This is a genomic window from Idiomarina aquatica (genome assembly GCF_004362895.1).
GTDB lineage: Bacteria > Pseudomonadota > Gammaproteobacteria > Enterobacterales > Alteromonadaceae > Idiomarina.
In genome coordinates this window covers 1-57,671 of sequence record NZ_SNXI01000014.1, presented here as the reverse complement: position 1 = coordinate 57,671, position 57,671 = coordinate 1, and the positions used below count along the sequence as shown (strand labels likewise).

Here is a 57,671-nt window from a genome sequence, read left to right as displayed (position 1 = left end):
AAACCGAGCTTGAACGCTGGCAAACCGAACAGACGGGCGATGAACGTGGCGTCATTGAACGCCGCGAGCGGGCTGAGGAGTTAAAACAGACGGTCGATGACCAGCAGCAACAACTTTTTACTGTGTCTAATCAAATTACGCGGTTAGAACAGCAACTCCAACACCAGCAACAACTTTATCAACAACAACAGCAACGCCGCGGGCAACTGCAGGGTGAACTGCAGCAGTTGCAACAACAAGCCGGCGAAGATCAGTCAGAATTACAACACATCGAAGTGCAAATTGAGCAGTTGCTGCCGGCAACTGAGCAGGTAGAAGAGCAGTTGCTGGTAGTGGACGAACAATTAGATGAAACCCAGCAGCAATACGACCGATTACAGCATCAACAAAATGACGCGCTGCACCAGCAACGACAGTTGCAACAACAAGTTCAGCAACATCAGTTACAGCAACAGCGATTGCAACAGCAGCTGGAACATACGCAAGAGCAGTTACAAAGCCTGTCTATCGATGCGTTAAGTGAATCGTTGCAACTAGCTGAACAGGAATGCGAGCAGGCGCAACAACAACTCGAGCAGGTACAGCAGGACTATTTGGCTGCCGAGCAAGCGTTGCAGCAAACCAATGCGACACACGACAAGCAGCAGCGTCAGTTAGCCGAACAGCAGCAACAATATACTGCGACAGAGCGTCAGCAAAACCAGCTAGATGCGCGCCGTGCTGCGTTGCTGCAAATTCTGCAACGGCAACAGCCTCAATTAACTAGCAATGCGCAACAATGGCTCGAGCGTCACGGCGCCAAGCCGCTGCGTGAAATGTTACAGGTCGAGGCGCCGTGGCAGGCAGCCATCGAGCGTGTCGCCGGGCCCTGGCTGAGTGGATACTGGTTGAACACCGCACCGAAGGAAGCCGTGCCTGAAGGTGTCAGCGTCGCATGGCCAGACGATAGCGATACGGCAAGCGGTCAATGCCCGCGCGCATCGTCGGTGGTAACCGGCGCTCTCAAGCAATGGCCGTGGCTGAATTATTGCGCGTTAGTGGCTGACAAAGCTGAGGCTGACAGCGCCTTTGCACAACAACCCGATATACTCATCGCCTTAACAGAGCAAGGCCATTGGTTTAGTCGTTGGTCGGCAGATTGCGAAACGGTTAGTGATGAAGACAGCGTGTTGGTAATGCAAGCTGAAGTCGACAATCTGCAGCAGCAAATCGAGCAAAGCCAGCAGGCGTTGAGTGAAATTAGCAGCGAGGTTGAGCAAAGCAAAAGTGAGTTACAGCAGCTGCAAAGGCAACAACAAACAGAACAACAGGCATTGCATGCGTTAGCGACCCAAAAAGCAACTAACGAGCAACAGCTGCGGTACGCGCGACAGCAATATCAGCTTGATCAGCAGCGCCAACAGCAAGCTTTGCAGCAACGCGAGCAATTACAACAACAGCAGCAACAATTAATTGCACAGCTAGACGATGTGCAACAAACGCTGGCACAAACGCAGCAGCAACTTGACGAGTTACCCGAGACGGACCAGCAACAATTGCAGGATTTGCAGCAGCGGCTTCGCGATCAGCAACAACAGCAACAGCAGTTACAGAGTAAAAAACAGCAACTCATGCTGCAACAACAACACCTAACTCAGCAGCAACAGCAACAACAAAAGTTGCATCAACGGCATAATGAGCGCTACGAGGCGCTGCTGCAGGAGCTAGAACAATTAGCCGAAGACCTGGAATCGAGCGAGCAGCAAGCCGAGCAACGAGAACAATTACAGCTGTTGCTGGAACAGCGGCAGCAACAGGAAGAAGTGCTGACTGAGTCGCGCGACCATTTAGCGCAGTTAGAAAACGAGTTGCACGAGCTAAGTCAGGGGAGTGCGAGCCTGCGTGAAAAAGTAGCGCAATTGCAGCAACAGATGCAAAGCACTGAAATAGAACTGGCAAAACTGCAGGAACGCACGCAATCGGTGGTGCAGGCGTTAGCAGACAATAACAGTAACTTAAAAGAGTTATTGCAGACCTTACCTGAAGATGCCCGGGAAAGCCGTTGGCAGCAACAACTGGACGACGTGCAAAACAAAGTCAAACGGCTGGGCGCTATTAACCTGGCGGCTATTGAAGAAGCTGAAACGCAAAAAGAACGAAAAGACTACCTAGACCAGCAGTTTGATGATTTATCCTCGGCGCTGGAGACCTTAGAAGCCGCGATTCGAAAAATCGATAAAGAGACCCGACAACGATTCCGGCAGACGTTTGATGCGGTAAATGCGGATCTGCAAACGTTGTTCCCCAAGGTGTTTGGCGGGGGCAGTGCGCGACTTGAATTGACGGATGACGATTTATTGGAGACCGGAGTTGCCATAATGGCGCAGCCTCCGGGCAAGAAAAATAGTACCATTCACCTGCTAAGTGGTGGTGAAAAGGCGTTAACCGCTTTATCATTAGTTTTTGCTATTTTTAGACTTAATCCGGCACCTTTCTGCCTGCTGGATGAGGTGGACGCGCCGCTGGATGATGCCAACGTTGCTCGTTTTTGCCGTTTGGTCAGTGAAATGTCAGAATCAGTACAGTTTATTTATATAAGTCACAACAAAGTGGCTATGGAAATGGCGTCGCACCTGGCAGGTGTGACAATGCAGGAAGCCGGCGTATCACGACTCGTCGCTGTTGATGTAGAGCAAGCGGTCGCAATGACCGAAAGCTAAGCAAGAATTAAAATAACTAAGGGTTGGCAACTGAATGAGCAATCTACAGATCACGTTAAGCATTGTTGGTGTGCTGCTGATTATTGCAATCATCGGCCACGGCTTGTGGACGATGCGCCGTAACAGCCAAAAAATGACGCAACAAAAAGAACAGGTAGCTGCTAAGCGGCAGCGAGCCTCGGCAACGAATGCCGGGTTTGATGATGACGGCGTCGGCGAAGTTCGGGTCGTTAAAAAACGTGAGCATGCGCAGCCAGATACTGATGACAAGACGGCTAGTACTCATAAGCCTAATCTGAATGAATCCAAAAGCTCAAAAGTAAATACGGCGCCGAGCGCAGACGATGAGATTGAGCAAATGTCGATGAACCTGGATCTTGAGGACGACAATACACCGTTGCCTTCCATGCGGGTTAACAAAGATGAAGCAGATGCACTGCAACAGGCAGAGTTCGAATTAACGGCAAACGATAATGACGAGCAAGCAGAAGCAGCGCCCGAGCCGGATATAAAAGCAAAAGCTGAACCCGAGCATGACCCTGAGCCTGAACCCGCTCCAGAGTTAGAACCAGAGTCGACTGCTGCTGAACCCACCATGCAAAAATCAACACCGCCGCCGGCGCAGGAAGTTATTTCGTTATTTGTTAAAGGTTCAGTACAGGGCGCTGTGTTATTGCAAATGATGACCGAACTGGGGTGCAAGTTTGGTGAGATGGGCATTTTTCATCGTTACGAGCAAACCTCAGGTAACGGACCATTAATTTTTAGCGTTGCCAATATGTTTAATCCAGGCACCTTTGACTTAGATAACATCGAAAACTTTGAAACCGAAGGGGTAGCGTTGTTTATGACGTTACCACTGGATTATGATGGCCAGCAGGCGTTTAACATGATGCTTAATGCCGCTAAAAAACTGGCGATGGAAATTCCGCAAGGCCAGGTGCTCGATGGCCAGCGACAGGTGTTATCGCGTCAATCCATACAAAAAGCACACCAAACTATTCGTGAATTTGAAAAGGCTCAGGCCGGTAGTGTCTGAGCGTTCAACCGTGAGCCGTTTTTAAGATGTCAGAACACGAACAACAAGCAAAACAGCGTATTCAGCAGCTGCAAAAACTATTAACCCGCTATAACCGTGAATATTATGAGTTGGATGAGCCATCGGTACCCGATAGCGAATACGATGCTCTATTCCGTGAGTTACAGCAGTTAGAACGCGACCATCCAGATTTAGCATCGGCCAATTCGCCGACCCAAAAGGTTGGCAGTAAACCGCTAGATAAATTCGATACCGTGGCACACGAAGTGCCCATGCTGTCGCTGGATAACGCTTTTGATGAGGATGAGTTCGAGGCGTTTACTCTACGGGTAAATGAACGTCTGGATAGTTCAAACAATATCACCTATTGCTGTGAGCCAAAACTCGATGGTTTAGCGGTGAGTATTTTATATGAGAATGGTAAGTTGGTGCGCGCTGCGACACGCGGCGATGGTTACCGTGGCGAAAACATCACTGAAAACGTTAAAACAATACGTAACGTGCCGTTAGAGCTATCGTCTGAAGCACCTCAGCGGCTAGAAGTGCGTGGCGAAGTGTTTATGCCCACAGCTGCGTTTGAGGCCTTTAACGAGCAAGCACGAAAGCGCGAGCAAAAGGTTTTTGCTAACCCCCGTAATGCAGCTGCCGGTAGCCTGCGGCAACTCGACTCGCGCGTTACCGCGAAGAGACCATTACACTTTTATGCCTACAGCCTGGGCGTTATTGACGAGCAGGCGGAGCAGGCATTACCGAATAGTCATTATCAACGTTTACAGCAATTGGCGCGCTGGGGCTTACCCATAAACGATGAAGTGAAAACAGCAGCAAGTGTTGCTGAGTGTGAAGCATTTTATAATGATATTTTCGCGCGTCGTGATGAATTACGCTACGAAATTGATGGCATCGTCTACAAAGTTGACGCGATTGCGTTGCAACAGGATCTCGGCTTCGTGGCACGGGCCCCGCGTTGGGCAATCGCAAGAAAGTTTCCCGCACAAGAACAGTTAACTACCATTACCGGCGTCGATTTTCAGGTCGGCCGAACCGGAGCCATAACCCCGGTAGCTCGGTTAGAGCCTGTTAACGTTGGCGGCGTCACGGTTTCTAACGCGACCTTACATAATGCCGATGAAATTGCGCGGCTGGGCGTGCGTATTGGTGATGTAGTCAGTATCCGCCGGGCGGGTGACGTGATCCCGCAAGTGGTCAGTGTGGTCGAGGAAAAACGCCCTGGGCATACCCAGGCAATTGAGTTTCCGACGCGCTGTCCGGTTTGCGACTCGGAGATCGAACGGGTGGCCGAAGAAGCTGTTGCGCGCTGTACCGGCGGTTTGATCTGTGCTGCGCAGCGTAAAGAAGCGATAAAACATTTTGCTAGTCGCAAAGCCATGGATATCGATGGTTTGGGCGATAAAATTGTTGAGCAATTGATTGAGCGCGATTGGATAAAGTCACCGGCAGACCTGTACAAATTAACTGAACCGATGCTGGCATCGTTGCCGAGGATGGGTCAAAAGTCAGCCAAAAACCTGGTTAATGCGATTGCGGCAACGCGCGAAACAACTCTGGCACGGTTCATTTATGCGCTGGGAATCCGCGAGGTTGGCGAAGCGACTGCGGCCGCTTTAGCGTCATATTTTCAGCAATTGGATGCAATCACTGAAGCGTCAGTTGAGCAACTGCAAGAGGTCGACGATATTGGTACTGTGGTTGCGCAGCATATTCATGCGTTCTTTGCCGAACCGCATAACCAAACCGTAGTGCAGCAGCTACGAGAGATTATTGAATGGCCTGAAGGCGAAGCCGTAGGACCCGTCGATGATCGTTTGGCAGGCAACACCTACGTGTTGACGGGAACCTTGAGTTCAATGACCCGGGATGAGGCAAAACAGGCGCTAGAAGCGTTGGGCGCTAAAGTTACCGGTTCAGTGTCTAAAAAGACCACCGCTGTTATTGCCGGCGAAGCCGCCGGGTCGAAGCTTACGAAAGCAGAAAAACTTGGCGTAGTGGTGTTGTCCGAGGATGAATTAAAGGCGTTGCTTTGACGCCTCGAAGTTAACGCCTTGAACTCAAGTCACGGATTAGGCCGTTACCGTCAATCTCGCTGATACCATCTTCGTCAAACGAAAACTTTAACGACGGGTGTGTGGTATCTAGCAAAAAGCTACGGTCGTCGATGTAAACCACCAGGTGCTTGACCGGCTCATCTTCATCAAATTCGCGGCGCGGCTTTATAGCCACCTTGTGGCCGCCTAACGCTAACTCAAATGATTCAAAAAAGCCGTCGGCAAATTCAGCGATGTATAATAATCCATCGTCGTTAACGATAACGTTAAGAATGTAATTCGGTGGCGGCTCATCGGTCCGCATTTTGGCGTTACCTGCCTTAAAAACAAAGGTGCCATAGGTTTTTTGATAGGAAAAGCCAAACGTCAGCGGTTCAGTGCGGCCACTGGGGTAGGTAACTTTACCTTCACCTGAGGCATCCCATTCCTGCGCTACGGATTTATTGGGTAATAAAAACAGCGCTGCTAAAACGATTAAAACAACTGACGTGAGATTTTTCATTGGTTAACCACTTACGTTTGTAACATCAACTTTTAGGGTCAGACGTTGCCCGGGTTGCAGGTAGCGGCTGCGATTTATATTATTCCATTTTTCAATATCACCAATAGTGACATTAAATTTATTCGCAATGCGAGCCAGCGAGTCACCGTTTCTGACTTGGTAAGTCACTGTTCTAATTAAGCTTGCACTGCGCTGGCTCGGTGCTTTGCTGTCACTCCAGATTACCAGTTTTTGACCAGGGCGCAAGAAATCCCCCGGGGCCATACCATTCCACTTGGCTAGCTCACGGGTACCGACATCGTAGATGCGACTGATATCCCAGAGCGTGTCTCCGGACTGCACCACATACTCGGATTTTTCTCCTTGCCGCTGTCGCGTCTGGGTAGCCAACAGTCGCTGCCCCTGTGACAGTGTATAGTCATCTAAATCGTTGCTGGCGACGGGGATCAGCAAAAACTCACCAGCTCGGATAATATGACTACTAATATCATTAACCTGCTGAATGACATCAACGGAGGTGTGATACTTTTTGGCGATAGTTAACAAGCTCTCGCCCGATTGAACCTGGTGACGTTGCCAGTTTAACCATTGCTTGGGATCAGTTGCTGCAATGGCTTGTTCAAAGGTATTGGCATTTTGTTGCGGCAGTAATAGTCGGTGCGGGCCGCCCGGAGCGGTAGACCAACGGTTATACGCGGCGTTGTAGCGGTGCAGTTCTGCCAATGGCATAGCCGCCATATCGGCGGCTTTAGCCAGGTCAATTTGTGCCGGCAGTTCAACAACTTTCAGAGAGGGCTGATTCTCAATGGGATACCAAACGATGCCATACTCATCGGTGTTTCGTAAAATATCAGATAATGCCAGCAATTTAGGTACGTAAGCGCGCGTTTCGCGGGGTAGATCAAGTGACCAGAAGTCAGTCGGTTTGCCGGCCCGCTGGTTTTTTCGGATAGCATTGCCGACGCGCCCCTGACCTGAGTTATAGGCCGCTAATGCGTGTAACCAGTCGCCGTCAAAATAGGCATACAAATCTTCCAGGTAGTCTAGCGCTGCGTGAGTAGCCGCATAAACGTCACGACGGCCGTCGTACCACCAGTTGATATCTAAACCGTAATGACGAGCGGTCCCCGGAATAAACTGCCAGACTCCGGCAGCACTGCCATGGCTGTATGCGAAGGGATCAAAAGCACTTTCTACAATGGGCAGAAGCACCAAGTCCATCGGCAGTTTACGCTTTTCGATCTCTTCTACAATTAAGTGTAAAAAAGGCTCTGCTCGTTTACCGACACGCTGCAGATATTCAGGATGGCTAACATACCAATTGCGTTGTGAACGTAAACGTTGATTGTCCGGAGCCTCAAATTGCAGATTTTGCCGAATACGCTGCCATAGATCCTGTTCGGGCAAAGGTTCTTCAGCAACAGGTTGTTGATGAAACTCCGCTGTACCTAATGCAATTTCTGGCACGGTTTGTAAGGATTTCGGCTCTACTTCAGCTGAGTTGTCAGGTGCCCGTTTGGCGACAGTTTTATTGGTTTCTTCGGGTTCTGACTCAGACACAAACCATGTCTGTGGCGATGTACTTTGGCAGCCGCTTAATACAAGGGCAGAGACCAGAGCAATGGCAAAAGGGGCTTTCGTCAACTTCATGCAAATAACGTCTCGTTAAAGTTTTTGTTTAAAAACGCGTCAAGTTTAATGAATTACAGGTTGTCTTTCCACTGTCTTATGCACCCGAACACATCGGCAGCGCTATCTAAGGCTCGCTCGGCATGCTGCTCGGCAGCGCTTATTACGGTGGGCTGGTCAAAACGTAAAAATGGATTCATTGCCAACTCCAGCTGCAGACTGCTGGGCAAAGTGATTTCGTTTTGCTGACGCATTAGCTTTACTTTTTCCAGATAACTGTTTAGCAGTGCATTGTCGGGTTCTACCAACACTGCAAAGGTTAAGTTTGCCTGGGTGTACTCATGCGCGCAGAAAACTCGCGTGTCGCCCGGTAATAGACGAAGCTTTTTTAACGACTCGACATACATCTCCGGGTTACCTTCGAACATGCGTCCACAGCCACCTGAAAATAACGTGTCACCGCAAAATAAATAGCCGTTACAGTAAAAACTAATGTGGTCTAAAGTGTGTCCGGGCGTTTCAAATACCTCAAATGATAAACCGAGTCGGGAAAATTTATCCCCTTCTGACAGAGACGCGGAAATTGCGGCTATGTTGCTATTTTTAGGACCAAAAACAGGTGCCGGATAATCATTAAGTAATGGCGCTAAACCATCGGTATGATCCCAGTGGTGGTGAGTGATTAAATAACTGTCGATAGTGGCATTGTTATCACTAAGCCACTGCCGCACAGGTTTATCATCGCCGGGGTCTACCACGATGACTGCGGGCTCTGTGGTCGGTTGAATAAGCCAAATATAATTATCGTTGTATGCTTTGATTGGATGCACTCGCATATCGACCTCATTAGCGCTAGCATAGAATTATAGCCAAGAGCCTACCATAAAGGATACCCGAGTGCTTATTAAGCCAGCGTATAGCCCCGCTAAATTGCCGCAACCTGACAGCTGGCAATCGTTTGTCTGCGGCGACTACATGCGTGAGCATACGCAGTGGTTAATGAATGACTATGGACGCCGGCTGCGTTGCGGAACGACCCTGGGATTAGGCGGATTAGCGGCAGAGTTGAGTTATCAGGCTTTTAGTTTGACTGCGCCGGTGTTAGTAAGTCCCGCTGCTAAAGCGAATACTATTCAGGCTAAACTTGAGCACTTGCCGATTAAGAATGCTGTGGTTGATCAGGTGGTGATGCCGTTTGTACTTGAGTACAGCCGCGATCCGCACCAAGTACTGCGCGAGGTAAACCGCGTGCTGATGGACGATGGTTACTTATTTATTTGTGGTTTTAATCCGTTGAGTCCTGCCATGTTAAGTGGCTGGTTACCGGCTAATCGTAAACGACTGCCATGGTCGGGGCGTTATTTTAGTGCCTTTCGCATAAAAGACTGGCTGCAGCTGTTGGGTTATGAAATTGTCCAGCATGATTATTATATGGGACGGTTTTTAGCTACCGACAGTAACCGATCTAAAACCTCACCAAGCCCCGTATGGACAGAAAAACTGTGTCAGAAAATTCCGCTATTACACAGTGGTTATGCCATACTGGCACGTAAATGCGTTATATTAAAAACGCCTAGAATGAGAGTGCCAAGCGGCGCCGCGCTTAGTCAACGGCCGGTCGCCACGGCAACAACCCGAAGTAGTTTAACGACAAGCAAAGAGGTACTGCATGATTGATGCAATGAAGCTTTGCCAAATGGCAAAAAATAATGTTAACGAAGTGACCACCGAACAGCTCCAACAAGCGCTAAGAGATGGTGCGCGTGTGATCGATGTGCGCGAACCAGCCGAATATACCCAGGGTCATATCCGGGAAGCGGTCAATATGCCCCGGGGCGTGCTGGAGATGCAACTTAATCAACACCCTGATGTAGCCGGTTACGATGATGCGCTGCAGCGCATTGCTGATAAACCCTTGTATCTTATCTGTAAGACCGGCGGGCGCTCGGCGTTGGCTGCCGAAAGCCTCGAGCGCATGGGCTTTGATAAAGTGTATAGCGTAACCGGCGGGATGAGTGCCTGGGCCGAAGAAAAACGCCCGGTCGTCGCTGGCGAAGGTTAGTGTTATAACGGGTTATAGCCGCCGTCTTCCTGTAGTGACGAGCCACTCGCCGCCTCGCGGGCGAGCTCGTCACAGCGCTCGTTTTGCGGATGACCTGAGTGACCTTTTACCCAATCCCAGCGAACCTTATGGCGCTGTAGCTCGTTATCCAGTTTTACCCATAGATCCTGGTTTTTAACGGGCTTTTTCGCTGATGTTTTCCAGCCATTACGCTTCCAACCATGCATCCATTGTTCGATACCTTGTTTTACATACTGGCTGTCGGTCGTTATGACGACCTCACAGTCGCGTTTTAAGGCTTTTAACCCCTCTATGCAGGCCAGCATCTCCATACGGTTATTGGTGGTGCATTTAAAGCCCTGACTTAATTCTTTGCGGTGTTTATTATATTCCAGTACCACTCCGTAGCCGCCCGGCCCCGGATTACCCAGGCAGGAACCATCTGTATATAAGTGAACAGCGTTTGTGTTGGTCATAAATATTGCTACTATTAGCTCAAATTAGCACAGAGTATATCAGGAAATTAGCATGCGTCAGGTGGTACTGGATACCGAAACTACAGGTATTAACCCAGCCGAAGGGCATCGGATCATTGAAATTGGTTGTGTTGAGTTAATCGACAGAAAGCCCACGGGTAAGCATTACCACGTTTATATTAATCCTGAACGGGTGGTCGAGCAGGAAGCTATCGAGGTTCACGGAATTACCAATGATTTCCTTACCGACAAGCCGGTGTTTGCGCAAATTGTTGATGATTTTCTAGGCTTTATTAAAGGCGCACAATTAGTAATCCATAATGCGCCATTCGATGTCGGTCACATGGACGCTGAATTTAGCCGGTTGCAAGCGGGATATGGCCAAACCACTGATTATTGTTCGGTGCTGGATTCATTGCAGTTAGCGCGAGAAATGCGACCGGGGCAACGTAATAGTCTGGATGCGTTATGTAAGGCGTTCGAGGTGGATAACTCTGTCCGCGAGTTGCACGGAGCGCTACTGGATGCGGAAATTCTGGCTGACGTGTACCTGGCTATGACCGGCGGTCAAACAGACCTTAACCTGCACAATAATGCCCAGCGCGGTAATGCTAATGGGCCCGGTGACGTGCAACATAAACCGATAAAAAACCGTCGCCCGCTAAAGGTTTTGACGGCAACGGCCGATGAATTAGAACAGCATCAACAACGGCTGGCGCTAGTAAAAAACGAGGGTGGTAAGTGTCTTTGGCTCGATTCCTGATAGTACTATGGGTGTGCTTGGTTAGTGCCGCACTCCCGCTAAATGCTCAGCAACAAACGGAACAAAATCAGCCTATGCAGCTGATGGATGGGCCGATGGATAATATGCTGCCAATTGAAGGGCAGCGGTTCCGTATCGACGCCGACATAGAAGAAATTACGCTGCTGTTCTTTCGCGAGCCTAATAGCCAGCCGCTGATACTGATTAAGCCCGATGGCAGTAAGTGGTATGACAGCGATTACCCATTAGAACGGGTGACCTGGTATACCGATCCAAACTTCGACATGATTAAAATTGTTGATCCGGAGCCGGGGCCCTGGCAAGTGGCTGGCCGGGTCGACAAGCAAAACAAGGCAATCATTGTATCGGAAGTCCGTTTTGAAGCCGAGCCACTGCCTAAACAGTTATTCCAAAATGAACGACTAAAGGTGGAGGGTACGCTTTATAACGGCACTACACCGGTGTCGACGGCGAGATTTAGAGAAACCGTGGTGCTGGATGTGTTGTTTGTAAGTAGCAACAATCCGGACTTTGACAATTTTGGTGCTGATCCTACCCGCGTTGCAGAATTCAGCGACAATGGTCAGGGGCATGACGAACAAGCCGGCGATGGTGTCTTTACCGGCCGTTTTGCATTAGATGTGGTGCCCGGCGAATATTTACCAACGTATCAGCTGGAAACACCGTTATATGAGCGGAGTTTTGAGGACGAAGCGGTGGTGGTAGAGCACCAACCGGTAACTATTGATTTTCAGTTGGCGGAAGAGCGTGGCGCAGACAATGGTATTGAGGTTAGTCTCGACGAAAAGCTGGTCAACCCGTCGAGCGTTGCTATTAACGGTAGCGTGAGTTATCCAAATGGCGAAGAGCGACGCTTCTCAGTAACTAAAATAGATTCCTTTCCGCACGTCATTCCGCTAGACAATCTCGCTTATGGCAAGCATCTGGTGGAACTCACTGTGTTTGCGACATCAAATCAGGGACGTGAGTTTGAGTTGCAGTTTAATAACTTAAGTTTTATTTCGGTGGAGCCTGTTGCAGAACCTACAGCAGAAGAACTTGCCCAGCAGGCGCGTCAGGAGGCAGTCCGCAAAGCCGAGTTGGAGCGACAACAACGTGAGGCTGAAGAACAGCAGCTAATCGTTAATCTAATTATCGTTGCGGCCGTAAATGTTGTGTTGATTGCTGGCGCTATAAGCTTTGTTTGGTGGCGGCGTCGTAGTAAGCGGCTAAATAATGATCCGGCAACTGCACAAAAGAATGCAGAGAAAGCTGAGCAGAAAGCGCAGAAGAAGGCGCAAAAAAAAGCCGCTAAAAGCGAGTAAACTGATTAAAAAAGCACTGATCTGCATATTATTCAGTCAAACAGAGCATTTGTTTAAAATTTTATGAAAAAAAGGGTTGACTGTTTAGCGGGTCGCTCGTAATATTCACGCCGCGTTGAGGGGAGAGCCTCAACAGCGGTTAAGTGTGGAGCGGTAGTTCAGTTGGTTAGAATGCCGGCCTGTCACGCCGGAGGTCGCGGGTTCGAGTCCCGTCCGCTCCGCCACCTTAACCTTGACCTTTTAGCGAAGGTCACCACATCTCTGATGTGGAGCGGTAGTTCAGTTGGTTAGAATGCCGGCCTGTCACGCCGGAGGTCGCGGGTTCGAGTCCCGTCCGCTCCGCCATCATTAAAACACGCCTTCGAGCGTGTTTTTTTGTTTTTATGGGTCAATCGGCCCAGTTTCCCTGTTTCAGACACATCCATTTACCGAATATTTAGGTTTTTCTGCCGTGTAGCTATTGAGCCTGACGCAATCCGCGTCTAGAGTAATGGCGCATTTAAAAAATAATCCAGCGGGAGATAACCAATGCGTAAAACATTAGTTGCAGTTGCCATTGGCGCAGCTGTATCACTGAGCGCGTGCAGTGACAATGAGCAGCAAGCGACAGCGAACCAAGCAGAACAACAAGCTGAGCAGCAACCAGAACAGTCGCAGCAGGCTGCAACTGAACAAAACCCATTCTATGAGCCAAGCCCGTTGCAATATCAGGCACCTGATTTTAATGCAATCGAGTTTGAACATTTCAAACCGGCATTCGAAAAGGGTATGCAAGAGCATATGGCAGAGATTGAAGCCATTGCTAATAATTCAGCAGAGCCCACATTCGAAAATACCATTGTTGCAATGGAAAAGTCAGGCGCAATTCTGAATCGCGTGAGCTCGGTATTTTATAATCTGTCATCTTCTCACTCGAATGACCAAATTCGAGAGTTGCAGGCGGAGCTTGCCCCTAAAATGGCCGCTCATGGTGATAACATCAGCCTGAATGCCAACTTGTTTGCTCGCATTAAATCACTGTATGAGCAACGCGAAGACTTAGGCTTGGATAATGAAAGTCAGCGTTTACTGGAAGAAACCTACAAAGACTTTGTGCGCTCGGGTGCATTGTTAAATGACGAAGAAAAAGCGCAAATTCGTGACATCAACGAGCAACTATCCAGTCTGACCAATGAATTCCGTGACGGACTGATGTCACTGACTCAGGAAAACGTGATCTTTGTAGAAGACAAATCACAGTTGGCAGGTTTAAGTGACAGCCGCATTCAGGGCTTAGCAAATGCAGCAGAAAGCCGTGATAAAGAAGGCCAGTATGCGATTGTGTTAACTAACACCACACGCCAGTCAATTTTGGCTGAGTTAGAAAATCGTGAACTGCGTCAGCGGGTATGGGAAGCATCAGCTAACCGCGGTACCGGTAATACCGAGACTGATCAAAACCCACTGGTTAAGCAACTCGTTAAACTACGTGCTGATAAAGCACAATTGCTGGGTTATAACAGCTGGGGTGACTACGTCTTAGAAACAAACATGGCAGGCAACCCTGACGCGGCTAAGAAAATGCTACGTGACCTGGTACCAGCTGTGGTTTCTAACGTAAACCGCGAAGCAGAAGAAATCCAACAGGCTATCGTTGCTGACGGTAAGGACTTTGAACTGGCACCATGGGATTGGTTCTACTATGCCGAGAAAGTTCGTGCTGAGAAGTACGCGTTGGATTCAGACGAAGTTAAAAAATATTTTGAGTTTAACCGTGTGCTGGAAGACGGCGTATTTTATGCCATGACTGAGTTGTTCGGTATCACCTTTAAAGAACGTAACGATATTCCGGTTTATCAGGAAGACGTTGATGTCTACGAAGTGTTTGACGTTGACGGAAGCAGCCTTGGTTTGTTCTATGCTGACTACTATGCGCGTGATAGTAAACGCGGTGGTGCCTGGATGAGTTCATTCCGCAGCCAGTCTGGTTTGATGGAACAGAAGCCGGTTATTCTTAATAACATGAACATCACCAAAGCGCCTGACGGTGAACCAACGTTCTTAAGCTTTGATGAAGTTTCTACCATGTTCCATGAGATGGGCCACGCGTTACACGGTATGTTCTCGGACGTGAAATATCCATCACTGGCCGGCACATCGGTATCACGAGACTATGTTGAGTTCCCTTCAACGTTCCAGGAAGACTGGATGCTTAACGAAAAAGTTATCAACAACTTTGCTAAGCATTACGAAACCGGTGAACAGATTCCTCAGGAGCTGTTAGATAAAGTATTGGCCGCACGTAACTTTAACCAAGGCTTTGATACATTGGAATATGTTGCTGCAGCACTACTTGATCTTGAGTATCACACGGTAGAGCCGGGTACAGAAATTGACGATGTACAAGCGTTTGAAAAAGAAGCCCTTGAACGCAATGGCGTACTGGTAGAAGCGGTACCGCCGCGCTACCGCTCGACGTACTTTGCGCATGTGTTTGCGGGTGGTTACTCAGCAGGCTACTACGCCTACATGTGGAGTGAAGTATTGGCTGCTGATGCGTTTAAACACATGAATAATAACGGTGGTTTGACGCTGGAAAATGGCCAGGCGTTTCGTAAAGAAATCCTGTCTCAGGGTAACAGTAAAGATCCGATGCAACAGTACATCAACTGGCGTGGTCAAGAGCCAACGGTTGAAGCCTTGCTGGAACGTCGCGGTTTGACTGATCCGTCAATTGACTAAGCTTATAGCAATTTAATCCGTTAGTACGGATGCGAAACAAAGCCACTGGCGTTATTATCGTCAGTGGCTTTTTTATTTTATAAGGGACAACGAGATGGAGCGCATCGTAGTGGTTGGAGGTGGTGCCGGAGGGCTTGAGCTGGCTACCGAACTCGGGAAAACGTTAGGTAAGAAAAAACAAGCAGAAATTATTCTGATTGATCGAAACAGTACCCACGTGTGGAAACCACTGTTACACGAGGTGGCATCGGGCGCTTTGGACTCGCGACTTGCGGAGCTAGATTATCGGGGGCAGGGCGCCAGGGCTGGCTTTCGTTTTCTAGTCGGTACTTTAACCGGAATTGACCGGGATAATCGGCAGGTACAGCTTGCCCCGATCGTTGACGACGGTGAAGAGGTCTTAGCCGAACGTTCTATTCGCTATGACCGGCTCATACTGGCGGTAGGCAGCGTCACCGCAGACTTTGGCGTCGACGGTGTTAAACAACATTGCTACTTTTTGGACTCGACGCAGCAAGCCGATAATTTTCATCACGAATTACTTAACGAATTTCTGCGGGTTAACCAGGCGCTGGAGGATGGCGACGAGCAAACATTGGATATCGCGATTGTCGGTGGTGGCGCAACCGGGGTCGAACTTGCGGCAGAACTGGTGCACTCGGTATCCTTATTAAATATTTACGGCTTAACGCATTTAACTCGTGAGCGCCTGAAAGTCAGCCTGGTCGAGGCCGGTCCACGATTATTACCTGCTTTACCGGAAGGCCTGGCACATCGGGTTAAGCAAAAGCTCGAATCACTTGGGGTTAACGTGATAACCGGCAATCCGGCAGTAAAAGCCGGTAGCGACGGCCTGACGTTAAAAGATGACGCGCATATCGATGCTAACCTGATGGTTTGGGCGGCAGGAATTCGGGCACCTGACTTTTTAGCGTCGCTGGGGCTGGCGCACCGCAAAAATAACCAGTTGCTGGTAAATGAGTATCTGCAAAGCACCGATGACCCATCTGTTTATGCGTTAGGAGATTGCGCGGCCTGCGCTATTGACGATGATCGCTTTGTACCGCCGCGGGCGCAATCAGCACATCAAATGGCCGCTTGTCTGGCCACTAATATCCAGCGTGAGTTAAAAGGCAGAGCAGCAAAACCATTTAAGTATAAAGATCGCGGCTCGCTGGTATCGCTCAGTCGTTTCTCGGCCGTGGGAAATTTGATGCAGAGTAAGAGTCTATCCATGTCGATTGAAGGAACACTGGCTCGGTATGCTTATGCTAGTCTTTATCGAATGCATCAACGGGCCTTACACGGGTGGTGGAAAATGCTGTTAATTATTACTGTGGATAAGCTTAACCACGCGGTTAAACCGCGTTTGAAGTTACATTGATAGTTTGCGGCTACTCGACTGCCAGCAGCGATTGAGGCACAATACGCGCTACTATAAAAACTAAAAATGGTAAAGCTACTGCTATTATGACCAGCGACCTGACCGGCACCACAGCTAACGATAGTCCTTTTGTTCATCTGCGCATACATAGTGATTTTTCTATGATTGACGGCCTGACAAAAATCGGGCCTATTTGCGAAGCGGTGGCGGAAGCTGGCATGCCGGCCATGGCGCTAACTGATCAGATGAACTTCTGTGGGTTGGTGCAATATTACGGTGCGGCTCACAAGCAGGGCATTAAACCTCTGGTCGGTGCAGACCTCTGGGTGCAGGGCGACTATCCTGAAGGCGAAATTTTTCGTCTGACGGCGCTGGCTATGGATAACGATGGTTACCAAAGTCTTATCCAACTCATTTCAAAAGCTTATCTTCGCGGCCACGTACAAGGCAAACCGGTTATCGATAAAGACTGGCTGGTCGAGCACAATGCCGGTGTTTTATTGTTATCGGGGGCACGTCAGGGTGATGTCGGACAGGCCTTATTAAAAGGCCATGCAGATGCTTTAGAGCAGTGCCTGACATTTTATCAACAGCATTTTGCTAACCGTTATTATCTTGAGTTAACCCGCACCGGCCGACCACAGGAAGAAGACTACCTGCATGCTGCCGTCGATTTGGCCGCAGAACGCGATATTCCGGTAGTGGCAACTAACGAAGTGGTGTTTTTAGAAGCCGATAACTTTGAAGCACACGAAATTCGTGTTGCCATCCATGATGGCTTTCAGCTTGGTGACAAACGCCGACCCAAAAAATACTCGCCACAGCAATATCTTCGCAGCGCCGAAGAAATGCAGGAATTGTTCGCTGATATTCCGGAAGCGTTGCAAAACACGGTTGAAATAGCAAAACGGTGTAACGTGACTATCCGGCTGGGCGAATACTTTCTGCCAGCTTTCCCGACCGGCAACTTAACCGAAGGTGATTACCTGGTTAAGGTGTCAGAGGAAGGATTAGAAGAGCGGCTGGCGTTTTTGTTCCCCGACGAGCAGGAACGGAAAGAAAAACGTCCTGCCTATGACGAACGGTTAAAAATCGAGCTTGATGTAATTAACCAAATGGGCTTTCCCGGTTACTTCCTTATCGTCATGGAATTTATTCAGTGGAGTAAGGACAATAATATCCCGGTCGGGCCGGGGCGGGGCTCTGGTGCCGGGTCATTGGTCGCCTATGCGTTAAAAATCACGGATCTTGATCCGCTTGAGTTTGATCTGCTATTCGAACGTTTTTTGAACCCCGAACGGGTATCCATGCCGGACTTTGATGTCGATTTTTGTATGGATCGCCGTGACGAGGTTATTGATCACGTGGCCGAGCTGTACGGCCGTGATGCGGTATCGCAAATTATTACCTTTGGTACCATGGCGGCAAAAGCATCCATCCGTGATGCCGGTCGTGTGCTTGGCCACCCTTATGGCTTCGTTGATGGCATATCCAAGCTGGTGCCCGGAGCGCCGGGGATGACCCTGGCGAAGGCGTTTCAAGAAGTCCCTGAGCTGGGCGAACGTTACGATGCTGACGAAGAAGTTAAAGAGCTCATCGATTTTGCCCGGATTCTCGAGGGGGTGACCCGTAATGCTGGCAAACACGCGGGTGGGGTAGTTATTTCACCAACCACGATTACCGATTTTGCTGCACTCTATTGTGATGATGAGGGTAAAAACCCGGTTACACAGTTTGATAAAAACGATGTCGAGTCAGCCGGTTTGGTTAAATTCGACTTTTTGGGCCTGCGTACGCTGACAATTATCCAGTGGGCGCTGGATATGGTTAATGCACGTCATCAACAACAGGGCAAAGCGCTGATTGATATCAATGCTATTCCGCTGGATGACCCGCAATGCTTCCGAATTTTAAAACGCGCCGAGACCACGGCGGTGTTTCAGCTAGAGTCAGCGGGGATGAAAAAGCTTATTCTGCGTTTGTTACCGGATAGCTTTGAAGACATTATCGCGCTGGTCGCCTTATTCCGGCCCGGGCCACTGGAATCGGGCATGGTAGATAACTTTATCGACCGTAAGCATGGCCGCGAAGAAGTATCCTACCCGGATGCGCAATATCAACACGCATGCCTGGAACCAATTCTTGAACCGACCTATGGCGTTATCCTGTACCAGGAGCAGGTTATGCAGGTGGCTCAGGTCATGGCCGGATATTCATTAGGCGGCGCTGATTTGCTGCGGCGCGCCATGGGTAAGAAAAAGCCCGAAGAAATGGCCAAGCAGCGTGATATTTTCCGCGAGGGCGCGGCTAAAAATAACATTGACCCCGAACTGGCGATGAAAATCTTCGACCTGGTAGAGAAGTTTGCCGGATACGGGTTTAATAAATCACACTCGGCTGCTTACGCGTTGGTGTCGTATCAGACGCTGTGGATGAAAACGCATTACCCCGCTGAATTTATGGCGGCAGTAATGTCAGCCGATATGGATAATACCGACAAGATCGTTACCCTGGCTGACGAATGCGAACGCATGGGCCTAAAGTTACTGCCGCCTGATGTTAATAAGGGCCAGTATAAGTTTACCGTTGATGAGGAAGGTCGTGTTGTCTATGGCATCGGTGCCATAAAAGGAGTTGGCGAGGCGCCCATTGAGGCAATTATCGAAGCACGTCAGGAAGGAGGTCAATTTACCGATCTGTTCGATTTTTGTTGCCGGGTCGACTTAAAACGGCTCAATAAACGCGTGATGGAGCGACTGATACGTGGTGGTGCAATGGACACGCTTGGACCGCATCGCGCTACCATAATGGCATCGCTGGAAAAAGCTATGCGCCAGGCCGAGCAACATCGTCAGGCAGAAAGTATTGGCCAAAGTGATATGTTTGGCGTGCTCACCACCGAGCCGGAAGCAGTAGAACACGAGTTTGTTAACGTAAAACCCTGGCCCGAAGCGGTTTGGCTTGAAGGTGAAAGGGAAACATTAGGGCTTTATTTAACGGGTCACCCGATTAATCGTTTTCGCCAGGAATTGCGCCATTACGTCGCCGGCTTTTTGTCCGAAATTAACGAAACGCGAAAGAATGAGCTGGTTGCAATAGCCGGGTTGGTGATTGATGTTCGTGTTATCGTAAATAAACGCGGTCAGCGGTTTGCCGTGGTCACGTTGGACGATAAAAGCGCACGAATGGATGTCATGCTCTATAGTAATGAGTATGAAAGCTTCCAGCATTTGCTCGAAAAAGACCGAATTTTGTGGGCAAAAGGGGAGGTACGATTTGATAACTTCTCTGGTGGTAATAGAATGATAGCCCGAGAAGTGATGAGTATCGATCAGGCGCGGGAAAGTTTTTTACGGCATGTCGCCATAACCGTAACAAGTGAACAGCTGCAACAGGGTATGGCAGCTAAACTGCAAAACGAATTGCAACCCTATGCCGAAGGTACCTGCCCGTTAATTATTCACTTTAAGGGTGACAAGGCGAACGCGACGTTAACAGCTGGCGTGCAATGGTATATTCGACCAGCTGACGAACTGATACATAATTTAAGGGAGCTGCTGGGTGAACAGTGGGTCTCGTTAGAATTTTAAGGAATGGGTAGCGAATGAGCTTGAACTTTTTAGACTTCGAACAGCCAATTGCCGAGCTTGAAGCGCAGATAGATGAACTAAAAAACGTCGGCGAACGCGGTGAGCTGGACATCAATATTGAAGAAGAGATTCAACGTCTGACCAACAAAAGCCGTGAGCTTACCGAAAAAATATTTTCTGAGTTAGGCGCGTGGCAGGTTGCGCAGTTAGCGCGGCACCCGTTGCGGCCCTATACGCTAGATTATATTCCGCGTATTTTTACCGAGTTCGATGAATTGGCGGGAGATCGCACCTATGCCAATGACGAAGCGATTGTTGGTGGTATTGCACGACTTAATGACGAGCCGATGATGGTTATTGGTCAGCAAAAAGGCCGCGAAACAAAAGATAAAATTCGCCGTAATTTTGGCATGCCAAAGCCTGAGGGCTATCGCAAAGCATTACGCCTGATGGAAACTGCAGAACGCTTTAAAATGCCAATTGTCACCTTTATTGATACGCCGGGGGCTTATCCGGGCATTGGCGCCGAAGAGCGCGGTCAGAGTGAGGCTATCGCCCGCAATCTTAAAGTCATGTCGCGTTTGGGTGTACCCATCGTTTGTACCGTTATCGGTGAGGGCGGATCCGGCGGCGCATTGGCTATTGGCGTGGGCGACAAAGTTAATATGCTGCAGTACAGCACCTATTCGGTTATCTCGCCGGAAGGCTGCGCGTCGATTCTGTGGAAGAGCGCTAGTAAAGCGCCACTTGCGGCCGAGGCAATGGGCGTTACCGCGCAGCGCAGTAAAGAATTAGGTTTAATTGATACAGTTATTGCCGAGCCACTGGGTGGCGCTCATCGCAATATGGACGATATGGCTTCGGCGCTTAAGCAGCGCTTAATAACTGATTTAAACGAATTGCGTGGACTCGAGCGTAGCGAACTGCTCGATCGCCGCTATCAAAAACTCATGTCATTTGGTTATTGCTAGGCAGCTACGTTAATGAGCGACGCGTTATTTGACCGCTTTTGTACGGTTATGGATGGCTTATCGCTCAGGCCCGGGCAGCAAATAATTATCGCCCTGGGTGGCGGTGCTGACTCACAAACGGTGCTGGATTGCGCGATGCGCTATCATCAGCAGCATGATCAGTATCGCTACCTGGCGGTGCACCTCGATCACAGTTTTCACCCCAACTCAGCGGCTTGGTCAGAAACAATCCAAAAAGCTGCTAAAGCTTATGGCGTTACCACACACTTTGAACCACTGACTGTACCAATCGAATCACGGCAGTCGAAAGAAGCCGCAGGCCGGGAACGTCGTTATCAGCGTTTGCGTGAACTGAGCGATAACGATGCAATCATATTGTTGGGTCAGCATCGTAATGATCAAATCGAAACGTTTTTACTGCAGTTAAACCGAGGTAGCGGTCCAAAAGGGCTTGCCAGTATGGCTGAAGTGCATTGCTGGTACGATCAGCGGCGCCTGGTACGGCCAATACTGGCGGTAAGCAAACAGGACATTTACGACTATGCAAACGCGCGTCAGTTGACCTGGATTGAAGATGACACCAACTACGATACGCGAATTGAGCGTAACTTTTTACGTCACGACGTAATTCCGTTACTGGAGCAACGCTGGCCAACTTTTGGCGATAGTGTGCTACGGTCGGCGCGGCTCTGTGCGGAACAGCAACAGGTATTGGATGACTTGTTGAGTGAAAAACTCTCGCAGCAATGGATTGAGCATCCGCTATTAGGCAAAGGTTTGCCGGTGGATACCTTGCGTCGGCAGTCAGCAGCAATGCAACGTGCGATACTGCGCCGGTGGCTGGAAATTGCCGCGGGCGAGGCGGCGTCTTTACCGAGCTTTCAACAGCTTGAGCAAATTAGACAGCAGGCCAGTGATGCGCGTGCGGATACCCGTATGTGTGTGAGCTGTGCTGATTATGAGGTGCGTTTTTATCAGGTGGCGCTTTGGTGTGTCGAGGAACAGAATCAGCAAACACCATCGCACGTTAAGCTTACAGAAGCGGGAACCTATAGTCTGGCAAGCCCTTGGGGTCAGTTGATTATTACTGAAGCGTTGGTTAACGAGGCAGACTTAACGCTTGGTTATGGATTACTGCCCGGTAAATGGCAACATCCGCAGCGTAAAGGCCGTAAAACCATGGCAGACTGGTTAAAGCAGGCGCAGGTACCTGCCTGGTTACGTCAGTGCGCGCCCTGCTTACAAAAGCGTTCTGCGTGGGCATGGTTACCCGGGGTTGGGTGGTTACACCAAGATGCTACCGCTGGCTCGGCAATGACTCCGCCGCCACAGCCGCAATGGTTAAGCGCAACCGACTGATCCGCAATGACGGTTTTTACCGCCGTGCTTGGCCTGATAAAGGCACTGGTCTGCTTCGTCTAAGCTTTGTTCAACGGTATTAAAACACTCCAGCTGTGCGGTACCGGCACTGGTACTCAAGCCATAACGGCTGAGCGTATCGCAGCTATCGACAGCTGTTCGAATACGGTTGTAGACGTCCTGAGCCTGATACAGATTAGTATCTTCCATTACAATAACGAATTCGTCACCGCCAAAACGGAACACTTGATCACTGTCGCGTACCGTTGTGCGCAATAACTCCGCAAACACGCGTAAAATGTCATCACCCTGCTGGTGGCCGTGCTCATCATTGACATCTTTAAAGCCATCTAAATCAAGTAACATGACCGAGTGAGAGCCATTTTTTTGGCGTTGCTGCTTAATATGCAAATGCTCCAGAACTTCCTCTAGCAACGCCCGGTTGCCGAGACCGGTTAAATGATCACGCACCGCCAAACGATGTAACTGTGAGAACTTTAGCGCATTGCGCAGCGGAAAAGTCAGCTCCCGGTGCCATTGCTCCAGGCGCAACTTTTGGGTAACGGTTAACGGTCGTTTAAGACCATAAACCAACTGGCCCAGGTAGGCTTGATCCGCATACAACATCACCGCATGCTGTATCTGGCTTTGGTCAAAGTCGCCGATGAGACTGAACAACTGATCATCGGAAACAAACTGCAGCGCCTCAACATCGAGCCGGGTTTTTAAAAAGTCAGCATAAACTGATAATAACTGATGGGTATCCAGAGTCGTTTGCAATACCTCGGTCAAGGTATTGGAACGCGACAGGTCGCGGCTACTGGTCAGTTGACTCACCTGTGACTGTGAGCGCACAGGCTGCGGCTGTTTGACTTTTCCAAATGCAACTTTTGTTAGCATGGTTACTTCCCGGCGTTATTTGTGTGACGCAAAATTGACAATGCTTTACTTATGCCAGAAACATACAAAAAGTGTGCCAGAACTTGTTAGGCGAGTAATTCGGTGACTATTAAAGTCGTGTTAAGGTCATCTAGACGGTGTTATGATTAAACCAAACGGCAACTGAGAATCGGCCGCCAAACATAGTCAGGGAGCAGAGGATGTACGGAACTTTTACCAGTTTATTACTATTACTCGGCGTCGCCGTGGTGTTGGTATGGGCGTTTCGCCGAATCAAGTTACCTGCAATTCTTGCTTATCTGTGCGCCGGCATAATCGCTGGCCCCCATGTTATGGGATGGATTTCGGATCCAGACGAATATCACCTGATTGCTGAATTAGGTATCGTACTGTTGCTGTTCTCACTCGGCTTAGAATTTTCCTTGCCAAAAATGATTGCCATGCGGCGACTGGTGTTTGGCTTGGGCGCCGCGCAAGTTTTGGGCTCGCTACTGATATTTTTAGTGGTTGGTTTTTTGTTGCTCGGCAATTGGGCGGCAGCGCTAGCCATTGCTGGCGCGCTGGCATTGTCGTCAACAGCGGTAGTCATTAAGCAGCTGAGTGAGAGTTCGCAAACGGCCACGCGGCGCGGCCAGGTTAGCGTGGCAATATTGCTGTTTCAGGATATCGCCGTGGTGCCGTTGTTAATTATTATTCCTCTGCTTGCCGGGGGCGGCGACGGCAGTATCGCATACAGTTTATTGATGGCGCTGGTAAAAGGAGCCGCCGTTATAGCGGTGCTCATGGCGGTGGGTAAATGGGTGCTTCCCTATGCATTCCGCGAAATTGCAAACCAACGCACCGACGAACTGTTTGTGCTGGCAACATTGCTGGTGGCCTTAGTCGCCGGTGGCTTAACACACGCATTTGGTTTGTCTATGGCATTGGGTGCCTTCTTGGCCGGCATGATGCTGGGCGAAAGCAAATACAAACACCAGTTAGAAGCTGATATTAGGCCTTTTCGCGATATTCTGATGGGGCTGTTTTTTACCACGGTAGGTATGCAGCTGGCTTTAACAACGTTTATTCAGTCGTTGCATTGGGTGCTACTGATTATATTGGGTATGACAGCGGTCAAGCTGGTACTGATACGTTACGTTGCGAAAGCATTAGGTGAGCGCGACCGGGATGCCTGGGGCAGTGCCATATCTTTGTTTCAAATGGGTGAGTTCGGTTTTGTTATTGTCTCGTTGGCCGGCACTTATAATCTCTTAACTGACCAAGTGTCATCAATTCTGATTGGTGTGGGCGTCTTCAGTATGGCGGTAACACCTATTGTTATCCAAAAGTTGCAGCCATTAGTATCGTTGCTTATTCGCGAACCCACCGAAGAACCCGATATTGCGCAGAAAGTCGAAAACTCAGGTCGTGAACAGCAGGTGTTAATCTGTGGCTTTGGCCGCGTGGGTCAAACGATTAGCCGCTTTTTAGATGCGGAAGGAATAAAACATATTGCCGTGGATAATGACCCACTACGTGTTCAGGAAGCTGTTGCCGGTGGCGCACCGGTTTACTTTGGTGATAGTGCTAAACGGGATATTTTACGCGCTGTCGGGGCGGCTCACGTCCCTCTGATCATTATCAGTTTTTCTGATGACTCACGGGCTATTGACGTATTAAAAGAAATTCGCTCAATGAACGATAAGGCTTTTGTTATCGTCCGCAGTCGCGACGATTTAAACCTGGATAGACTTACTGACGCCGGCGCCTCGCAAGTTGTTCCGGATACCCTCGAAGCAAGCCTGATGTTGATCTCTCATGTGTTGAGCCATAGCGGTATTCCAATTCGGCGCATTTTGTCACGACTGGAACAGGAGCGTCGTAATCACTATGGCGACATGCATGGCTTTTATCCGGGGTCCCAGACCACCGTCGACGCAGAAAATGCGGATCGGCTGGAGTTTTTGCATGCGGTGAACCTACCTGAACAAGCGTGGGCTGTGGGTAAGTCGGTAGAGGAGCTCAATTGGAGTGATTATCAGGTAAAACTTAAAGCGTTGCGTCGCGATGATGTCGAAGTTGAGGATCCCTCGTCGCAGATAACGTTACGCGCCGGCGACGTGGTGCTATTGAGTGGGAAACCCCGCTATGTGGAGTCTGCAGAACGTTGGTTGTTAGAAGGTTAACTGCCGTTCTAGTGCTTTTGTAATAGTCCGTTACAACTTAACCGGCAAAAATCACAGTTCGCAACAGATAAAGCCTAACAATTTACATTTGTTAGGCGGATAATATAGTCAGTGAATTTTCAAACTGTTGAGCGAACTGTGATGAAATTAAAGAAACGAGCGTTTATCCCACCATTAATTATTGTTGTTGCCATTTTGCTGGCTGTATTAGCAAGCATGGCTGCAAAACCGCCGCAAATGAAACAACAAAAAAAGCCAGCGGTTATGGTCGAGGTAAAAGAAGTTCAAACCCAGGAAATGACCTTTTTGGTCGATTCACAGGGTACCGCAGCACCTAAATTTTCGACCACGCTGGTTGCGGAAGTTAGCGGGCAAATAGTCGATGTGGCAGACAAATACAATGCCGGTGGCTTTTTTGACAAAGGCGAAATGCTGTTACAAATAGATCCTTCTGACTACGAAGTTGCGGTACAGCAAGCGCGGGCTCAATTACTTCAGGCACAAGCAACCTTAGAAGAAGAAAAAGCCCGCGCACGAGTTGCCGAAGAAGAGTGGTCGCAATTCACTGACGGTGAAGCACCGGCGCTGGGCTTGCGCAAGCCTCAGTTGGCCAGTGCTTTTGCTGCACTTGAGTCAGCCGAAGCCAACCTGGCAATGGCAGAGCGGAATCTGGAGCGCACCACGATTCGTGCGCCTTATGCCGCAGTATTACGGAATAAACAAGCCGACCTCGGGCAGTTTGTTGGCGCGGGTTCGCAAATTACCACCTTATTTGGTACTGACGTTGCTGAAGTGCGACTGCCGTTGAGCGACTTGGACGTAACCTACCTGAATCTGCCGGATGAGACCAATACCCAACCTAAGGTGTTGCTGGAGTCTCAGGTATCGGGTGTAGACACACAGTGGTTGGGCAAATTGGTTCGTACAGAAGGGGTTTTAGACGAAGCCAGTCGTGTTATTTATGGCGTGGTACAGGTTTCCGACCCGTACAATCTGAACGGGCAGTCACACCCAGAACCATTGCGGTTCGGACGCTTTGTTCAGGCACAAATAGAAGGGCAGCAGGTGAGTGGCGTAATGGAAGTGCCCACTTACGCTATTAATCCTGATGGCAGTGTCTGGACTGTTGCAGAAGACCGTAGATTAAAGAAAAAAGCTATCGAAGTGATTCGCACGCAGGCTAATACCAGTATCGTCAGCGATGGTCTGGAAGCGGGTGACCTTGTCGTATTGACGCAACTGAAAAATGCACTAAACGGCATGGAAGTTCGCCTTGAGGGGGACCCGTTGCCGGAGCAAATGGAAACTGCAGCCAAAGCCGACAGCGATGATGAGCAAGAGCAAGTCGCTGCTAACGATAACGGTGAGAGTGAGTAATAACCATGGCTAACGAAAAGCAAAAAGGGATAATCGCCTGGTTTGGCAATAACCCGGTTGCGGCAAACCTTCTCATGATTGTGATTTTGGTTGCCGGCGCACTATCTATCTTTACGGTGCGCAAGCAAATGTTCCCGGAAATTGAGCTGAATATTATCAGCATTCAAGTACCATTCCCCGGTGCTGCCCCGCAGGAAGTCGAGCAGGGCGTGATCATGCTTATCGAAGACTCGATTGAGGATGTTGACGGTATCGAAGAAATGACATCACGCTCTAGTGAAGGCATTGGTAGTGTGACCCTGGAAGTGGAGCCTGACTACGATGTGCAAGTAGTCATGGACGAGGTCAAAATGCTGGTAGATGCTATTCCCAACTTTCCGCAGCAAATTGAAAAACCCAATATTTATCGGGTACGACCCAATCGTGACGTCATCTGGGTCACCGTATTTGGTGATGCCAACGAACGCACCCGTAAAGAGTTAGCAAAAACCATCCGCGATGAGCTAAAAACGGTTGGCGGTATTACCAAAGTCGAAGTGGTTGGTGCCCGCGACTATGAAATTGCGATTGAAATTTCGCAGCAGGATTTGGAGCGTTACGGCTTAACCTTCCAGCAAATTGTTAACGCGGTTCGCGGTACCTCCATTGATGTGGCTGGTGGTTCAATAAAGACCCCTAATGGCGATATTTTATTACGCGCTAACAATCAGGCTTATCGCGGCGATGAGTTCGAAAAAATTGTTTTAGTCAGCCGGCCCGATGGCACTCGAATAACGCTAGGCGATATTGCAAAAGTTGAGGATGGCTTTGTCGAGACAGAGGCATTTACCCGATTTGATGGCAAGCCGGCAACGTTTGTCCGTATTAATTCAGTGGGTGACCAAAACGACCTGAAGATCGCTGAGTATGTAAAGAACTACGTAGCAGAGAAACAGCAAGAGTTACCAAACGAGATCCAGGTCGCATCATGGGGTGACTCATCCTACTATCTGCAAGGTCGCCTGGACTTAATGCTTAACAATATGTGGATCGGTGGCTTATTGGTATTCCTAATGCTGTCATTGTTCCTGCAATTGCGCTTGGCGTTCTGGGTTATGATCGGTATTCCGGTGTGTTTCTTGGGTACCATTGCGCTATTGCCGATTGTTGATGTTTCTATCAACATGATTTCGTTGTTTGGCTTTATATTGGTACTGGGGATAGTGGTCGATGACGCGATAGTCATCGGCGAGAGTGCTTACACAGAAATAGAGGAAAAAGGCAAAAGCGTTGACAATGTCGTCGCTGGCGCCAAACGCGTTGCGATACCGGCAACGTTTGGGGTTTTAACCACCATGGTAGCGTTTATTCCTATGCTGATGGTAGAAGGCGGCATGGGGGCTATTTGGGAGTCGATTGCGTTTGTGGTAATCATCGCCTTGGCGTTTTCCTTAATCGAGTCAAAATGGATTTTGCCCGCGCATATTGCACAGATGAAGTACTCCAAAGATGGTTTAGAAAAACCAAATAAGTTTCAACGTTTTCGTAACCGTTTTGCCGATGCTATTCAGCGATTCGTGACCAATTATTACCGTCCGTTTTTGAAGAAGTGTCTGCACTATCGTTATGCCACGTTGGCTACCTTTGTTGGCATGATGATTTTAATGATCGGTCTGCTCAGTGGCGGTATCGTGCGTTGGGTTTTCTTCCCGGATATCCCCAGTGACTTTATTCAAGCTAACGTTGAAATGCAGCCTGGTAGCTCAGAAGAACGCACTATTGAAGTGCTTGAAAGCGTCGCCAAAGGACTGCAACACGTTGACGAAGAAACCGAGCAGTCGGAAGGTGATGGCGTTGTTCGTCACACCAATATTTGGCTGAATGGTACTGAATCAGGCACGGTTTTCGCCGAACTTAAAAAAGGCGAAGATCGCAATATCGACGGCTATGAAATTGTTAACCAATGGCGTGAATCAGTGCCGGAACTTGCTGGCGTGCGCGCGATTAACTTCCAGGGCGGTATTGGCGGCGGTGGCGGCTTCGACATCGAATTCCAGTTGGTTGGTGATGATCTTAACGCGCTAAAAGCAGCCGCAGATGAGTTAAAAGCGGTGCTGGGTGAATATGATGGTGTGTTCGATATCGAGGATACCTTTGGTGATGGCAAAGACGAAGTGTTGGTAACCACCAAACCGCTAGCTGAGGCAATGGGTATAAACCTCGCCGAGCTGGCTACGCAGGTTCGATATGCATTCTACGGCGCCGAAGCACAGCGCATACAACGCGGTGACGAAGAAGTCAAAGTCATGGTTCGCTATCCGGAAGAACAGCGCCAATCGGTGGGTAACTTGCAGGATATGAAGTTACGCATGGCAGATGGCTCGGAAATTCCGTTTACGGAACTTGCTGATATCGAGTTTGCTGAAGGTTACTCTACGATTACCCGTATCAATCGTGAACGTTCTGTGAACGTGCGGGCACGGGCTGACAAAGACCGTGTCGAGCCATTCCGAATTGTCGGTGAAGTTCGGGGTCAGAAACTACCGGAAATTTTGGAAAAATACCCAAGCGTTGGCTTTAAACTGCAGGGGGCAACCCAGGATGAAGCCGAAGCGACTGACTCACTGGCGTTAGGTGGTTTACTGGCAATGCTGGCGGTATACGCGCTGATGGCGATTCCGCTTAAGTCATATAGCCAGCCGTTAATCATTATGTCGGTAATTCCGTTTGGTATCATCGGTGCGGTTATCGGCCATTGGGTATTAGGTATGCCGGTCAGCATCTTGAGCTTATTCGGTATTATCGCGCTATCCGGGGTGGTTGTTAATGATAGTTTGGTGATGGTGGATTACGTTAACAAAGCGCGTGAAGCCGGCACCGACTTGCGTCATGCGGTATTGGATGCCGGTTGCCGCCGTTTCCGCGCGATTACGTTGACCTCGCTAACGACGTTCTTTGGCCTGTTACCTATTGTACTGGAAAAAAGTATGCAGGCTAAGTTGGTCATTCCGATGGCGATATCACTGGCGTTCGGTATTATCTTTGCAACGATTATTACGCTGCTGTTAATTCCGTGTCTGTATTTGATATTGAGTGACTTTAAACGTGGTATGCGCAGTATGTTGTCCTGGTATGGGTTAGCTAAACCACCCGAACCTAAAGACATGAGCACAAAAAAGGCATTGGAAAACTACTAGCTTGCAATAGCCTCGATTAATGAGCCGCAGTTTTGTAAAAAACTGCGGCTTTTTTACTTAGCGGTCGTCATAATTTGTTAATATAGAGCCCATAAACTACAACAAACTGTCAGGGCACAGGCATCATGTTGCTATCACTGCTCGATTTTATTGCGTTAGCATTTTTCTTTTTTTGCTGGATCGGTTACTCGTTATTCGCACGCAAACGAGCGCGAACGACGCACTGTTTATCCAGTATTTTGTGTACTTTGCGTATTGACTGGATGCAAACGGTGATGCACAAGGATAATCAGATTGCCGATGCGTCGCTTATCGGTAACGTCGAGCGTACAGTCACGTTTTTTGCTTCTTCGACGGTACTGGTGTTAGCCGGTGTCATTACCGTACTCGCGCATTCTGAAGAAGTCGTCGAAGTTCTCAATGAGCTGCCACTAACACCGGCTTCCAGTGCCATTATGGTGCAATTCCAATTGGCCGTTTTGGCGATGATATTTATCTACGCCTTTTTCAAATTTACCTGGTCGATACGACAGTTCGGCTTTGTCTCGGTATTATTGGGTGCATCGGTTAAATATCAGCAACAGAACCGCAGCGAAGACGAGCGCGTTGCGTTTGCCAATCATGCCGCGCGGGTACTGGACCAGTCCGGTCATGAGTACAATAAAGGATTGCGGACCTATTACTTTGCACTCGCCTACTTGGCCTGGTTTTTACATCCTCTGATGCTGATTTTATCCAGCAGTATTGTTGTCTTTATTCTCTATCGCCGTGAATACAATTCGCGTGTACTCAGGCATTTACTGGCTACGCACGGACTTGAACCCGGCAAGAAATAACAGGAGTAAGGTTTGAACACAACACAGTCAACGGTGTTTAACGACTTTTTGCAATGGACTCGTGATAATGAGTGGGGCTACAACGGTCACTTCGAAACTAACCTTAGCGATGGTACTCAGCTAACGGTTTGGGATAGCGGTGTGCTGGTGGTTGAGCCGGCGAAGACGACAGACAAAGATATTGTGATTAGTTGCGCTGTGCATGGTAACGAGACCGCACCAATTGAGATCTGTCGTGACATTATTCAGGACATTATTGCTGAGAAACAGTCGGTAATACACCGTACGTTGTTTTTAATAGCCAACCCTGCGTCGATAAATGTTGGCCGACGCTTTGTTGAAGAAAATATGAACAGGCTGTTCAGTGGCGCTCATAGCGAAGGCGGAATAAGTAATCCCGAACGTGAGCGGGCGGCTAAGCTGGAACAGTACGTTAAACGTTTTTACCAGTACGTTGAGGGAACCAACCGTCGCCGTTATCACTACGACCTGCATACCGCGATTCGTGATTCTAAGCGTGAAAAATTTGCGGTTTATCCATTTACTCACGGTAAGCCTTATAAAAAAGACCAGCTGTTGTTTTTATTGGCCTGCGGGGTCGATACAGTGTTGCTGAACAAAGCAGCGACAACCACGTTCTCATACTTTTCGGTCAATGAGTTTGGCGCTGATGCCTTTACAGTCGAGCTCGGTAAGGTACGACCCTTTGGTGAGAATAACCGCGACAGTTTTGCCGCTGCGGAGCGAAGCTTGCGGCAATTAATAGCTCAGCCGGAGCCGCAGTTACCGAATTTTGATCCGCAACAGCACTTTATTTTTGCAGAAGCACAAACTATTAACCGCATGAATCAGGACTTTGAACTTAATTTTGCTGATGACGTGGCCAACTTTACCGCGTTTGAAAAGGGTGATTTATTGGCCACGGATGGTGGCGAGCCGATCTACGCCCAACATGACGCTGAACACATTATTTTCCCCAACGCTAAGGTCGCATTAGGGCAGCGCGCATTGCTTACGGTTGTGCGAGTACCGACGGAGTCGCTTGAGCTGGTCTAATCTGCGTTGAATCATTGTTAAAACTGTTCGTTTCTATTTACACTTAGCCCATTGATTAATGTGCAATGGGTTGAGTGGGCTATTTGCATAGCACTTTACGTAAAGGTAAAGTAGCGGCAATTTTCCACCCTGCTAACAACCGAAAGAGAAGGTTATGGCCAAGGATAAAAAACACAACACAGAGATTGTGACAAAACCTCAATGGTTTGATGGTGAATCAGTCACAATTCCGATGCTGCAAATCCTCAAAGAGGACGGTAGCTTCCATAAAAATGCTGACATGCCAGAGTACGATAAAGACCTTATCGTAAAAATCCATGACACCATGCAGTTTATTCGTACGCTGGACGAGCGCATGATTGCCGCGCAGCGTCAGGGGCGTATTAGCTTCTACCTGGCTTCGCGCGGTGAAGAAGCCGAAAGTGTCGCTTCTGCGGCTGCATTAGATGACGGCGATATGATCATGGGACAGTATCGTGAGCAGGGTGCCTTGGCGTACCGCGGCTTTACCGTTGAACAGTTCATGAACCAGCTGTTTTCGAACGAAAAAGACTTAGGTAAAGGTCGTCAAATGCCGGTTCACTATGGCTGTGCTGACTTAAACTTTATGACCATATCTTCGCCGCTGGGTACACAAATACCACAAGCGACCGGTTATGCCTTCGGGCAGAAGATGGATAAAACCGGCAAGTGCACAATTTGCTATTTTGGCGAAGGTGCTGCTTCTGAAGGCGACTTCCACGCAGCTCTGAACATGGCATCGGTTTACAAAGTGCCGGTTATTTTCTTCTGTCGTAACAACGGTTACGCCATATCAACGCCATCGCAAGGCGAGCAGTATGGCGGTGACGGCATTGCGCCACGCGGTATTGGCTATGGCATGAAAACCATCCGTATCGACGGTAACGACGTGTTTGCCGTGCTAAAAGCGACGCAGGAAGCACGTCGCCTGGCAGTAGAAGAAAACGAGCCGGTACTGATTGAAGCCATGTCTTATCGTATGTCGGGTCACTCGACGTCGGACGATCCAACGGGTTACCGTACGCGCGAAGAAGAAGACGACTGGAAAGTAAAAGATCCGCTTGATCGTCTGCAAAAATGGATGATGAATGAAGGCTGGTTGGATAAAGACCATGTTGAAGAGCATCATGCAGAAGTCAAAGCTAAGGTTCTGGCGGCGTTAAAAGAAGCCGAAAAAGTACCTGCGCCACATATCGATGAACTGATTAATGACGTATATGACGAGCCGACGCCATTGCTGAAAGAGCAATTGGAAGAGTTGAAAGAGCATATCCGTAAGTATCCGGATGCGTATCCGAAAACGTCAGGGAGAATCGACTAATGGCTAAAATGAATTTATTACAAGCCATCAACAGCGCACTCGACCTGGCGATGGCCAAACACGACAATGTATACAGTTTTGGTGAAGACACCGGTGGCTTTGGCGGCGTATTCCGTGCAACTTCTGGTTTGACCGAGAAATACGGCAAGCACCGCAACTTTAATACACCACTGGTTGAACAGGGTATCATTGGCTTTGCTAACGGTCTGGCGTCACAAGGTAGCTATGCGGTTGCGGAAATTCAGTTTGGTGACTACATATTCCCGGCGTTTGACCAAATCGTTAACGAATCAGCTAAGTTCCGTTACCGCTCAGGCAACGAGTTTGATGTAGGTGGTTTAACCATTCGTACGCCATACGGCGGTGGTATCGCCGGTGGTCACTATCACTCGCAGTCGCCGGAAGCGTATTTTGCTCATACCCCGGGTATGAAAATTGTAACGCCGCGTAACCCATACGAAGCTAAGGGTCTATTGCTGAGCGCCATTTTTGATAAAAACCCGGTGTTATTTATGGAGCCGAAGCGCCTGTATCGTGCATCGACGGGTGAGGTTCCTGAAGAAGAATACACTATTCCATTAGGCAAAGCTGACGTCGTTAAAGAAGGTACGGATATTACTGTACTGGGCTGGGGCGCGCAGATGGAAGTGACCGAAAAAGCGGTCGAGAAAGCCGAACAAGACGGCGTGTCTTGTGAAGTGATCGACTTACGGACTATTTTGCCGTGGGACGTTGAAACTGTCACTCAGTCGGTACTGAAAACCGGACGTTTGGTTATTTCTCAGGAAGCCCCAATTACCGGCGGCTTTGCTAGCGAGATTGCAGCAACGGTGCAGGATAAGTGCTTCTTATACCTTGAGTCGCCAATCGCGCGCGTATCAGGTATTGATGTGCCATATCCGTTGTGTCACGAGAAAGAGTACATGGCTGATCACTTGAAGATCTACGAAGCCATCAAACGCTCAATGAACTACTAAGGACCCATCGACATGAGTAAAGATTTTATTCTGCCCGATATCGGCGAAGGGATCGTAGAGTGCGAAATCGTTGAGTGGCTGGTAGCCGAAGGCGACGAAGTTAAAGAAGATCAGCCCGTTGTTGAGGTCATGACTGACAAAGCCATGGTTGAGATACCGGCGAAAGACGATGGTGTGGTTGAAAAGCTGTATTACCAAAAAGGCGATATTGCTAAAGTCCACGAGCCGTTATTCCGCATTAATGCTGAAGGCGATTCAAACGACGCTGCTGCAACCGAAGAACCAAAAGAGGACGACGTAGCTCGTGCCTCTGGCACGAGTAACGAAACCACCGACTTCATCCTTCCCGATATCGGCGAAGGTATTGTTGAGTGTGAAATCGTTGAGTGGTTGGTCGCTGAAGGCGATGAAGTGAAAGAAGACCAACCCGTGGTTGAGGTGATGACCGACAAAGCCACGGTTGAGATTCCAGCGAAAGATGACGGTAAAGTCGTTAAGCTGTATCACAAAAAAGGCGATATCGCCGAAGTCCATAAGCCGTTATTTGCTTTGCAATCAGCCGGCGGCGCTCAGGCTTCAGGCTCTGGCGAGACTGCTTCAGGCAGCGCTTCGCAAAACAGTGCAGAGTCTAAGCCGCAGGCAACTGCAAAGGCAGAGGCTGAGCCACCAGCGAAAGCGCGCCAGGGCAAAGCCATTGCCAGCCCTGCAGTGCGTCGCTTAGCGCGCGAGAATGATATTAATATCGCTGACGTTTCTGGCTCTGGTAAGAAAGGTCGTGTCTTGAAAAAAGACATTGAAGCCTTCAAGTCGGGTGACAACGTAGCTCGTGCCTCTGGCTCGAGTAATAACGCAGATGTCAGTGCCAATGCAGCTACTAGTACTAGCGGCGGCACACGCACCGAAGCTATCCGTGGCGTCAAAGCGGCTATGGCTAAGCAGATGATGAACTCTGTCAGCACTATTCCGCACTTCACTTATGCCGATGAATTTGATCTAACTAACCTGATTGCGCTGCGTGAAAAGCTGAAAGAACAATACAAAGAGAAAGGCGTACGCTTAACTGTCATGCCGTTCTTTATTAAAGCTTTGTCGCTGGCTCTAAAAGAGTTCCCGGTAATGAATGCGCAGGTGAACGAAGACTGCACTGAAATTACCTACTTTGATGACCACAATATCGGCATGGCAGTCGATACCAAAATTGGCTTGTTAGTGCCTAACGTAAAACAGGTACAGAACAAGAGTATTATTGATGTGGCCAATGAAGTGACTCGTCTGACTCAAGCAGCTCGAGAAGGGAAAGTGCCTCAGGCTGACATGAAAGGCGGTACTATTAGTATTTCGAACATTGGTGTTATCGGCGGTACGGTGGCAACACCTATCATTAATAAGCCGGAAGCAGCCATTGTTGCCTTAGGCAAAGTGCAGGAACTACCGCGCTTTGACGAAAACGGCAACGTCGTAGCTCGTAAGATAATGACGGTAAGCTGGTCAGGCGACCATCGTATTATCGACGGCGGCACCATAGCCCGCTTTAACAAACGCTGGCAGGAATACCTCGAAGACCCCACCAGCATGCTCGTCAACATGGTGTAGTTCGCGCCCTGACGCGACACACCCGTTGCGGCGAACACAAAAAAGGCGGCTGGGTGATTGAAACCTCTTAATCAAGGGACGCCCGCAAGTACGTCCCTGTAGGGCTTGACTGGCGCCATCCATGGCGCCAGACACCCTTGCTTAAGAGGTTAGTCAATCACCTTGGCGCCTTCTTTTTTGTACTCGCCTTACGGCTGAAGTGCTATCGGCGTGATTGGCTGCTATACCCTCGCCCGAGAATGTTGGAGGGCATGGATGCCCGGAAACAAGCCACACGGACGTGCTTGGAGCGGTTCTCGGGCGAGGGTATAGCAGCCAAGCAGAAAGCCGATAGCACTTCAAGCCCCTTTACTTGTTGCAGTTTATCCGTTCGTGCAGTAGCGTTAAGTCAGTGTATAAAGGGATTCACTGATGTTTGAGTCTGTTCATCTTAGCGTTTCTGTCATTCTCGCGCTGCTATCGTTAGCGCCGTTATTGCGTGTTCAACATTGGCTAATTCGCGGGCTGGATTTTCCGCGCTTTCAGTTAGCGGTTTTGCTGGCTTTCTGGTTGCTGATTGGATTGTTCTATTTCGAATCATTCGCCCTGACAGAGTCGCTATCTATGGCGATATTGGTGCTTACCCTGGCGCGTCAGTTATGGTGGATTATTCCGTATACCCGCTTGTTCCCGGTCGAGGTGGAGGCTACCAGCGACAACAGCGTGGCGCATATCAAGATAATGACAGCTAACGTGCTAACGCCTAACCGCAACAGCGAGCAATTAATACGCCTTATTAAGCATAATCAGCCAGATGTGATCATTACACTGGAGTCAGACGATTGGTGGCAGCAACAATTGGCTGCGATCGAAGAGGTTTATACTTATTCGGTAAAGGTGCCGTTGGATAATCTTTACGGCATGCACTTATACTCGCGGCTGCCTTTGCATAACAGTGAAGTGCGATATATCGTCGAAAACGATAAACCCTCGATACATACCTGGATAGAACTCGAATCCGGTGAGCGTATAAAAGCACACTTTGTTCATCCGGCACCACCAAGCCCGTCCGAAAATGAAGAATCGGCTGAGCGCGATGCGGAGTTATTGCGGTTGGCGGAAGAAATTGATGAAAAGCACACGCCGACGGTGGTTGCAGGTGATCTTAACGATGTCGCCTGGTCGCGCACAACGCTTTTGTTCCGCAAAATGAGTGGCCTGCTCGATCCGCGCATTGGCAGGGGCATGTTTAATACATTCCATGCCAATTACTGGTTTGCCCGCTGGCCATTAGATCATATTTTCCACAGCCACCACTTTGCCTTAGTAAAGGTCGAACGCTTGCCCCCGTTTGGCTCCGATCACTTTCCCTTACTAACCGAGCTCGCCCTAAAACCTGAACTCAACAGCCCCACAGACGCACCAGAACCCGACGCCGCCGACCAAGAGCTCGCCCGCAACCTCCGCCAGCAGGTGCGTTAACATGATGTAGGTCGCGTCCTGACGCGACACACTCACCAAGCAGCTGAAGTGCTATCGGCTTTTTGCTTGGCTGTTATACCCTCGCCCGAGAACCGCACCAAGCACGTCCGTGTGGCTTGTTTCCGGGCATCCATGCCCTCCAACATTCTCGGGGGAGGGTATAACAGCCAATCACGCCGATAGCGCTTCAACTTCTTGGTGAGCATGCTGTTACCGGATATCCATGCTGCGAGGTTTACTCGTGGGCGTTCTGTTGTCGGGTGGGGGATTCAAAGGGTGTTGGAGGCCATGGATGGCCGGAAACAAGCGTACAGGGATGTACTTGCAGCGTCCCTTTGAATTTCCTGCCCGATGACAGGACAAAGCCCGCTAGTGAGCCTCGCAGCACCAAATCCAATGACAGAATGCTCAACGATCTGCGCTACGCTCACGTCCAAAGCGCAGGCGTTGCAGGATCAGGCCGGTGACGATGAGGATGAGACCGGTGATGGTGCTGGGGTAGATGGTTTCGCCGAGGATCTGGTTTAGCAGTAGCAGCGAGACGAATGGTGACAGGAATATCAGATTGCTGATGAGCGAGGTGTTGGTGGCGGTTTTCATGGCCATCATCCAAAACAGGAAAGTGATACCCATTTCGAACAAACCAACGTAGGTTACTGCCGCCCAGCCTTGCCAGGGGATGTTTGACCAGTCGCTGCTTATGAGGCTCCAGATTATTAAAAATGGTAGTGCGAGGCCAAATGCCAACACTAACTGAACGATGGACTCGGCGTTACGTTTAGTATTGATGATCCAGTAGGCGGCCCACAAAAATGTCGATAACAGCGCCCAAAATACACCCATCGGATTGGAAAAGCTTAAACCTAAGACATCACCACGGGTGGCGATTACCAACACGCCTAAATAGCCGAGCGCGCTGGCTGCCCAGTCGCGTTTACGAATTGGTTGCTTTAATATGACGGCGGCCATAAAGGTGAGTGCGATTGCCCAGGTATAATTTAACGGCTGGGCTTCGGATGCGGGTAACAGTGAATAGGCTTCGAACAGCACCAGATAATAGAGTACGGGATTAATCGCGCCAATCAGCAAGTAATATAAGGGCATTCGGCGCAGTTCGAGTAGTATCAGTGACTGTTTACCGCGAATTAACGCAATAGCAAACAAAATAGCAAAAGATACCGCAGTTGCGGCGGTGACCATTTGTAACGGTGTTAAGTAATTCAGGGTGATTTTAAAGGCGGTTGCCACGGTGGACCAAAGCAATACCGCGGTGAGTGCATAGCCGACGGCTTTTTTGTCATTGGCAGTTAGTGACACAGTGGCTCCTTGCAACCGTTAAAATCATTGGTGTAGCGCGGAGCATAGCGTAAATAGCGTGTTTATGCGTATTAAAAATTGTTATGGTCAGGAAAAACCGGGAGATGTTATGCAACCAACAATTACCGTTATCACGCTGATGACCGATGATTTAGAACAGGCGGTTAGCTTTTATCGCGATGGCCTGGGCTTGCCCACCAAGGGTATTGTGGGGGATGTAAACACTGACACTCAAGTGGCGTTCTTTAACCTTAATGACAACCTGAAATTGGCGATCTGGCCGCGCCGGAGTTTGGCTAATCAACTCGGTATCACGCCCAAGGGTAGTGGACATATGCTTAGCCACAATGTTACGAGACAAGAACAAATTGATGAGTTGGCAAGCGCAGCAGAGCAAGCGGGTGCAGAGCTGCTGAAGTCGCCGCACTGGCAACCCTGGGGCTGCTACGGTGCCTACTTTAAAGATCCTGACGGCCACTTGTGGGAGATCACCTACAATCCGGCTGTTGACGGCTAGCCCTCTCGTTTGGCGGTAATCCGTCTGACCAGCCCCGGGAAGAAGCGTTTTAGTGTTGGTGCTAATGCGCTTAGTCCTTTACCAATAATGGCTTCGGCTTTATCGGCCTGGATTGCCTGGATAATACCCGCGGCGCATTCGTCGGCACTGATACCCTGCTCAATTTCAGGATCGTTGTGACCTTGTTGTTTGCCGTCGGCTTGTAGTGCATTGATAGCAATCTGGGTATTCACGAAACCGGGCAGAATACTGGTGACCTGCACATTGTGTTCGGCCATTTCTGCGCGCAAACAATCCATATAACCCACTACCGCGAACTTAGCACCGGAGTAGCCACTGCGTAACTTGCTACCGACTTTACCAGCGACGCTGGCAACGGTAACTATGTGGCCGCTGCCTTGCTCTATCATTTTGGGCATCACCACCTGGTTAAGTGCGACCACACCAAAATAATCAATCTCCATTAGCTGGCGATAAACGGATAAGTCGGTATCCAACGCTTTGCTGCGTTGTGATACGCCGGCGTTGTTGATGAGAATGTCGACCCGCGTATCAGCTAATGCCTGCTCGGCCGCTGCTTGCGCGGTTTCTGGTTGCGATAAATCCAGCGCCAGTACGCGATGTTTGTCGCTATTAGGCAGTGCCTGACGCAACTCTTCCAGTTGCTGTTCGCGTCGCGACGTCAGAATCAATGCCGCGCCCGCGTCAGCCAATTGTTGAGCCAAGGCTAAACCGATGCCCGAAGAAGCACCGGTTAGCCAGATGGTTTTATCCTTTATGGCGGTCATCGATTAACCCGCCGGGTAAGTGTAGCTGGCCTGGAAACCTAGCGGTATACCCAGTGTCCAGTAAACAATCAGGAAGGCTGACCAGAGTACCAATAGTGATACCGTAAATGGCAACATCATCGCCACCAGGGTACCGATACCGGTGCCTTTAACGTAGCGCTGACAATATAAAACAACCAGCGGGAAGTAGGGGAGCAGCGGCGTAATGATATTACTGCTTGAATCACCGACGCGATACGCAGCTTGAGTAAGGTCGGGTGAATACCCCAGCTGCATCAGCATGGGAACAAAAATGGGTGAAATTAAGGCCCACTTGGCGGATGCTGAGCCAACAAACAAGTTAATGAAGGCGACCAGCATGATCATGCCGACCATGGTGACACCACCGGACAATTCAAGACTGGCGAGGAAGTTCGCTCCTTTTACTGATATCAAAGTACCCAGCTGTGAGTCGCCGAAAGCCTTGATGAACATGGCACAGAAGAACGCCATGACCATGTAGTAGGCCATGCCTTCCATCGATTTGGTCATTGAGCCGATAACATCCTGTGAATTGGTGAAGTTACCAGAGACGTAGCCGTGAACAATGCCAGGAATAATAAACAGCAGGAAAATGAGCGGCACGATCATGCCCATTAACGGTGCCGCAAACGAGGCCAGCTCCCCCGTTACAGGGTCGGCTAATGGTGAGTTTTCCATGGTCGCAGTAAAGTACAACAGCACTAAGCCGACAACCATAGTTGCTGATGCGGCGTAAAAGGCTTTGCGGTCGCGCGGAGTGACATCGTCAAGTGCCGGCATTTCTTCCTGATCACCATCCAGTTCGGTTCCGCGTAAGCGCGGTTCAACCACTCTATCGGTAAGGAACCAACCTACCGCAATCACTAAAATAGATGAGGCGGCGGTAAAGAAGTAGTTATTTAACGGGTTTAACTGCATGTCCGCATCAATTAACTGCGCTGCCGTTTGGGTAAAGCCCTGCAATAACGGGTCGATGGCTGACGGTACAAAGTTGGCACTGAAACCACCGGAAACTCCGGCAAACGCCGCAGCAATACCGGCCAAAGGATGACGCCCGGCAGCGTAGAAGATAACCCCACCTAGCGGAATAACCAGCACATAACCGGCGTCCACCGCGGTATGGCTGACAATCGCAACCAAAATCAATACCGGTGTTAGCAACATTTTAGGGGTCACGTTTAGCATCAATTTGATGGCAACGTTGATATACCCGGAACGCTCGGCGACACCGACACCTAACATGGCAACTAACACTACCCCTAACGGCGCAAAACCCATAAAGGTATCGACCATATTAGCCAAAAAGTCGGCCATTTCGGTGCCACTTAACAGGTTAACAACGTTAATTGCTTCGCCAGTCAACGGGTGTTTTTCGTCAAACGAGACACTGGAAAATATCCACGACATGACCCAAACGATTAACAGTAAGCCGAAGAACATGACGGCTGGGTCAGGGAGTTTGTTACCGACCCGCTCGACACCGTCGAGAAGTCGGTTTAGTAAACCGCGGGGCTGCTGCATTGCCTCGCGATCCGGTTGCGGTGAATCTGCCATGAGAACCTCTGGTTGTTATTATATAATGTTCGATTCAACAGGTATCATAACCATTATTTAACTGACTAACCAAGAGAGAATGCATGATTTGTGGCACCGATGAAGCGGGTCGGGGACCGATTGCCGGTCCGGTGGTTGCGGCGGCAGTAATTTTAGACCCGCAAAATCCCATCGAAGGGCTGAATGACTCGAAGAAACTGAGCGAAAAAAAACGCAATCGATTAAGTGCCGAAATTAAAGAAAAAGCACTTTACTGGGCCATCGCACAGGCAGATGTTGAAGAAATTGATCGCATCAACATTCTTTGGGCATCAATGAATGCGATGACGCGGGCGGTCGAAGCCTTACCGGTGCAGCCGAGTAAAGTGTTAGTTGATGGCAACCGCGTACCGCAATTAAAGGTACCGGCAGAGGCTATTGTTGGTGGTGATGCCAGCGAACAATGTATCGCTGCGGCGTCAATTCTGGCAAAAGTCGAACGTGACCGGCAAATGATCGAGTGGCACCAGCGTTACCCGCAGTATGAGTTTGACAAGCACAAAGCCTATGGCACCGCTAAGCACATCGAGTTACTCAAACAACACGGGCCATGTCCCATTCACCGCAAGAGCTTTAGACCAGTGCGTGAACTGCTGCCCTGACTTGTGAAAAAGCCGATAAAAGCATAAAATACTGATACATTTTTACGATTAATTAAGCAATGGAAAACCGCATGCAGTCTGCCTCTCATTCAATCCCTCACGTGGATATGCGCCAATACGATGAAAACTTCGATGCGTTTACACAAGCGGTCGGTAATGGTTACGAGCAATATGGTTTTATTGCCTTGACGCAACATGGTGTGGATACCGATCTGATTGATCGCGCCCTAGACACCTGTCGCGATTTGTTTGCTTTGCCTGAGGACGTTAAAAAGCAATATCATCGTCCCGGTCAGGGCGGCGCCCGGGGGTACACGCCATTTGGCACTGAGATAGCTAAAGACGCCAAGCATGTCGACTTAAAAGAGTTCTGGCACGTTGGCCGCGAAGTCGAGGGCGAACCTAAATACCCACAACTGTTGCCCAATGTGTGGCCGCAAGAGTTACCGGAATTTAAACGTGACATGATGGCGGTTTATCGCGAGCTGGATAAGCTGGGTAATAAGGTACTGGATGCCATTGCGGTGTTTTTGGGGCAGCCACGCGATTTCTTCCGCGATAAAGTGAACAACGGCAACTCGATTTTACGGCCACTGCATTATCCGCCGATTATTGACGAAGGCACACCATCGGTACGCGCCGGCGCACACGAAGACATTAACGTGTTAACGTTATTGGTGGGCTCACGCGAGCCGGGGCTGGAAGTATTGGCCAAAGACGGTACCTGGGTGCCGGTCACTATTATTGAGGGTGCTATTATCTGTAATGTCGGTGATATGTTGCAACGCATGACCAATCACGTATTGCGTTCGACCACACACCGTGTCGTTAATCCGCCGGCACCATACAACGCTAAGTCGCGGTATTCGATTCCGTTTTTCCTGCATTTTAATCCGGATGTCATGATTACACCGTTATCTACCTGTATTACCGAAGATAATCCACAACGTGACGAGCCGATAACCGCAGATGATTACCTGATGGAACGTTTACGCGAAATCGGCTTAGTTAAAGATAATTAAGAATACAACGCATAGGACGTTAAGCATGGCTTTAGGTCGCCTGGCAGCGGTTGCTGCAGCATTTGCATTATTGGCAGGGTGCGCAACACAAGCGCCACAGCCTCCGGAAAATTTCCAATTCACGGTGTTGCACGTTAATGACCATCACTCCAATTTAGCGCCCAAAACCCGGACGTTGAGTTGGGGCGGTCAGGACTGGCAAGTGCAAAGTGGAGGTTTCCCGCGGGTGGCGGCACAAATCGATGCCTTACGTCAGCAAAACGAGCATGTACTAACACTGCATGCGGGGGATGCGATAACAGGAAGCTTGTTCTTTACTCTGTTTGGCAGCGAACCCGATGCGGTGATGATGAATCAGGTTTGTTTTGATGCCTTTACTATCGGTAATCATGAATTTGACAACGGCGACAAAGGGCTGAAGACCTTTTTAGAGCAATTGGGAACACCTGCATGCCCGACTGCGAAGCTGTCGGCGAATGTGAAGCCTGAATTGGGCGTGTCACCGTTAACGCCAACCTCGATGACTGACTCATTCTCGCCGTATACGGTGTTACAACGCGGTGGGGAATCGATTGGTATTGTCGGGTTAACCATTGCAACTAAAACCAAGAAGTCATCTCAGCCGGACGAAACGACTCAGTTTGAGGATGAATTAACGGCAACCCGCCGGGCAATTTCGGCGCTGCAGGCTCAGGGTGTCGAGAAGATTATCCTGTTATCCCACATTCAATACCAGCGTGATATCGATTTGATCCGGCAGCTGCCGGCAGTCGATATTGTCATCGGCGGCGATTCTCATACCTTGCTTGGCGACTTTAACGATTTTGGACTTCAGTCTGCCGGCCCATACCCTACTGAGTTGACTAATGCAGATGGCACGCCGGTATGTTTAGCGCATGCGTATCAATATTCGCAGGTTGTCGGCGAACTGCAGGTGGAATTTAGCGGCGATGACATAGCACAATGCGGTGGCCGCCCCCACTTTTTGTTGGGGGCTGATATCAGCCCGGTCGAAGGTGCGGTAACCACCCTCAACCCAGTTAAAAATGCGTTGCGCGAGAGTGGTGTGTTCAGCATGGTAGAGCCAGCGCCGGAGCTACAACGTTTATTGGAACGCTACCAGCAGAAGGTTGAGACCTTTTCTGCGGAGGTACTGGCGGACGTTCCTGAACTTATTTGTAACCAGGAAATTGATCTACCACGGCGGCCGGGGTGTGCCGACATTCTGAGTTCGGGCGCTCACCGTTTAACCGCAGAAGCTTTTTTACATGCAGTACCGGAAGCTGACTTTGCGTTAAATAATGGTGGCAGTATTCGTGGTGATATCGAAGCCGGCGACTTTACCCGTGGTGATGCATTCAGTCTGTTGCCGTTTGCCAACACCCTGGTAAAAATCGAAATCACCGGTTCTGAGCTCAAGCAGGTGATGGAAGAGGGCATTGCTTATTCGGTTTCGGATGGCGGTTCGACGCGTGCTTATCCTTATGGCGCGGGTATCCGTTATAGTGTCGACTTAACGAAGAACTTCGGCGATCGCGTAGCGAACCTGCAGGTTTGGAATAAAGAATTAGATGACTGGCAGCCAGTGCGTCCACGCGAAAACTATGTTGTTGTCACTAATAGTTTTATCGCTGGCGGACAGGACGGTTACGAAACCTTTTATAATCTGGCTGAACGCGGCCGGGCAACCAATACCGGTATCGATTACGCTAAAGCAATGGCCAATTATGCACGCGAACTAAAGGTGCTGGAACGGCCTGAAGACTTTGCCACGCAATCTTATGTGCCGGTCAATAATAAGGGTAAAAACTAATGGCTCGTTCTTACGAGCCCGTCACTCCCTCAGATAACGCCCGGTTTGACTTTATTGTCGTGGTGCTGGCGCTGTTAACGGCGTTCGCCCCCTTATCAATTGACATGTACCTGCCGGCATTCACCGCCATAGCCGAAGACTACGCGACCGATACGCATGGCGTTGAATTATCACTAACGGCGTTCTTTTTTGGGCTGTTCATCGGGCAACTGCTGTACGGTACCGCTACCGATAAGTTTGGCCGTAAGAAGCCGCTATACGTGGGGCTGGCAATTTATGTTGTCACCTCAATCGCGTGTGCCTGGGCGCCCAATATTGAATGGTTGATCGCGATGCGCTTTTTCCAGGCTATCGGTGCCTGTGCGGGTATCGTCATTGCCCGGGCAGTGGTGCGAGATCTGTATACACCGCAAGCATCAGCGCGGGTGTTCTCGTTTCTTATTTTAGTCATGGGTGTCGCGCCTATACTAGCGCCCTTATTCGGCGCCTATATTACTGAGTTTATGGGCTGGCGGGCATTGTTTTGGATAGTTGCTGCACTGGGTGTGGCCTGTGCGTTCACTATTCACCTGACCTTACCGGAAACTCGCGGGCGACGTTATGACGTACGCATGCGCCATAGTGGCCAAACCTATTGGCAGGTACTTAAAGATCGCGAGTTTTTACGCTACTCGCTAACTGGTGGTATTGCCCAATCGGGGTTATTTGCCTACATTACCGGTTCACCGATGCTGTTTATTCAAGTATTTGATTTAAGCCCTACGCTGTACAGTTGGTTATTTGGCGCCAATGCCATCGGCATCATTGGTTTTTCTCAGCTTAATGGTTGGTTGTTAAAGCGTCATGCCTCCCGCAAAATTTTAAACGTATCGCTGCCGATATTAGCTGTAGTCGCCGTTGCGATGGGTATCGCTGCCGTTGTTGAGGCGCCACTGTGGGGCGTGTTAATTCCTTTGTTTGCCTATATTTCGACGCTCGGATTGGTATTCCCTAACGCCATGGCAGGTGCGTTGGCGAATCACCAGGAGCGGGCGGGTTCGGCATCTGCGGTAACCGGTAGTTTGCAGTTTCTGATTGCGGGGCTGGTATCGATGGGCGTTAATTACGTAAGCAGCTACAGCGATTATGCCATGGCCTGGGTGATCAGTGGCGCGGGGTTAATTGCCGTCGCTTGTTACACGATTATGCGTAGACCTGAGGCGCCGGCCGAAGCCGGCGCATAATCGATGAATTACGGCGTATAGTAGGTTGGCGCTTCGGGGCCAACCGGCATACCCAGGGCAAATACCCAAATAAAAAACAGAATAGTCCAACCGATAAAGAAAATAATCGAGTAGGGCAGCATCATCGCGATCAGCGTTCCAATCCCCAGATCTTTCTTATAACGGGCGGCAACGGCTAATATCAGGCCAAAATAACTCATCATTGGCGTAATAACATTGGTTACTGAATCACCGATACGATAAGCCGCCTGGATAACTTCCGGTGCGTAACCGACCAACATCAGCATAGGTACGAAGATAGGCGCGGTAATAGCCCATTGTGCCGAAGCCGAGCCCAGCATGAGGTTAACGAAACCGCAAATCATAATGAAGAAAACAAACAACAACGGTCCGGTTAATCCCATATTGGTAAGAAATTCGGCGCCGTTAATGGCAAAGATGGTGCCAAAGTTAGTCCACTTAAAGAAGTTAACAAACTGCGCGGCGAAGAATACCAGCACGATATACATGCCCATGGTACTCATGCTGTGCGACATGGCATCAATGACATCGCGGTCATTTTTCATGGTTTCAACTACCCGGCCGTAGACAAAACCAGGAATCGCAAAGAAGAAGAAAATATAAACGACCACGCCTTTTAAGAAGGGCGAACCTTTAACCTCACCGGTTTCCGGGTGGCGCAGAATGCCCCATTCAGGCACAACAGTTAAAGCCAAAATGGCGCTGATGATCAGTACGCTAATACCGGCGTATATCAGGCCCTTTTTCTCTTGTTTAGAGAGCGGATCCATCGATGATTGATCGGATAAATCTATTGAGGCTTCTTCATCGTTGTACTTGCCCAGTTTGGGCTCAACGATTTTATCGGTAATCAGCGCGCCCAAAATGGCAATTAAAAAGGTACTCACCATCATAAAGTACCAGTTTGCTTCAGCGCCGACGCTGTATTCGGGGTCGATGATACGTGCGGCCTCGGCGGTGATACCGGAAAGCAGCGGATCGACAGTACCAATTAACAAGTTAGCGCTGTAACCGGCAGAGACCCCGGCGAAGGCTGCCGCAAGTCCGGCCAATGGGTGACGTCCAAGGCCGTAAAATATCATCGCAGCTAACGGCACTAAAACGACGTAGCCAAGCTCTGAGGCGGTATTGGAGATAACACCGGCAAACACTACGGTAACCGTAATCAATTGTGGCGGTGCCTTCATTACCAGGCCACGCATGGCAGCTGAAATAAGCCCGGAGCGCTCGGCGACACCCACACCCAGTAATGCCACCAACACCGTGCCTAGTGGCGTGAAGCCGGTAAAGTTAGTGACTAAATTTGTCACCATCTTTTGCACACCCTCGGCGGTCATCAGGCTGACCGCTTCGATCACGGTTTCGCCATCGCGCGGGTCAATTGCACTAACGCCAAAGTAGGCCGCGATGCCACTGGCGATAATGATGAACACACAGAACATGGCAAAAAGCGTAATCGGGTGGGGCAGGAGGTTACCTAACCATTCAACACCATCAAGAAAGCGGGTAAACCAACCGCGTTTGCTGGTATCGTCGTAACTGTTATTCGAAGACTGCATAAAGACGACTCTTGTTATAATAATTTAAAATCAGCGCTCGATTCTACCGAACTTTTATTGCTAAAAAAACCGCATAAAAAAAGCACCTCGAAAGGTGCTTTTTAAATTGGCTAATTTTTACGCATAGCTTATGCAGCTTCGCCCTTAGCTAGATTTTTAAGTGCGTAATCAAACGCTGCCTGACCAGCCAGTAAATCAGCCGGATCAAAGTCGTCAACGTTAATGGTACGCAGGCGTCCGACTTCGGTGCGACGCAATAGCTCCGCTTCGTCATCGCTGATAACGCCCAGTTCCAGACCGCGATCCGCTAATGCATCAAGCTGCGTAAAGGTAAAGCGCTCGCCGGCTGCTTTACAGATTTTGCTGTGCAGAGGCTCACAGGCAATCATGTCCTGCAAGGTCTGTTCTAAGAAGCCAAAGTGACCTTCAGCGCTCAAGAACTGGCCTTCGCCCAGACGTGAACGGGTTTCGCTCGGTTCCATCAGCATACGCGCAATCTTATGATCATTTTTATCGCTTGGACGCTTAGCAACGCGACCTAACGGGAACATAATGGCGCGCATCGCAGTGCCGATACCACCAAAGTTGTCCAGCATCGCTAATTGGGCTTCTTGCAATTTGTATAACGTATCCTGCATGGCCCAATGCATCAGGGGTTCGTCATCTTTTAAACGACCCTGGTCTTCAAAGCGCTTCAGCACTGCAGAGCCGATGTAGAGGTAGCTCAGCATGTCACCTAAACGAGCAGAAATACGCTCTTTACGCTTAAGGCTGCCGCCTAGCACGCCCATTGCAACATCTGACAACAACGCCAGGTTGGCACTAAAGCGGTTCATTTGCTGGAAGTAACGCTTAGTTGCGTTGCCACCCGGTACGGTACTCAAGCGATAACCACCAAAGCCGTAAAATAAAGAACGAACAAAGTTACTGGCGGCAAAACCGATGTGGCCGAATACGGCTTCATCAAACTCGGCAAGTGCTGCAGAACCGTCTTTCGCTGACGCTTCCATCTCTTTTAATACAAATGGATGGCAACGAATTGCACCCTGACCATAGATCATCATGTTACGCGTCAGGATATTGGCACCCTCAACGGTAATCGCAACAGGTACCCCCTGATAACCGCGACCCAGATAGTTATTCGGACCTAAACAAATACCTTTACCACCGTGTACATCCATCGCATCATCCATGCAAGCACGCAATTTCTCGGTCATGTGGTATTTGGCAATAGCGCCGATAACACCGGGTTTCTCGCCCAAATCAATACCCTTGGTAGAAAGCGTTGTAACGGCGTCCATCAGGTACGCGTTACCGCCGATGCGAGCCATTGGCTCCTCTACGCCTTCCATTTTACCGATAGGCAGTTTGAACTGGCGGCGAATGCGGGCATAGGCACCTGTAGCCAGAGCCATTTGTTTGATACCACCGGCACTGTTAGACGGCAACGTAATTGAACGGCCGACTGACAAACATTCAACCAGCATGCGCCAGCCTTTACCGGCATTTTTAGCGCCACCAATGATGTAATCCAGTGGTACAAACACGTCGTTACCGCGGATTGGACCATTCTGGAATGGTACGTTTAGCGGGAAGTGGCGACGGCCAATTTCTACACCATCGGTATCACGCGGAATTAGCGCACAAGTTATGCCTAATTCCTTGGTTTCACCTAACAAGCCATCCGGGTCGTACATCTTGAATGCTAAACCCAGAACAGTAGCTACAGGTGCAAGGGTAATGTAGCGCTTATTAAAATTCAGTTTGATGCCGACGATTTCTTCGCCGTTCCATTCGCCTCTACAGACCACGCCTGAATCAGGAATAGCGCCCGCGTCAGAACCTGCTTCCGGGCTAGTCAGCGCGAAACACGGGATTTCGTCGCCACTGGCCAAGCGCGGCAAGTAATGGTCTTGCTGTTCTTTAGTACCATAGTGTTGCAGCAACTCGCCCGGACCTAATGAGTTAGGTACACCAACGGTTGATGCCAGTACGGTGCTTACGCCGGCTAGCTTCTGCAGCACACGCGATTGCGCGTAAGCAGAAAACTCCAGACCGCCGTATTCTTTTTTAATGATCATGGCGAAGAACTTATTGTCCTTCAGATACTGCCAGACGTCTTCGGGCATATCGGTCAGTTCGTGCGTGACTTCCCAGTCGTCCAGCATTTTGCAAACTTCTTCACACGGACCGTCTAAAAACGCTTTTTCTTCTGCGCTGAGTTCTGCTTTAGGTACGTCTAATAGTTTTTTCCAGTCGGGCGCACCGCTGAATAAATCACCATCCCACCAAACGGTACCTGCTTCTAAGGCATCACGCTCGGTGTCAGACATTTCCGGCATAACTTTGCGGTAAGCCTTAAGAATGGGCTTGGTCAGGAAGTTTTGACGAATTGATGTTACGTTAAGCGGGACTAAGGCAATCGCCAACAGGATCCACAAAACGGGGCCAACAATGTCAAACAGTCCACCAATGGCGAACATGACGACCATGCCCAGGCTAAACGCCATCAGGCTGGTTCGTTTGTATACTAATACACCGGCAACAACTAACGTTGCGATGATCCACAGTGCGACACTCATAGCTTTCTCCGATTTTTAGAGGTCTGACCAGTAATACATGCAAAGTAGATCAGACGGATTGCAATTTCAAGTGAAAATTGAACAAGCGTTTGAAATAATGGTCAGATTGAGTGGAAACTGTACTTTGCATGCTATGTAACTCGCGCATCGTGCCCGAGAGCCCTCAAGTATGTAACTCGCGCATTTTGCGCGAGCGCTCTCAAGCATGTAACTCGCGCATTTTGCGCGAGCGCGATCGATAAGGAGTATTCAATGAAACTAGCGTTAACGATGTTTTTAGCGCTTACTGCAACCGCCGCTGTCGCAGAACCGGTTAAACTGTCTCCGTACGAAGCCCATTACAAAGTAACTCGTGGTGGCAGTGACTACGGTGAAGGCTACAGGATGCTCGAAACCTCGCCCAATGGTGAATGGCAGCTGCGGGGTAAAACCGATATCTCCTGGTTTATTTTGTCCGACGTTCGCGAGACCCGCTCGGTGTTTACCTATAATGAAGAACATCAGCGTTTTGATCCGATCGAGTTTTTATACATGCGTTCGGGCACCGGCTCAGATAAATCTTTCCATGCCAGTTTTGATGCTGATGAACAGGAAGTAAAGAATGTCGATAGCGGGCGGTTGATCGACATCGATTGGCAGGGGGCGCTTTATGACGAAGCCAGCGTAATTGAAAAACTACGTTTAGATGTGGCAGCCGATAATGCGCCTTACGTGTATGACATTATCGATGAAAAAGGACAAGCAGATGAATACCGCTTTGCGGTGCTTGGAGAAGAGCAGATCAGCACGCCATACGGTCAGTTAGATACGGTAAAAGTCGAAAGGGTACGCGAAAACAACCGGCGCCAAACCTATTTTTGGTTCGCACCCGAACTCGACTACCTGCTGGTAAAAATGCAGCAATTCAAAGAGGGTGACGAACAAGCCACCATGACGTTGGAAAAATTGAATAGATAACTTGCGCCTCAGGCGCAAGCTACATTATTAATCTGCCGCGTAGCCGTGTTCACCTAATGGCTGACCGTCGAGTGTCGCGCGGCCGCCTTCAAGTTTAAGTCGTTGCTGACAGAACCAATTAACCACTAGTGGATAAATTCGGTGCTCCTGTTCATGCACACGCGCCTGCAAATCATCAACCGTGTCACCATCGAACACCGGCACTTTGGCTTGCAATACAACCGGTCCGCCATCAAGCTCTTCGGTAACAAAGTGTACACTGACACCATGCTCTTCATCGCCCGCATCCAGCGCCCGCTGGTGCGTGTTGACACCTTTATACTTAGGTAGCAAAGACGGGTGAATATTCAGCATGCGGCCTTCATAATGGCGGGTAAATTCTCCGGTCAGAATACGCATAAAGCCGGCCAATACGACTAAATCAGGTTGATAGCTGTCGATCAGGACATTAAGTTCTGCGTCATAGGCTTCGCGGCTTGCAAACGCCTTGTGCGACAGCACTTCTGTATCAATACCTTTAGCAGCGGCTTTTTCCAGACCCTTTGCCGATGCCTTATTGGCAATAACTGCAACGATCTGCCCGGCAATACGGCCTTCTTCGCAGGCCTGCTGAATAGCCAGCATATTAGAGCCGGTTCCCGAAATCAGAACTACAATACGTTTCATCAAAGCGCCTTAGCGAGTCTCGTCAGCCAGAATTTCAACCTGCTCGTCGGCATCATCGGCGTTGGCAATATGACCAATGTTCCAGGCAGTTTCGCCGGCTGCGGTAAGTACTTCAACGGCGCGCTCAGCATGCTCCTGCGGAACCGCAATGACCATGCCTACGCCACAGTTAAAGGTGCGGTACATCTCTTTCATGCTGACGTTACCGTTCTCTTTTAACCAGTCAAAAATCACCGGCCAATCCCAGCTGTTGCCGTCGATCACTGCTTTGGCGCCTTTGGGCAAAACGCGTGGGATATTCTCCCAGAAACCGCCGCCGGTTATGTGTGACAGCGCGTGCACCGGCACCTGCTTTATTAATTCAAGCACCGATTTAACGTAGATACGCGTTGGCTCAAGCAAGTGCTGAGCCAGTGTACGGCCGTGCAGGTCTGATTCTAAATCAGCACCGCTGACTTCAATAATTTTACGGATCAGAGAATAGCCGTTAGAGTGCGGGCCGCTGGAGGCCAGCGCGATCAGCGCGTCGCCTTCGGCAACTTTTGAGCCATCGATAATGTCTTCTTTTTCGACCACACCAACACAGAAGCCGGCTAAATCATAATCGCCGTGCTCGTACATGCCCGGCATCTCCGCCGTCTCACCACCGATAAGTGCGCAGCCTGATTGTTCGCAGCCATCGCCAATACCGGTGACAACGTCAGCGGCTACATCGACATCAAGTTTGCCGGTAGCGTAATAATCAAGGAAAAATAGCGGTTCTGCACCTTGTACGATTAAATCGTTAACGCACATAGCGACCAGGTCGATACCCACACCGCGATGCTGTTTTAAGTCAATCGCCAGGCGGAGCTTAGTGCCAACGCCATCTGTGCCGGATACCAATACCGGTTTTTTGTAGCCTTCGGGCAGTTCGCAAAGCGCGCCAAAACCACCAATGCTCCCCATCACTTCAGGGCGCGCCGTCCGTTTTGTGACCCCTTTGATACGGTCAACCAGGGCGTTACCAGCGTCAATATCGACGCCTGCGTCTTTGTAGCTTAGAGAGGGTTTGTTATCGCTCACGAAAATTCCTTAACAGGCTCAAAATTTGCGCGCAAGTTTAGCACGAAATGTGGTAAAAAAGGTACTGTAAAACCTGTTTCATTTTAGGGATTGTGCCTTGATTAACTTTATTCCCGCCCAAGTTTCGCACCTCGACGCGGTCGTTGCACTGGAACAGGGTACGTTTCCTGATGATGCGATTAGCCGGCGTAGCTTTCGACGCTTTATTGATGCGCCCAGCGCTGACTTTTACGTTGCTGTTGATGCTGACGAAAGTGTGCAGGGTTACACTGTGTTGTTGTATCGCAACAGCACCAATCTTGCCCGCTTGTATGCGCTGGTGTTGGCACCTTCAAGACAAGGCATGGGTTATGGTCGTAAACTTTTGCAGTGGGCGGAGCACTTGGCCGATGAACGCCATTGCTTGTTTTTACGCACAGAAATGGCCACATCTAACCAGCGCGCTGAGCAGCTATTCCGTGGCGAGGGATTTCGTTTGATAGAATTGCGTGAAGCCTATTATCCGCCCAGTAGCGGTCAGTCGACCGACGCACTGGTCATGCAAAAACTATTGCCGCGTTACGAATTGGGCGATGACAGCGGTGTCGGCGCGACCGATGAATATGTTCCCATGTTAACGCAAACTACTGAATTTACCTGTGGCCCGGCTAGCTTGCTGATGGCTATGGATTATTTTGATCGGCCAAGTACTGACCCCGCCGCGGAAGAATTAGAAATCTGGCGTGAAGCGACCACCATTTACATGACCTCCGGACATGGAGGCTGTGGCCCGCATGGTTTGGCCCGGGCGGCTTATAATCGTGGGTTGTCGGCACGAGTCGAGGTGAATACCGATAGTCCACTATTTATTGAGTCGGTTCGGCAAGTGCAAAAAAAGGATGTTATGCAGCGTATTCAGGCCGCGGACATGAACTTTTTGCAGGCACAGGGCGTGCCGATTAATGTGCGGGATTACACGCTCGAACTGCTAAAAGAAGACCTCGCCAATGGCGCGTTGGTCATGGCACTGATATCAACCTATCAGTTTGATGGTGTGCGGGCACCGCATTGGGTGCTGATTTGTGCGGCAGACGATGATTTCGTGTATATCAACGATCCCGATTACGATACCTTGCCCTGGGAGTCATCGACCCAGCGACAGTATCTGCCTATACCAATCGCTACCTTTAACAAGGCTTTTGGCTACGGCGGGCGAAAGCAAAAAGCAGCGGTGGTTTTACAGGCGATTAAGTGAGCAAAGTGATCAAAACCGCTTGATTTAAGCGTAACCCATCACAACAGCTATGCTTATGGGCATATAACAATAGCGATGGTATAAGGATTGAAGAATGAGCTCTGCATTTGATGATTTCGAGTTAAAAGGTCATAAACTAGATAACCGTTTTGTTGTGGCACCGATGACGCGCACCAGCGCTGACAGCAAAGGTAAACCTACCGAGTTGATGGGTGACTATTATGCGCGCTTTGCTGAGGGCGGCTGGCCGCTGATTATCAGCGAAGGCGTGTATACCGACCGCCAGGCAAGTCAGGGCTATGTTAACCAGCCGGGCATTACTGATGCACCGCAAACCGATGCCTGGAAGCAAGTCGTTGAGCGCGTGCACAAGCATGGCGCCAAATTCATTATGCAATTAATGCATGCCGGCGCACAGTTTCAGCACAACGAATACACCGATACGCCGATCGCGCCGAGCGAAGTAAAACCCAAAGGCGAGCCGCTGGCGTTATACGGTGAAAGCGACGGTTGGAAACCCCCCAAAGCCATGGATGAAAGCGATTTTGATGCGGTGATGCAGGGCTTTGTCGGCTCTGTTAACCGGGCTGAAGAAGCTGGCTTTGATGGTGTCGAGCTGCATGCGGCAAATGGTTATCTGTTGAATGAATTTTTAAGCGAACACTTTAATCAACGCGGTGATCAGTGGGGTGGCGACATTGGCCACCGGTTAAAATTTGTGGCGATGGTGGCCAAGGCTTGTAAAGACGCGGCCAAAGGTGAAAACTTTATCGTTGGCATTCGGTTAGGGCAAATCACTGTGACTGACCCCGATTATCAATGGCCAGAAGGCGAGGACGCCATGATCAAAATCGTCAAGGCCTTGAAAGAAGCCGGCATCGACTATATTCATACCACAGACACTGATGTTAGCCGTAAGCCGTTTAAAGGCGGCAGCAACAAGACCTTAGCGGAAATCGTGCAGGAATTTAGTGATATCCCGTTAATTGTTAATGGCGGTATCGACGAAAGTAACTACGAGCATATTGCCGCGCATTATCCCAATGCGTTGCTGGCGTTGGGCAAGAAAGCGTTGGCTAATCCTGATATGCCTAAGCGCTTGAAAGACGGCGAAACCATTGAGGATTTGGAGTTTGCGATGCTGCAGCCAACCGCCACCCTGGAAAACGAATGGCAGTGGCGCGATGAGCACGACAAGCACATCGAAGCGGACTAAGCACATAAAAGGGATCGAATCAAAAGGGTATTGTGATGAAAAACGTAGCAGTGTTATTAGCAGGTTCAGGCGTATTTGATGGGGCCGAAGTGAATGAGGTGGTGTTAACACTCCTGCATATTAGCAAGCAGGGCGCTTCGTATCAGTGTTTTGCACCGGATACGCAACAGACTCAGGTGATTAATCACTTAAGCGGTGAGGAAAGCAGCGAAAAGCGCAATGTGTTACAAGAAGCGGCCCGCATCGCTCGTGGTGACGTTAAGCCGTTAAGCGAACTTAACGTGAGTGAATTCGATGCGCTCATCGTACCCGGCGGGTTTGGTGTTGCGAAAAACTTTTGTGACTTCGCTTTTAAAGGCGACCAAATGATGATCAACGAACAGGTTGAACACGTGGGTAAAGCCTTTAAGGATGCGCGTAAACCGGCAGGTTACTTATGCATCGCACCGGTAATGCTGCCGTATATTTACGGTAACGGAGTGCGTGTGACCGTGGGTAACGACGCTGATGTTGCCGCCGCCATTAATAAAATGGGTGGCGAACACGTGGACTGTGATGTACGCGATATCGTGGTCGATGATAATCACCGCTTGGTCACCACACCAGCTTATATGCTGGCCGAAAATTTACCGGATGCCGAAGCTGGTATCAGTAAATTGGTCGAAAAAGTGCTGTATATGGCCGCATAAGTGGCTATCGGGTAATAAATAACCGTTTAAGTGCGGAACTTATAGCGCTTAAACGGTGTCTCAGGTATAGTAACAACATCACGTCAATAAGAACTGACAGAAAACTTTGGGGCTGATCAGGATTCGACGGGATACACGAAACCCAAGGTGCATGCCGAGGTGAGGCTGGCCTCGTAAAAAGCCTCAACTTTATAGTTGCAAACGACGACAACTACGCTCTAGCGGCTTAATAACCCGCTAAGCCCGTCCCCCAGCGCTTTGTCTACGAGACTGGATCAGGACGGCTCGACCTAAGGTAGACTCGCGTGGATGCTTTGTCCGGAGCTGAAGCGTTAAACTCAATCGGACTCGCCAGTAGTTGAAGCCTGTCAGTCGGCGTCATGCTGGTTAATAAAAAGACTGAATAAGCATGTAGGACCGAGGATGTAGGTATTGCGGACGCGGGTTCAACTCCCGCCAGCTCCACCAATTCCATAAAAAGCCGCTCACTGAGCGGCTTTTTTATTACCCGTATCTTACCCGTAGCTCGCGCCCTGGCGCGAGAGGAATTCATTTTTGTTCCGGTTAAGACGGCCACTGCATTGCTGCATGGAGAATACGTAAAATTTGAAGCTGTGAGCCATCAAAACGATAAACCGCGATGTAGTTCTCATGCACAACCAATTCACGGGTCGATGATACTCTACCTTTGCGACCCAACTCAGGATGACGTTCCAAATGCGATATTGTTAACGAGAATAGCTCGTCCAACTCTAGAGCGGCTGTCGGGTTAATTTTTTCAATGTAGTCATAGATAGTCTCGCGATCCTGTATCGCTTTTAAGGTCCAGGTAACGTCTATCATTCAGACTGATCAAGCTTGCGTTTTGTAGCAATTCGACGAGCGGCAAATTTCGCTTCAACTTCTGCCGCTGAGACAAGGTTTTGTGCATCGGCAGACTCTATTCCCGCCTGAACTTGCTGTTGAAACCAAGCATCATGGTCAGCCACTTTCTGCTGTTGCTGTACATATTCACGCATAAAATCGCGAAGCAATTGGGCACTGCTCCGGTCACGAGACTTTGCGGCATGAGCAAATTGACTTTTCAAATCCTCTTCTACTCTAAAAGTGAAGGTTGCATCACTCATGTCAACTCCTTAATGTGTTACATGTTAAGTACAATGTAGCACTGGGATTAATTTTAGTCTATTTGCATCGGTTGAGAAAACAGGGCGGTTGGAAAGTAAGCGTAACGCGAACCACACAACCGGCCAAGATAATTGACGCTAGGGTGTGAGCTCGATATTCCAGGGCAGTAAGTGGTCGATATTATCGCTG

The 57,671-nt window shown here is 49.5% G+C and carries 44 protein-coding genes, 2 tRNA genes and 1 other RNA gene (1 of these 47 running past the window's edge); 33 read left to right on the top strand and 14 right to left on the bottom strand.

Features of this window, described 5'->3' with window-relative positions:
* The 3 genes in view from smc to ligA are tightly spaced (at most 34 nt apart) and all read left to right on the top strand, a layout consistent with a single transcriptional unit that may run on beyond the window.
* Positions 1-2,699 carry the 3' portion of a chromosome segregation protein SMC gene (gene smc, locus DEU29_RS10185; RefSeq protein ID WP_133540251.1) on the top strand. It extends 763 nt beyond the left edge of the window, so the window shows 2,699 of its 3,462 coding nt (coding positions 764-3,462); its start codon lies off the left edge, out of view; the stop codon is at positions 2,697-2,699.
* A 34-nt stretch (positions 2,700-2,733) separates the two neighbouring features.
* Positions 2,734-3,738 carry a cell division protein ZipA gene (gene zipA, locus DEU29_RS10180; RefSeq protein WP_133540250.1) on the top strand — a complete coding sequence of 335 codons (1,005 nt, stop codon included), beginning with the start codon at positions 2,734-2,736 and terminating at the stop codon, positions 3,736-3,738.
* A 26-nt stretch (positions 3,739-3,764) separates the two neighbouring features.
* Positions 3,765-5,783 carry an NAD-dependent DNA ligase LigA gene (ligA, locus tag DEU29_RS10175; protein WP_133540249.1) on the top strand — a complete coding sequence of 673 codons (2,019 nt, stop codon included), beginning with the start codon at positions 3,765-3,767 and terminating at the stop codon, positions 5,781-5,783.
* Between the two features lie 10 nt (positions 5,784-5,793).
* On the opposite strand, the gene DEU29_RS10170 is transcribed toward ligA, so the two are convergent.
* Genes DEU29_RS10170 through gloB form a run of 3 tightly spaced genes read right to left on the bottom strand, consistent with a single transcriptional unit; the run spans position 5,794 to position 8,771 of the window.
* A complete protein-coding gene (locus tag DEU29_RS10170) occupies positions 5,794-6,306 on the bottom strand; it encodes a hypothetical protein (RefSeq protein WP_133540248.1) in 513 nt (170 codons plus the stop codon).
* A gap of 3 nt (positions 6,307-6,309) precedes the next feature.
* On the bottom strand, positions 6,310-7,956 hold the full coding sequence (locus DEU29_RS10165) for a LysM peptidoglycan-binding domain-containing protein (protein ID WP_133540247.1): 1,647 nt from the start codon (positions 7,954-7,956) through the stop codon (positions 6,310-6,312).
* Positions 7,957-8,009: 53 nt separating this feature from the next.
* Positions 8,010-8,771 (bottom strand): hydroxyacylglutathione hydrolase, encoded by a 762-nt coding sequence (gene gloB / locus DEU29_RS10160; RefSeq protein ID WP_133540246.1) that lies wholly within the window; start codon positions 8,769-8,771, stop codon positions 8,010-8,012.
* A 61-nt stretch (positions 8,772-8,832) separates the two neighbouring features.
* On the opposite strand from gloB, the gene DEU29_RS10155 reads away from it, so the two are divergent.
* Complete coding sequence (locus DEU29_RS10155; RefSeq protein ID WP_133540245.1) at positions 8,833-9,612, top strand: class I SAM-dependent methyltransferase; 780 nt, start codon at positions 8,833-8,835, stop codon at positions 9,610-9,612.
* On the top strand, positions 9,605-9,997 hold the full coding sequence (locus DEU29_RS10150; RefSeq protein WP_133540244.1) for a rhodanese-like domain-containing protein: 393 nt from the start codon (positions 9,605-9,607) through the stop codon (positions 9,995-9,997). The genes DEU29_RS10155 and DEU29_RS10150 overlap by 8 nt, the downstream gene beginning before the upstream one ends.
* A gap of 2 nt (positions 9,998-9,999) precedes the next feature.
* On the opposite strand, the gene rnhA is transcribed toward DEU29_RS10150, so the two are convergent.
* On the bottom strand, positions 10,000-10,473 hold the full coding sequence (rnhA, locus tag DEU29_RS10145) for a ribonuclease HI (RefSeq protein WP_133540243.1): 474 nt from the start codon (positions 10,471-10,473) through the stop codon (positions 10,000-10,002).
* A gap of 52 nt (positions 10,474-10,525) precedes the next feature.
* Here rnhA and dnaQ point away from each other — a divergent pair, with 52 nt between their 5' ends.
* The 9 genes from dnaQ to tilS all read left to right on the top strand — a co-directional run bounded on the left by dnaQ (position 10,526) and on the right by tilS (position 22,586).
* Positions 10,526-11,236 carry a DNA polymerase III subunit epsilon gene (dnaQ, locus tag DEU29_RS10140; RefSeq protein ID WP_133540242.1) on the top strand — a complete coding sequence of 237 codons (711 nt, stop codon included), beginning with the start codon at positions 10,526-10,528 and terminating at the stop codon, positions 11,234-11,236.
* Positions 11,215-12,561: a TIGR03503 family protein gene (locus DEU29_RS10135; protein WP_243734557.1), complete on the top strand. Its 1,347-nt coding sequence runs from the start codon at positions 11,215-11,217 to the stop codon at positions 12,559-12,561. The genes dnaQ and DEU29_RS10135 overlap by 22 nt, the downstream gene beginning before the upstream one ends.
* A gap of 147 nt (positions 12,562-12,708) precedes the next feature.
* Positions 12,709-12,785: transfer RNA gene (locus DEU29_RS10130), tRNA-Asp, on the top strand.
* 44 nt (positions 12,786-12,829) lie between these two features.
* Positions 12,830-12,906, top strand: a tRNA-Asp gene (locus DEU29_RS10125).
* A gap of 183 nt (positions 12,907-13,089) precedes the next feature.
* Positions 13,090-15,282, top strand: a complete 2,193-nt coding sequence (locus tag DEU29_RS10120; protein ID WP_133540241.1) for a M3 family metallopeptidase — start codon at positions 13,090-13,092, stop codon at positions 15,280-15,282.
* Between the two features lie 94 nt (positions 15,283-15,376).
* The gene (locus tag DEU29_RS10115) at positions 15,377-16,666 is read left to right on the top strand and encodes an NAD(P)/FAD-dependent oxidoreductase (protein WP_133540240.1); all 1,290 of its coding nucleotides are present in this window, start codon (positions 15,377-15,379) and stop codon (positions 16,664-16,666) included.
* 86 nt (positions 16,667-16,752) lie between these two features.
* Positions 16,753-20,256 carry a DNA polymerase III subunit alpha gene (gene dnaE / locus DEU29_RS10110; protein WP_133540239.1) on the top strand — a complete coding sequence of 1,168 codons (3,504 nt, stop codon included), beginning with the start codon at positions 16,753-16,755 and terminating at the stop codon, positions 20,254-20,256.
* 14 nt (positions 20,257-20,270) lie between these two features.
* The gene (gene accA, locus DEU29_RS10105) at positions 20,271-21,227 is read left to right on the top strand and encodes an acetyl-CoA carboxylase carboxyl transferase subunit alpha (protein WP_133540238.1); all 957 of its coding nucleotides are present in this window, start codon (positions 20,271-20,273) and stop codon (positions 21,225-21,227) included.
* A gap of 12 nt (positions 21,228-21,239) precedes the next feature.
* Entirely contained in the window at positions 21,240-22,586 is a 1,347-nt protein-coding gene (gene tilS / locus DEU29_RS10100) for a tRNA lysidine(34) synthetase TilS (protein ID WP_133540237.1), read from the top strand.
* On the opposite strand, the gene DEU29_RS10095 is transcribed toward tilS, so the two are convergent.
* Entirely contained in the window at positions 22,569-23,486 is a 918-nt protein-coding gene (locus tag DEU29_RS10095) for a GGDEF domain-containing protein (protein ID WP_133540236.1), read from the bottom strand. The genes tilS and DEU29_RS10095 overlap by 18 nt on opposite strands.
* 200 nt (positions 23,487-23,686) lie before the next feature.
* Here DEU29_RS10095 and DEU29_RS10090 point away from each other — a divergent pair, with 200 nt between their 5' ends.
* From DEU29_RS10090 to DEU29_RS10050, 9 genes are all read left to right on the top strand, one after another.
* A complete protein-coding gene (locus tag DEU29_RS10090; RefSeq protein WP_133540235.1) occupies positions 23,687-25,651 on the top strand; it encodes a monovalent cation:proton antiporter family protein in 1,965 nt (654 codons plus the stop codon).
* Positions 25,652-25,792: 141 nt separating this feature from the next.
* Positions 25,793-27,028, top strand: coding sequence for an efflux RND transporter periplasmic adaptor subunit (locus DEU29_RS10085; RefSeq protein ID WP_133540234.1), 1,236 nt, complete (start codon positions 25,793-25,795; stop codon positions 27,026-27,028).
* A gap of 5 nt (positions 27,029-27,033) precedes the next feature.
* The gene (locus DEU29_RS10080) at positions 27,034-30,204 is read left to right on the top strand and encodes an efflux RND transporter permease subunit (protein ID WP_133540233.1); all 3,171 of its coding nucleotides are present in this window, start codon (positions 27,034-27,036) and stop codon (positions 30,202-30,204) included.
* Between the two features lie 125 nt (positions 30,205-30,329).
* Positions 30,330-31,040 (top strand): DUF599 domain-containing protein, encoded by a 711-nt coding sequence (locus tag DEU29_RS10075; RefSeq protein WP_133540232.1) that lies wholly within the window; start codon positions 30,330-30,332, stop codon positions 31,038-31,040.
* Between the two features lie 12 nt (positions 31,041-31,052).
* Positions 31,053-32,096, top strand: a complete 1,044-nt coding sequence (gene astE, locus DEU29_RS10070; protein ID WP_133540231.1) for a succinylglutamate desuccinylase — start codon at positions 31,053-31,055, stop codon at positions 32,094-32,096.
* 154 nt (positions 32,097-32,250) lie between these two features.
* Positions 32,251-33,438, top strand: a complete 1,188-nt coding sequence (locus tag DEU29_RS10065; protein ID WP_133540230.1) for a thiamine pyrophosphate-dependent dehydrogenase E1 component subunit alpha — start codon at positions 32,251-32,253, stop codon at positions 33,436-33,438.
* A complete protein-coding gene (locus tag DEU29_RS10060; RefSeq protein ID WP_133540229.1) occupies positions 33,438-34,415 on the top strand; it encodes an alpha-ketoacid dehydrogenase subunit beta in 978 nt (325 codons plus the stop codon). The genes DEU29_RS10065 and DEU29_RS10060 overlap by 1 nt, the downstream gene beginning before the upstream one ends.
* Positions 34,416-34,427: 12 nt before the next feature.
* The gene (locus DEU29_RS10055; RefSeq protein ID WP_133540228.1) at positions 34,428-36,008 is read left to right on the top strand and encodes a dihydrolipoyllysine-residue acetyltransferase; all 1,581 of its coding nucleotides are present in this window, start codon (positions 34,428-34,430) and stop codon (positions 36,006-36,008) included.
* A 411-nt stretch (positions 36,009-36,419) separates the two neighbouring features.
* Positions 36,420-37,469 (top strand): endonuclease/exonuclease/phosphatase family protein, encoded by a 1,050-nt coding sequence (locus tag DEU29_RS10050; RefSeq protein WP_133540227.1) that lies wholly within the window; start codon positions 36,420-36,422, stop codon positions 37,467-37,469.
* Between the two features lie 408 nt (positions 37,470-37,877).
* Here DEU29_RS10050 and DEU29_RS10045 read toward each other — a convergent pair whose 3' ends face one another.
* A complete protein-coding gene (locus DEU29_RS10045; protein ID WP_133540226.1) occupies positions 37,878-38,786 on the bottom strand; it encodes a DMT family transporter in 909 nt (302 codons plus the stop codon).
* Between the two features lie 109 nt (positions 38,787-38,895).
* On the opposite strand from DEU29_RS10045, the gene DEU29_RS10040 reads away from it, so the two are divergent.
* Entirely contained in the window at positions 38,896-39,303 is a 408-nt protein-coding gene (locus DEU29_RS10040) for a VOC family protein (protein WP_133540225.1), read from the top strand.
* Here DEU29_RS10040 and DEU29_RS10035 read toward each other — a convergent pair.
* Positions 39,300-40,091, bottom strand: a complete 792-nt coding sequence (locus DEU29_RS10035) for an SDR family oxidoreductase (protein ID WP_133540224.1) — start codon at positions 40,089-40,091, stop codon at positions 39,300-39,302. The genes DEU29_RS10040 and DEU29_RS10035 overlap by 4 nt on opposite strands.
* 3 nt (positions 40,092-40,094) lie before the next feature.
* Positions 40,095-41,666 carry an AbgT family transporter gene (locus DEU29_RS10030; RefSeq protein ID WP_133540223.1) on the bottom strand — a complete coding sequence of 524 codons (1,572 nt, stop codon included), beginning with the start codon at positions 41,664-41,666 and terminating at the stop codon, positions 40,095-40,097.
* An 83-nt stretch (positions 41,667-41,749) separates the two neighbouring features.
* Between DEU29_RS10030 and rnhB the strand changes: the two genes are divergently transcribed.
* From rnhB to DEU29_RS10010, 4 genes are all read left to right on the top strand, one after another.
* A complete protein-coding gene (gene rnhB / locus DEU29_RS10025) occupies positions 41,750-42,307 on the top strand; it encodes a ribonuclease HII (RefSeq protein ID WP_133540222.1) in 558 nt (185 codons plus the stop codon).
* 71 nt (positions 42,308-42,378) lie between these two features.
* Complete coding sequence (locus DEU29_RS10020) at positions 42,379-43,329, top strand: isopenicillin N synthase family dioxygenase (RefSeq protein WP_133540221.1); 951 nt, start codon at positions 42,379-42,381, stop codon at positions 43,327-43,329.
* Positions 43,330-43,354: 25 nt separating this feature from the next.
* On the top strand, positions 43,355-45,142 hold the full coding sequence (locus tag DEU29_RS10015) for a bifunctional metallophosphatase/5'-nucleotidase (protein ID WP_133540220.1): 1,788 nt from the start codon (positions 43,355-43,357) through the stop codon (positions 45,140-45,142).
* Positions 45,142-46,365 (top strand): multidrug effflux MFS transporter, encoded by a 1,224-nt coding sequence (locus DEU29_RS10010; protein ID WP_133540219.1) that lies wholly within the window; start codon positions 45,142-45,144, stop codon positions 46,363-46,365. Before DEU29_RS10015 ends, DEU29_RS10010 begins: the two co-directional genes overlap by 1 nt.
* Positions 46,366-46,373: 8 nt before the next feature.
* On the opposite strand, the gene DEU29_RS10005 is transcribed toward DEU29_RS10010, so the two are convergent.
* Together DEU29_RS10005 and fadE are read right to left on the bottom strand one after the other, a co-directional pair.
* Complete coding sequence (locus tag DEU29_RS10005) at positions 46,374-47,945, bottom strand: AbgT family transporter (RefSeq protein WP_133540218.1); 1,572 nt, start codon at positions 47,943-47,945, stop codon at positions 46,374-46,376.
* A gap of 128 nt (positions 47,946-48,073) precedes the next feature.
* On the bottom strand, positions 48,074-50,527 hold the full coding sequence (fadE, locus tag DEU29_RS10000; RefSeq protein WP_133540217.1) for an acyl-CoA dehydrogenase FadE: 2,454 nt from the start codon (positions 50,525-50,527) through the stop codon (positions 48,074-48,076).
* Positions 50,528-50,779: 252 nt separating this feature from the next.
* On the opposite strand from fadE, the gene DEU29_RS09995 reads away from it, so the two are divergent.
* Entirely contained in the window at positions 50,780-51,484 is a 705-nt protein-coding gene (locus tag DEU29_RS09995; RefSeq protein WP_133540216.1) for a DUF3108 domain-containing protein, read from the top strand.
* Positions 51,485-51,511: 27 nt separating this feature from the next.
* Here DEU29_RS09995 and purN read toward each other — a convergent pair whose 3' ends face one another.
* A complete protein-coding gene (gene purN / locus DEU29_RS09990) occupies positions 51,512-52,150 on the bottom strand; it encodes a phosphoribosylglycinamide formyltransferase (protein ID WP_133540215.1) in 639 nt (212 codons plus the stop codon).
* Positions 52,151-52,159: 9 nt separating this feature from the next.
* On the bottom strand, positions 52,160-53,215 hold the full coding sequence (gene purM / locus DEU29_RS09985) for a phosphoribosylformylglycinamidine cyclo-ligase (RefSeq protein ID WP_133540214.1): 1,056 nt from the start codon (positions 53,213-53,215) through the stop codon (positions 52,160-52,162).
* 97 nt (positions 53,216-53,312) lie between these two features.
* Between purM and DEU29_RS09980 the strand changes: the two genes are divergently transcribed.
* From DEU29_RS09980 to ssrA, 4 genes are all read left to right on the top strand, one after another.
* Positions 53,313-54,449: a peptidase C39 family protein gene (locus DEU29_RS09980; RefSeq protein ID WP_133540213.1), complete on the top strand. Its 1,137-nt coding sequence runs from the start codon at positions 53,313-53,315 to the stop codon at positions 54,447-54,449.
* 94 nt (positions 54,450-54,543) lie between these two features.
* Positions 54,544-55,665, top strand: a complete 1,122-nt coding sequence (locus tag DEU29_RS09975) for an NADH:flavin oxidoreductase (protein ID WP_133540212.1) — start codon at positions 54,544-54,546, stop codon at positions 55,663-55,665.
* Positions 55,666-55,700: 35 nt separating this feature from the next.
* The gene (gene elbB / locus DEU29_RS09970) at positions 55,701-56,354 is read left to right on the top strand and encodes an isoprenoid biosynthesis glyoxalase ElbB (RefSeq protein WP_133540211.1); all 654 of its coding nucleotides are present in this window, start codon (positions 55,701-55,703) and stop codon (positions 56,352-56,354) included.
* A gap of 108 nt (positions 56,355-56,462) precedes the next feature.
* Positions 56,463-56,822: a transfer-messenger RNA gene (gene ssrA / locus DEU29_RS09965) on the top strand.
* 96 nt (positions 56,823-56,918) lie between these two features.
* Here the strand turns inward: ssrA and DEU29_RS09960 are convergent.
* Together DEU29_RS09960 and DEU29_RS09955 are read right to left on the bottom strand one after the other, a co-directional pair.
* Positions 56,919-57,197: a type II toxin-antitoxin system RelE/ParE family toxin gene (locus tag DEU29_RS09960; RefSeq protein WP_133540210.1), complete on the bottom strand. Its 279-nt coding sequence runs from the start codon at positions 57,195-57,197 to the stop codon at positions 56,919-56,921.
* Positions 57,194-57,481 (bottom strand): CopG family ribbon-helix-helix protein, encoded by a 288-nt coding sequence (locus DEU29_RS09955; protein ID WP_133540209.1) that lies wholly within the window; start codon positions 57,479-57,481, stop codon positions 57,194-57,196. Before DEU29_RS09955 ends, DEU29_RS09960 begins: the two co-directional genes overlap by 4 nt.
* Positions 57,482-57,671: the final 190 nt, after the last annotated feature.

Bases quoted from the DNA above. Each gene is read 5' to 3' on its own strand.
- DEU29_RS10015 (WP_133540220.1), top strand. From the start codon at position 43,355: ATGGCTTTAGGTCGCCTGGCAGCGGTTGCTGCAGCATTTGCATTATTG.
- dnaE (WP_133540239.1), top strand. From the start codon at position 16,753: ATGACCAGCGACCTGACCGGCACCACAGCTAACGATAGTCCTTTTGTT.
- ligA (WP_133540249.1), top strand. From the start codon at position 3,765: ATGTCAGAACACGAACAACAAGCAAAACAGCGTATTCAGCAGCTGCAA.
- DEU29_RS10080 (WP_133540233.1), top strand. From the start codon at position 27,034: ATGGCTAACGAAAAGCAAAAAGGGATAATCGCCTGGTTTGGCAATAAC.
- DEU29_RS10090 (WP_133540235.1), top strand. From the start codon at position 23,687: ATGTACGGAACTTTTACCAGTTTATTACTATTACTCGGCGTCGCCGTG.
- purN (WP_133540215.1), bottom strand. From the start codon at position 52,150: ATGAAACGTATTGTAGTTCTGATTTCGGGAACCGGCTCTAATATGCTG.
- DEU29_RS09975 (WP_133540212.1), top strand. From the start codon at position 54,544: ATGAGCTCTGCATTTGATGATTTCGAGTTAAAAGGTCATAAACTAGAT.
- rnhA (WP_133540243.1), bottom strand. From the start codon at position 10,473: ATGACCAACACAAACGCTGTTCACTTATATACAGATGGTTCCTGCCTG.
- DEU29_RS10115 (WP_133540240.1), top strand. From the start codon at position 15,377: ATGGAGCGCATCGTAGTGGTTGGAGGTGGTGCCGGAGGGCTTGAGCTG.
- DEU29_RS09995 (WP_133540216.1), top strand. From the start codon at position 50,780: ATGAAACTAGCGTTAACGATGTTTTTAGCGCTTACTGCAACCGCCGCT.
- accA (WP_133540238.1), top strand. From the start codon at position 20,271: ATGAGCTTGAACTTTTTAGACTTCGAACAGCCAATTGCCGAGCTTGAA.
- DEU29_RS09955 (WP_133540209.1), bottom strand. From the start codon at position 57,481: ATGAGTGATGCAACCTTCACTTTTAGAGTAGAAGAGGATTTGAAAAGT.
- DEU29_RS10055 (WP_133540228.1), top strand. From the start codon at position 34,428: ATGAGTAAAGATTTTATTCTGCCCGATATCGGCGAAGGGATCGTAGAG.
- DEU29_RS10035 (WP_133540224.1), bottom strand. From the start codon at position 40,091: ATGACCGCCATAAAGGATAAAACCATCTGGCTAACCGGTGCTTCTTCG.
- DEU29_RS10095 (WP_133540236.1), bottom strand. From the start codon at position 23,486: ATGCTAACAAAAGTTGCATTTGGAAAAGTCAAACAGCCGCAGCCTGTG.
- tilS (WP_133540237.1), top strand. From the start codon at position 21,240: ATGAGCGACGCGTTATTTGACCGCTTTTGTACGGTTATGGATGGCTTA.
- DEU29_RS10165 (WP_133540247.1), bottom strand. From the start codon at position 7,956: ATGAAGTTGACGAAAGCCCCTTTTGCCATTGCTCTGGTCTCTGCCCTT.
- DEU29_RS10075 (WP_133540232.1), top strand. From the start codon at position 30,330: ATGTTGCTATCACTGCTCGATTTTATTGCGTTAGCATTTTTCTTTTTT.
- DEU29_RS10005 (WP_133540218.1), bottom strand. From the start codon at position 47,945: ATGCAGTCTTCGAATAACAGTTACGACGATACCAGCAAACGCGGTTGG.
- DEU29_RS10150 (WP_133540244.1), top strand. From the start codon at position 9,605: ATGATTGATGCAATGAAGCTTTGCCAAATGGCAAAAAATAATGTTAAC.
- DEU29_RS10030 (WP_133540223.1), bottom strand. From the start codon at position 41,666: ATGGCAGATTCACCGCAACCGGATCGCGAGGCAATGCAGCAGCCCCGC.
- zipA (WP_133540250.1), top strand. From the start codon at position 2,734: ATGAGCAATCTACAGATCACGTTAAGCATTGTTGGTGTGCTGCTGATT.
- DEU29_RS10065 (WP_133540230.1), top strand. From the start codon at position 32,251: ATGGCCAAGGATAAAAAACACAACACAGAGATTGTGACAAAACCTCAA.
- DEU29_RS10010 (WP_133540219.1), top strand. From the start codon at position 45,142: ATGGCTCGTTCTTACGAGCCCGTCACTCCCTCAGATAACGCCCGGTTT.
- DEU29_RS10020 (WP_133540221.1), top strand. From the start codon at position 42,379: ATGCAGTCTGCCTCTCATTCAATCCCTCACGTGGATATGCGCCAATAC.
- DEU29_RS10050 (WP_133540227.1), top strand. From the start codon at position 36,420: ATGTTTGAGTCTGTTCATCTTAGCGTTTCTGTCATTCTCGCGCTGCTA.
- DEU29_RS10120 (WP_133540241.1), top strand. From the start codon at position 13,090: ATGCGTAAAACATTAGTTGCAGTTGCCATTGGCGCAGCTGTATCACTG.
- elbB (WP_133540211.1), top strand. From the start codon at position 55,701: ATGAAAAACGTAGCAGTGTTATTAGCAGGTTCAGGCGTATTTGATGGG.
- gloB (WP_133540246.1), bottom strand. From the start codon at position 8,771: ATGCGAGTGCATCCAATCAAAGCATACAACGATAATTATATTTGGCTT.
- DEU29_RS10040 (WP_133540225.1), top strand. From the start codon at position 38,896: ATGCAACCAACAATTACCGTTATCACGCTGATGACCGATGATTTAGAA.
- dnaQ (WP_133540242.1), top strand. From the start codon at position 10,526: ATGCGTCAGGTGGTACTGGATACCGAAACTACAGGTATTAACCCAGCC.
- rnhB (WP_133540222.1), top strand. From the start codon at position 41,750: ATGATTTGTGGCACCGATGAAGCGGGTCGGGGACCGATTGCCGGTCCG.
- DEU29_RS10170 (WP_133540248.1), bottom strand. From the start codon at position 6,306: ATGAAAAATCTCACGTCAGTTGTTTTAATCGTTTTAGCAGCGCTGTTT.
- DEU29_RS09960 (WP_133540210.1), bottom strand. From the start codon at position 57,197: ATGATAGACGTTACCTGGACCTTAAAAGCGATACAGGATCGCGAGACT.
- DEU29_RS10060 (WP_133540229.1), top strand. From the start codon at position 33,438: ATGGCTAAAATGAATTTATTACAAGCCATCAACAGCGCACTCGACCTG.
- fadE (WP_133540217.1), bottom strand. From the start codon at position 50,527: ATGAGTGTCGCACTGTGGATCATCGCAACGTTAGTTGTTGCCGGTGTA.
- DEU29_RS10085 (WP_133540234.1), top strand. From the start codon at position 25,793: ATGAAATTAAAGAAACGAGCGTTTATCCCACCATTAATTATTGTTGTT.